This is a genomic window from Microvirga sp. 3-52 (assembly GCF_018383585.1).
In the GTDB taxonomy this organism is placed as follows: domain Bacteria; phylum Pseudomonadota; class Alphaproteobacteria; order Rhizobiales; family Beijerinckiaceae; genus Microvirga.
The window spans coordinates 1-55,719 of record NZ_JAHAMK010000003.1; the positions used below are offsets into that span (position 1 = coordinate 1).

The following is a 55,719-nucleotide window of genomic DNA, read 5'->3' on the forward strand; positions in this document are numbered from 1 at the left end:
TGAGGAAGGTCGCCGCGCGCACCGGCGACCAGAACACGCGCACGCAGATCAGCGGAATAGGGCTGGGGCATGGCTTGCCTCCCGGGCCATATGCCTGTCAACGCACAGCCCACCCGAATGGATTCAAGTCCAGATCAAAAGCGCTTTAACTGAGCAAATCGCTGATCTCCTGCGATGTCAGAAGTTCCTGAATGGTTTTGAGGCCACGCTCATTCATCGTGAGGATTGTGCCGCCACATGCACGTTCTGAGCCGGAGAATTTGTAGCTTAGGACATTGGCCGGCCGTAATCCCCCTGTCTCATAGGACAGGAACCCCTGTAGCACTCCGGGACGGCTGTGGTTTCCGTTCTGTATCACAAAGCCGTCAAACCGGCCTTCGATTAGGTGCGGAATAATCCGAAGCCTGTTTCTGTTGCGAATGCCGATTGCCAGATTGGCCCCCGCGAGCGCGACTGCGATATCTTCTCCGAAGTGGAGCAAGCCTTCAACGCTGATACGCTTCTCTGTCGCCTGAAACTTGTCGATGACGGCAATGGTGTTCAAGTCGTCCAAACAGATTATGGCACGGGAATGGCTGTAGGACGGTCCATAGACATTCGTACCGATCCGAACGGCCCATCCATTCCTGAAGGAGATTTGTGCTTCGATCCAGCCGCTTCCCGCCGATTGCTCGCGCCCATTCGGGATTGCAACATTGTGTGCCCTCGACGAGAGCAGATATTGCCGGGCCGGACCGGCATCCAGAAGGCCGGATCCTCCGGGGTCCGTAATCCATCGCACGCCCCCGGCGGCATAGACGAAGGCACCGCAGTCAAAATGGCCATTCTCATGACGCTGCTCATTGAAAGAGGCGCAGAGATAGCCCCAGTGAGTCTTGCGGTCGTAATGGCGGAAGGTAACCACTCCCGCGGGCTTGGATGCGAACATCCGCGGACCGGTTGGATACGACAACTCTTCCGCCAACTTGCGATCCGACAGCAACGATCTGCCATGGATGGAGATCAGCCGCCTCAGCCAGGATGCGTGATGATGGCCATGCGGCACATCCCCGAATGGGGGAAGCATGCCAGCAGGGTCAGTGATGGCAACGATGACCCGTAGCCCGTCTTTCAGGCGATCGAGCAGATGAGTTCGGAGCGCACCATTCTCTGACGTCTCTTCAAGGATGCTGACTAAGATCAAGCCGAGTGAGATGATCTCCAACCGGGAATGCTGCGATTGCTCGACCCAGAATCCTTCCGGACCGATCAAGTGATCGAAGCCATTGTGAAGTTGAGCCATCGCGATGGATGCCCAATAGGCAGCCATAGAAAAATTCGGGACGGCGCGTGCAACGGCGAGAAGCGCACTAGCTGCCCGGACTTGGAGGATCGAGTTCGTGAAAATATTCTGACTGAGAATCTCGGCGAGAGCAAAGGCATGCCTTATTGCTTCCGAGAGAAGAATCTCCTGTCGGACTCCCGAATCTGAGACCTTGCGAACCATGCCGAGGGACAGCAGATGCAGCAGAACCTCGGTGCGCGTTGCCAAGGATAAGGGATAGGCGCTCAAGGAATCCTGAGGCTGCCCCCAGGCATTCGTCCGGGACCAGGACGTAGCAAGATCGAGCGCCCATGCGAGGCCGCCGGATTTCGGCTGCCGTGCGAGATCCAGAAGCCAAGAAAGGGATTGAAACTCCAGGCGCCAGGCCGGCGATTGGTAGGGATCTTCCGTCCATTCCAGCGTCTCGGGCACGGGCCATGGTTCATGATTGCAAAGCGTCAGACGTCCGTCGACAATGGCACTCGTTTCACCATGCTGAACGGCTCGAAGCTTGTCATGGATCGTAACGAGAGATGACAGAGCCTCACGATCTATGAGTTGCCTGAGTTTGGCGGTGCTCCTGATGGGGCGCTCGGGGTCGGAGCTTCTTTCGAGCCGTTCAAGCGCGGACCTCAGAAATGCTCGGGCATCGGCTTGATCGTCCGTCAGGATATTCTCGAGGAGAAGGTCGTCGCCGACCGAAACTTCGAGCGGAGTCACCAGATTGATTTTGGTTTCATCTCGCCATGTCTGAAAGCCGAGGGATACCGTCGCAGCCTGCGGAGGAGGGGTAAGCTCTAACGTGAAGCGCCTCGTCTGTCGGTGAATCGGAATGTCGATGAACGGTCCGACATCCGGCGAAACGGCGACTTCCTCGTAAAGATCAGGCAACATGATGCCCTGGACGTCACGGAAGACAATGCGGGCTAAGGCTCCATGGCCCTCCGGGTTCTCGCTGACGAGCTGCCCCCGGACGAAGAGCTTGTGCCCAGGAACAACGGCATAGTTCAACCAGATTGGTGTGCTGTTGAGCGCTATCCATGTGCGACGAGGCGTGGCCTTGGTGGTACCCGCGGGGTCTAACTGCTCATCCGCCGAGATCGTCTGGACACCCTGGTGGAGGTGAAGGTCGCGGATCGTAAAAGGATGGGAGTTGCGCCAGCTTCGAACGGTGAGTGAAAGGCGCTTGGCAGGAGCCGGCACAAGGAATGAAACCTGAATTCTCGCCGAATGGGCTAAGTCATCGCTTCGTTCGTAATAATCGGGTCCAGCGATGTAGCAGCTATGCGGATCAATCTGCGTTCTCACGAGACCCGGCACATAGGCGAACTCGATGCTCGAACCGTCTTCGGTCAGAAAGTCGACGCCGATAGCGGCAAAGTCGTGGACAGTTCTGCTCTTCTCTTCCGGATGCCAAAAAATCCTGAAACTGAGCTCACACCACGTGTCACCCGATACATCTTTGAATTCGAAAGCTGTTCGAGACCACCGATTATGGTTTGAGACGATGCTGTCCCCATGATTGGGATTATGGAGCAATGGGTCGGGTGCCTGTTCAGGGGCGACCGGGACAATGCGTCTGACATCGGGCATGGAGATACCAAATTCTCTACCGAGGCGGATGATGGCCCAGCAAGGATATACGGAGCAGCTCTGGGAGCCTTGCAGTCGGAAGGCGAAAGTGTACGAGCAGCAGGCGGTCAGGTGCGCGAGCCGTGGCGCGAGGCATCTGTTCAGCTGCCGGTCGCCACTTCTAGGAACAAGGCCATCCGGATGAGTTCGGAGAGACTCTTGGCTTCCATCTTGGCCATCACGTTGGAGCGGTGAATCTCCACGGTCCGGATGCTGATGTTCAGCTCGTGAGCGATCATCTTATTCGCTTTTCCTGCCACGAGACCATCGAGCACCTGGCGCTCCCGCTGGGATAGGGATTGCAGCCGAGCTTGAGTCCGGAGAAGCTCCTGGTTCTTGCGCACACTTTTTTCATCGCACACCAGCGCGAAGCGTACCACCTCCAGGAATCGATCTTCCCTGAACGGCTTCTCGAGAAAGTCGATGGCCCCGGCCTTCATGGCTTCGACGGCAAGAGGGATATCAGCGTGCCCCGTCATGACCACAACGGGGACATTGAGGCCGCGTCCATGGAGGCGACGGATGAAGTCTAGCCCGTCGATGCCAGGCATGCGAACATCCGTAACGATACAGCATTGGCCGGGATCTTTCACTTCGTCGAGAAAGGCCTTGGCCGATTCATATAGGCGAACGTTCAGGCCAGCCGACACCAGCAGGAAGGACAGGGCCTTACGCACACCAACGTCATCATCCACCACATACACGATCGGCGTGCTCGACACTGGCCAAGTCCTCCTTATCGACAGTTCTAAGAGTGAAGTGAAAACTGGTTCCCTCGCCGGGAACTGAATCTGCCCAGATCTTGCCGCCGTGGGATTCGACAATCGTCCGGCTGATCGAGAGGCCGACCCCCATGCCACTCTGTTTCGTGGTGGTAAATGGCTTGAACAGGTTCTTCAAGACTTCCGGGGCAATCCCCGAACCGGTGTCCTGCACGCTGATCTGAACCAAGGTATTTGATTCGACGGCTCGGGCACGAATGATCAGTTCGCGTTGGCTCACCTCCTGCATCGCTTCGATGGCGTTGCGGATGAGGTTGAGCAGCACCTGCTGGATCTGAACGCGGTTGACGAACACCAGAGGGCTTTCCGGAGGAAAGTCGAACTCGACCTTGACCTCCTTTTCCTTGGCTCCCACCAGAGCCAAGGCGCTGGCCTCCTCGACCAGTCGCTGAAGGCCTTCGATCTGATGCTCGCTGCCACCGCGGGCCACGAACTCGCGCAGCTGACGGATGACTTCGCCGGCACGCAGGGCTTCCTCCGCGGCCTCGTTGACCGCATGCTTGACAAGGGCGGCCTTCTCGCCTTCGACATCGCTCAGGATGAGGCCGCAGCCCTTGAGGTAGCTGGTGATCGCAGTCAGCGGCTGGTTGATTTCATGAGCCAGGGTCGACCCCATCTCACCGAGGGCCGTGAAGCGTGACATGTAGGCAAGCTCGGATTGCAATTCTTGCATCCGCGTTTCGGTTCGCTGGCGCTCCGTCAGATCGCGAATGAAGGCGGTGAAGAAGCGCTCGCCGTCCGACTCCATTTCGCCAACCTGGACCTCCATCGGAAAGGTCGAGCCGTCCTTGCGCTGGGCAACGGCGACACGACCGCTCCCGATGATGTGGCGCTCCCCGGTCTCGCGATACCGGCGGATATAACCGTCATGCTGCTCGCGGTAAGGCAGGGGCATCAGGAATTTCACGTTCGTGCCGATGACTTCCTCGGGCCGGTAGCCGAACATATGCACGGCTGTGGCACTGAAGGACCGGATGACGCCTCCTTCATCGGCCACGACCATGGCATCCGGAACGGTCTCCAGAATCGATCTGAGATGTGCTTCCCGCGTACGCAACCGCTCTTCGCTCGAGCGCAAAGCATTCTCAGCCAATTTGCGCTCGGTAATATCCTGAACTGTCCCGATCTTGCGAATGGGCCGGCCGTTCTCATCGACCAGTGTGCGGCCGATCGCCGAGACCCATCGTTCGGCACCCGTATCAGCGCGGATAATACGGAACGTTCCGCTATAGGTCAGGTTAGTGCCGAGCTCGTCGGCATAGAACGAGTTCTCCATTCGGCCGCGGTCATCGGGATGGATGCAGCCGAGCACGATCTCACGGGTGATGATGGCATCCGATGCCAAGCCCAGGATCTGACGAGCTTCCGGCATCCATTGATGGTGGCCCGTCACAAGATCCTGGTCCCAGATGCCGAGAGCCGTCGTCTCGATCGCCAAGCGCAGCCGTTCTTCACTGCTGCGAAGCTTCATCTCCGCCAATCGCTGGTCATGAATATCCGTGATTGTTCCGACCCACTCCTGGACGACGCCTTCCTCACCCAGAAGCGGCACGGCTCTGGTCAGAACCCAACGATATTTTCCATCCGCACGCCGAACACGGAATTCGAGGACACCAGGCTCTTCCGAGAGGCGGGTGGCTTGCCATTGTACAATGAATTTTTCACGGTCATCCGGATGCACGGCATCGAGAAATCCATGGCCCGTAATTTCCCCTCTCGCTTGGCCGGTAAACGCCTCCCAGCCCCAGCCTTTCGTGATCGAGCCGCCGGTGGTGGCGCGCCAGACAATGGCGGCACTCGCCTCGATCAGGGCGCGGTATTGCTCCTCGCTTTGACGGAGGCGCTCGGCGGCCGATTTCTGCTCATGGATATCTGTGACCGTGCCGACCCACTCCTGCACGATGCCATCAGGATCTCGGAGAGGGACTGCCCTGGTCAGAACCCATCGATACGTACCGTTGGACTGCCGCATCCGGTATTCGCTGGTCCCGGATTCCTCCGAGGCGAGCGTTTCCAGCCAAGTCGAGGTCAGTCGCTCACGGTCTTCGGGGTGAACGGCATTGAGCCAAGTGAAATCCTTGGCTTCGCTGAGGGCCTGACTGTCGGAAGTTTCCCAGTCAGACACGCCATCGATGATCGAGCCGTCTGGGGAGGCTCGCCAGACCATCGCGGCACTTGCTTCGATCAGTGCCCGATACCGCTCCTCTTGCGTCTTCAAGGCGGCCTCCGCGGCCATGAAGCGGCTGATGTCGCGGGATGTCAGAACATAGTTGCAGATGCTTCCAACATCATCTTCGACGGCGTCAATTGTTATTCGACACAGGAGATTGATTCCATTCTTCGTCGTGCAGCGGATCTGGTCTGCCGAATGACCGAAACGTTCGGCCGCTCTCAGATCCTGCGCAGGCTTTCCGCGTATTGCGGCCTCAGACGTGTAAAGACAGGAAACATGACGGCCGATAACCTCATCTGCTTTCCAGCCATAGATGCGTTCCGCGCCGATGTTCCACGATACGATGTTTCCATTGCGGTCGAGCGTGACCAAGGCGAAGTCACGGATGGAATTGAGGACGCGAGTGGAATCGGCGACTTGCTGAGCGTCTCGCGCAGATCGCACCCTCATTCCCTCGCTTAGCGCAGAAATATGAGTCATCGTCCCCCAACCCATTCGCCGCGTCGCGCGTAAACTCCAGGCTCAAAGCAGCTTTATCGGTATGCCTGTTCGTTAACAAAAAGTCACGACTGGTGTTGCAAGCCCTTCTTGAAGGGAGCGGTTCGAAAATCAACAGCATTGGATGTGGCATCGTGGCGCTGAGGCGCTCGTCAACCTGCAATCGCCCGAGCTTAATAACGAAATTACATTTCTTCCCTTGGGAGTCACAAAGCTGCCCTGTATTTCGGATGTCGGACACCTCGCGTCTCATGTGCCGCATCGTTTAAAGAGAAACTCGATCTCTCAGGCCACGAACAGGTCAGCCTCGTGCAAGGTTGGAGGCTTAAATCCCTCTTTACCATATTCGCCCGGAGACCCCTGTGACGGCACCTGTCTATCTGTTCGATTTGGCATCGCGACAGGCGCAATGGCTTGCTGCGCGCCAGACGACGATTTCCGGCAATGTCGCCAATGCCAATACCCCTAGCTATCGGGCCAGGGATATTGAGCCTTTTGCCGACATTCTGGACAAAACCAAGTTGATCATGGCTTCGACGAACGACAGCCATATCGGCTTTTCCCCGTCGAAGGCCGAGGCAAACAAAGTCAAGAAGGCCGACAGCTGGGACACTGTCTATTCCAAGAACTCGGTCAGCCTCGAGCAGGAACTGCTCAAGTCGGGTGAGGTCAACCGGCAGCATTCATTGAACACAAGCATCGTGAAGTCATTCCACCGCATGCTGATGTCGAGCGTAAGGACTGCGTGATGATCGATCCATTAGTTGCATCCGGAAAGTTGTCGAGCTCCGGTCTGGAGGCCCAATCGGCGCGTCTGCGCGTCATTTCGGAGAATATCGCCAACGCGCAATCGACAGGGCGCACGCCCGGCTCCGATCCTTATACCCGCAAGACGATCACCTTCAAATCCGAGCTCGACCGAACGCTCGGAGCAGCCTCGGTCACTGTCAAGGATGTCGGGCATGACGAGTCCGCTTTTCCGGTCGAATACGATCCCGGCAACCCCGCAGCGGACGAGAATGGCATGGTCAAGAAGCCGAATGTCAACATGCTGATCGAGATGGCCGACATGCGGGAAGCCAACCGATCGTACCAGGCCAACCTGCAGATGATGAAGCAGGCCAGAGCCATGATCTCCGCAACAATCGATCTCATAAGAGGCTGATATGGTCAGCGCAGTATCCTCCATCTCGTCCATGATTGATCGCCCTACGGCGGTCGCAGCGATTCCAACCTTCGGCGCCTCACCGGCGGCAGGTGTAGTTTCCGGCGCGTCTCAGGCAAGCTTCACCGATATGATGGCTCAAGTGGCGACAAGTGCGGTCGACACCTTGAAGGCCGGTGAAGCCGCATCGATTGCGGGAATCCAGGGGAAAGCCTCGGTCCAGCAGGTGGTCGAGGCAGTGATGTCGGCCGAGCAGACGCTTCAGACGGCCATCGCGATCCGTGACAAGGTCGTTGCGGCTTATCAAGAAATTGCGCGGATGGCGATTTAAGGAGATCCAAATGAGAGCGCTTGCGATTGCTGCCACAGGCATGAATGCACAGCAGCTTAACGTCGAGGTCATTGCCAACAATATCTCGAACGTTAACACCACCGCCTTCAAAGGAGCGCGGGCAGAGTTCACGGATCTCCTCTATCAGACCGAGCGGTCCCAGGCGATTCCCAATCAGGCCGGATCGAGCCCGGTCCCGGAGGGAGCCATGCTGGGTCTCGGCGTCCGCACTGCGGCGATCCGGAACCTGCATCGCCAGGGATCTCTGACCAACACGTCGAACCAGTTCGATCTTGCTTTAAACGGCCGCGGCTGGTTTCAAGTGGATTCTCCCAACGGCGAGACCGTTTACACCCGCGCAGGTTCCTTCAACAAGAATGGCGACGGGCAACTCGTCACACTCGACGGCTATACGCTTAATCCACCGATCATCATTCCGCCGAACACGCTCGACGTTACGATCAACGAATCCGGTGAAATCTTCGCAAAGGTCGACGGCCAGGCTCAGCCTCAGAATCTCGGACAGCTAACGCTTGCGAACTTCGCAAACGATGCCGGCCTGGAGCCGATCGGCAGCAATTATTACCGCGAAACCCTCGCATCTGGCGCGCCGGCCGTCGGAATTCCGGCCGATCCAGGATTTGGAAAGATCCACCAGGGCTATCTTGAAGCCTCCAACGTCGATCCGATCAAGGAAATCACGAACCTGATTTCCGCTCAGCGCGCCTTCGAGATGAACTCCAAGGTGATCCAGGCCGCCGATGACATGGCCGGCACCGTTTCCAAGGGCATCCGCTAAGCGCGGAAACCGGGTGATAGACTCATGAAGCATCCCCTTCACATGGCTCTCGTGGCAAGTGCCATCGTCGTGTCAACCTCACAGGTTGCCACGGCTGAAGAGCGCATTCTCCCGGTTCCCGCGATCACCATCTATCCTGGCGACACGATCAATGAGTCGATGCTCAAGGATCGGACGTTTCCGGAAAACTACCGCTACCGGACTGCCGTCATCGAATCGCCTCGGGTTCTTGCGGGGAAGATGGCACGCCGGACTCTTCTGCCCGGAGAGCCGATCCCGATGAATGCGGTCGACGATCCCAAGCTTGTGACACGAGGCGTCCAAGCCCAGATCATGTTCGAGGAGGGGGGGCTCTCCATCATGGGGACCGGAATCCCGCTCCAGTCCGGGACGCTGGGCGAGACGATCCAGGTCAAGAACGTCGATAGTGGTCGAATCATCACCGGTCGGGTCCAGCCCGACGGCAGGATCCGGATTGGATTCTAGTCATGCTCCGCATCATACTTCTCCTCGTCGCGGTTTTCGCTTCCTTCCAGTCTTATGCTGCAACGCGCATCAAGGATGTGGCGGCCGTTCAGGGTGTGCGCGACAACCAGTTGATCGGCTACGGCCTCGTCATGGGTCTGCAGGGAACGGGCGATACGCTTCGCAATTCCCAATTCACCGAGCAGTCCCTTCAGTCGATGCTGGACCGGATGGGCGTCAATGTCCGCGACATCAATCTCCGTACGCGCAATGTGGCGGCCGTCATCGTCACCGCCGATCTTCCGCCATTCGTGGGAGCAGGATCTCGCATCGATGTAACGGTCACGTCGATGGGCGATGCAACTTCTTTGAAGGGTGGCACTCTGATGCTCACGGCCCTGCAAGGCGGCGATGGGCAGGTCTATGCGGTTGCACAGGGTGCGATTGCCGTATCCGGCTTTTCCGCACAAGGGCAGGCTGAGACGTTGACATCGGGCGTCGCAACGGCCGGCCGTATCCCGAACGGTGCTCTCATCGAGAGGGAAGTGCAGGGCGGCTTCAATACCGTTGGGCCCATGGCCTTCGAACTCAAGAACCCCGACTATAAGACCGCCACGCTGATCACGGATGCGATCAACCAATACTCGCAGCAGCGCTACGGCGTCCGTGTCGCATCGCCTCGCGATTTTCGCACGGTCGTCCTGCAGAAACCGAAGAACGTTGCAGCAACCCGCTTCATTGCCGAACTGGGTGACCTCGAGATCAGGCCGGACACCCCGGCCCGTATCGTCGTCGACCAAAGGACCGGAACGGTGGTGATTGGAAAGAACGTTCAGATCTCGACGGTGGCGATCACGCACGGAGCTCTGACGATTCGCGTGACCGAAACACCCGAAGTGTCGCAGCCCGATCCGTTCTCAATGGGGCAGACCGTGGTCGTGCCACGCACTCAGATCACTGCGGCGGAAGAGAGAGTTCCTCTTGCGATTGTCCGGGGTGCGGATCTGCAGACCCTCGTCAAAGGATTGAACCAGATGGGCCTCAAGCCGTCCGATGTGATTGCGATCCTCCAGGCGGTCAAGACGGCGGGAGCCCTTCAGGCGGAGCTGGTGATTCAATGAGAAAGACCATGATCGTCAAGATCGTCCGGCACACGAAGCTGGCCGCCGGCCTTCTCATAGGGCTAGGCACATTCCCGGCCGCATTGGCGCAGGATGTCAAGGCAGACACCAAGAACAATCAGTACTGCGCCAACATCGCCGACGCGGCGTCTGACGCGCGCTTTGCGCTTCAAAAGCAGGCGCTCGCCGATATGGAAAAGGAAATCGAAGGCCGTCTCAAGGTGCTGGAGGCCAAGCGCGCCGAGTACGAGGAATGGCTGCACCGACGGAACGAGGTTCTGGAGAAAGCCGACGAGACGATCGTGCAGATCTACTCACGCATGCGTCCGGACGCTGCAGCGCTGCAGCTCACCAATATGGACGAGGAGATCGCCGCAGCCGTCGTCGCCAAGCTCAATCCCAGGGTGGCGAGCGCCGTGCTGAACGAAATGGAGCCCGCGCGGGCAGCTCAACTGGCAAACGTCATCACCGATGCTCCCAAGCGGGAAAAGACTACCGTGAGGCAAAATTGAAAAACCTGATCATGATTGCCGGCCTGTGTTTCCTTGGCGCATGCGCGACGAGGCCGGAGGATCTCGGGCGTGAGCCGGGTATGACACCCGTCGGATCGGGCATCGCCGTCGCCCGTGAACCGCTCCCACACCTGTTCAAGGGTACAGGTCCGACCGCTGCGAATTCGACCTGGAGCAATGCCAGCGCCGATCTTTTCACGAGCCCGCGAGCCAGGCAGGTGGGCGATATCGTGACGGTCAATATCCAGATCGACGACAAGGCCGAGTTCGACAACGCGAGCGACAGGTCGCGGCGGTCCTCCATCAGCGCGGGTCTCGATTATGCATTCGCCTTCAAAGGGTGGAATGCGGATGGGGCAGGGGACATCGGTCTCCAATCGTCCTCGTCGTCCAAGGGAGAGGGAACGATCGATCGATCGGAGAAGCTGCGCCTCTCCGTTGCTGCCGTAGTCAACGAAGTGCTGCCGAACGGCAACGTGGTGATTAGCGGATCGCAGGAAGTGCGCGTGAACTACGAGCTCCGCATTCTGAACATTGCCGGCATCGTGCGGCCGCGGGACATCTCGCCTAAGAACACGATCAGCTACGACAAGATCGCAGAGGCCCGAGTCTCCTATGGCGGCCGCGGACGCCTGATGGAGGTCCAGCAGCCGGCTTATGGGCAGCAGATCTACGATGTCGTGGCTCCCTTTTAGGCAGATCGATAGGACAACAGAAGAATGGCCAAGGCCTTAGAACTTCCAGCTCCTTCGGGAACCCTGCCGAGCAAGGAAGGATCGCTCAGATGGCTCCTGACGCTCAGCCTTCTGACCCTCTTGTCCGCTGCCATCGGCGGAGGGTTTGGCCTGGTCATGGTGTCCGGGATCGAGAAGCGGGTTGAGGAAAAGTACAAGGTCTTGCCGCAGAAAGCCGAGGTCGCCGGCGCCTATACGGGCAACATCGCGATCAAAAAGCTTGCTCCGGTCGTGACGAATCTGGCTGGCTCGGATAGCGATTGGGTCAGGGTCGAGGCGTCGATCGTTTACAAGCCGGACGGTGAACAGAATTCCGACGTGCTGGTGTCAGAGATGAGGCAGGATATCCTGTCCTATATCCGCACCATGTCGCTGGCGCAGATCCAGGGCCCGAGCGGGCTCCTTCATCTGCGGGAAGACCTCAATGAGCGCGCAAGGCTACGCTCCAAGGGTGTGATTCAGGAGCTGGTGCTCGAAACCCTGATTGTTCAATAGAGTAAAGCTCTGGCCTATTTTTCTTGAAAGACATAGTGACCGATGCCTCTTCGTTTCATTTTCACCAGTGCATTCATCTTGGCTGCAACGGGCGCGCAGGCCCAGATTGCCGGACTTGAGTCGCTCATTCCTCCCGGCGATGGAGCTGTCAGCGGCCGAATCATTCAGCTTGTCGTCCTTCTAACTGTTCTCTCCCTGGCGCCCGGCCTCCTGATCATGGTGACGAGCTTCACTCGGTTCGTCGTGGCTTTCTCGTTCCTGCGCTCCGGTCTCGGCTTGCAGAGCACGCCCGCCAACATTTTCCTGATTAGCCTGTCTCTGTTCATGACCTTCTTCGTCATGGGCCCGACCTTCGACCGAGCGTGGAACGACGGGGTCAGGCCGCTGACTGAGAACCGCATCACCGAGGCCGAGGCCTTTACCAAGACGACGGAACCTTTCCGCGAATTCATGCTGACCCATGTGCGGTCCAAGGACCTGCAGATGTTTAGCGATCTCGCTTCCGTCAACTATCCCAAGCCCAGCGAAGGCGAGAAGATCGACCTGAGGATTCTGATTCCGGCCTTCATGATCTCCGAATTGCGGCGTGGGTTCGAGATCGGCTTCCTGATCGCCTTGCCGTTCCTCGTCATCGATATGATCGTGGCGACGCTGGTCATGTCCATGGGCATGATGATGATGCCTCCAACCGTTCTGGCGCTGCCGTTCAAGATCCTTTTCTTCGTTCTGATCGATGGCTGGAATATTCTCGTGAGCGGCCTCGTGCGCTCATACTTCTGAGCGCCCCAAATCTTCTTCGTAGCGCGCAAAAAGCAGTGGCCCAGGACAGGCCAGCAACCTTCGCACAAGATTGACGACGCACAAGTGATCTCGACACCTTTCACCAGTACCGAGATTCTCTATGCCTGGTCGTCAACACGCCGAAAGATTGTGGAGTAGTTTAATGCTGCTGGGCGCTCGCCGCCTGGCTGCCTTGGCCGCGATCGGTCTTGCCGTTTTCCTGTCCGTCGGCATAGGCGCCTACTACCTGAGCAGGCCGGCCCAGGAGACACTTTATACCGGTCTCGACCGAGAGGATGTCGGACGCATGGGGGCAGTCCTGAAGGATGCCGGCATCCCCTTCGATGTGAGCGCCGACGGCACGGCCCTCCTCGTCAGCTATGGCAACACGGCCCAGGCCCGCATGTTACTCGCCGAGAAGGGGCTGCCGCACAGCACCAAGTCCGGATACGAACTCTTCAACGATCTCGGCTCTCTTGGCCTCACCTCCTTTATGCAGGAAGTCACCAAGGTGCGGGCTCTCGAAGGCGAACTGGCGCGTACCATCCAAGGCATGAAGGGCATCAAGGCGGCACGCGTTCACATCGTGCTGCCGGATCGCGGCTCCTTCCGCCGTGAACAGCAGCCGCCTTCCGCCTCCGTGGTCATCCGCACCGTCCCATCCGACGATGCGTCGTCCGCGCAGGCCATCCGACATCTCGTGGCGGCGGCCATTCCTAGCATGGCGGTCGAGAAGGTCACCGTCATGAACACGGACGGCACGCTCCTGATGTCCGGCGACGACGCTGCCAATGCTTCCACCGGCAAGATGGCAAGGCTCGAGAAGACCGTCGGTCTGGAAATCCAGGACAACGTGCGTCGTACGCTTGCTCCTTATCTCGGAACCGGAAACTTCGAGATCAGTGTGGCCGCTCGCCTGAGCACCGACAAGGTCAGCACCAACGAGACGATCTACAATCCAGAATCCAAGGTCGAGCGCTCGACGCGTACGATCAAGGAAACGGAGGTTTCCCAGAACAAGAGTGGCCAGAGGCCCACGACCGTTCAGCAGAACCTTCCCGATGAGAACGTCCGAGCCGATTCTGGCGACAGCGCGAGCGAGGACAACCAGCGGCGCGAGGAGCTAACCAACTACGAGATTTCGTCCAAGACCATCCAGACGATCAGCGACGGCTACCAGATCAAGAACCTATCCGTTGCGGTTCTGGTAAACAAGTCGCGCATTGCATCACTGCTGGGCGAGAATGCAACGCCGGCCGAGATGGACGCGAAGATTGCCGAGATTGAACAGCTGGTTTCGTCCGCCACGGGTTTCAGCAAACCCCGCGGCGACCAGATCAAGGTTGCGGCCGTCAGCTTCGTCGACGATGGCGGCATGATGCAGCCCGTTCCGGGCCCGTCGCTGGCAGAAATCCTCATGCGCCAGTTCGGAACCGTCGTGAACGCCCTGACCATCCTGGCCCTCTGCGCCATGATGATCTGGTTCGGACTGCGCCCGGCCGTCCGGATGCTGATGGCGCGTCATCAGGTCGAGCTCGAACTCCAGCGGGAGCAGGCTGCCGCGCTGGCTGCGGCCGAGGCTGAGGAAGCTCTTGAAGCGAGCAAGGAAGCCTCTGCCCTGCGGATCGCCTCGGATCTTGATGCAGCGCAGAATCTGATCGAGATGCCGCGGACACCGCAGCGCAAGCTGGAGCAGATCATCGAACTCAGTGAGGAGCAGGCGGCTGCCGTTCTGAAGCAATGGCTTGGGCGGGAGGCTGCGTGATGGCAGCAACATTGGCCAGCCTGCTGGCGGACTTCTCTGCTCCCGCCGATGGCAGGACTTCAGGACTCGAGCTTCTGCGCACTGCAAAGATCGTGCCTGATGCTGAGCCGGAACCGCAGAAACCTATCGTGGACCGTCAGGCCGAGCTTGTCAGGTCGGCAGAGGCAAGGGTGAGAGCCGAAGAACGGGAATCGGCCCGGAAGGAACTCGAGGAAGCAATTGTCCGCGAGGAAGTTCGCCACGCAGAGGACATGAATGTCCAGCGTGAAATCTGGGTCGAGCAGCAGGCCATGCAGATTTCGACCCAGATCGCGGAGGCGCTCGGACGGATCGAGGCGGTGATCTCGGAGAGAACGGCCAATGTTCTCAGGCCTCTCGTCTCGGAAGCTTTCCGTCAGCAAAGCCTCGATGAGCTCAAGGATGTTCTCGCGACACTGCTCTCGGACAGTGACGTGGGACTGATCAGAATCTCCGGGCCGCAGGACCTGCTGTCGGCCATGAGATCGCATCTCGGATCGCATGAGCGGGCAATCGAGTTTTCTCCGGCTGAGACCGTCGAAGTCAGCGTCATCGCCGACGACACGACGATTCAGACACGGTTGGATTCCTGGTCGCGCCGGCTGGCGCAAGCCCTAGAAGGCTGATGAACGATGGCAAACTCAAATAATCAGGAAATCGTCATCGTCCGAAGGGGCGGTGATGGCGAGGAGGCCATTAAGGGTGGCGCATGGAAGATCGCTCACGCAGACTTCATGACGGCCATGATGGCGTTCTTTCTGGTGATGTGGCTTATCAGCCTGACCGATGAGGAGACCCGGAGCGGCGTCGCCAACTATTTCAACCCCGTCCAACTGGCCGAATCGACTCCGAACAAGAAGGGGCTCGATGATCCGCAGAATGTTCCTCCGGACAATGAAACGGACAACACCAAGGATGGGAAGGAAAAGGGGAGTGGTGAGGGAGCGGGCGGAAAATCCCACCAGCTGCAGAAGCCCCGTTTCAAGGAGGGAGCCCTCTTCCAGGATCCTTATGCCGTGCTGGCCAAGATCGCCAACGAGATCGAGGCCAATCCGCACGATACGCTCGGCGCTGATGTCACTCCCGGTGAAAGCGACATGCCGGGCCTGAAAGCCGGCGAGGCCTTCCGGGATCCATTCGATCCTCTCTATTGGCAGGTTTCTCCGGTCGAGGAGTTGAAGACAGAGGCTCCGAAGCCGGGAACTGCAGCCCCCGCGCCATCGAAGGCTGTCATGGATGCCGTTGCCGTATTGAGCCAGAAGACTGTAGCGGGCAGCAAGCAAGGGGGGGGCTCGACCTCCAGCGAGGGCGTGTCTCAACCGTCCTCCGGTGCAGCTTCCGCCTCCGGATCTCAGGCTTCCAGCACGGATTCAGACGCAGCAAAGATGGCGGACATCGAGGCAGCCGAGCTGAAAAGTGAGATCCTCAAAGCGGTTCAGCCCTCAAAGGATTTCTCGCCGCAGCCGCATATCGAAGTGCGTCGGACCGGGGCGGGAACCCTGATCAGTCTGACCGATGACTTCGACTTCACGATGTTCGCGGTGGGCTCGGCAGAGCCGCATGCGAAGGTCGTCCGGGCCATGGCCGAAATCGCCAAGCTTCTGCAGTCCCGTCCAGGCAAGATCGTCATTCGCGGACACACGGACGCGCGGCCCTTCAAATCAGCCAATTACGACAACTGGCGGCTGTCCCACGCGCGGGCTCAGATGGCGCTCTACATGCTGGTCCGTGGCGGCTTGAACGAGAGCCGGATTGTACGGGTCGAGGGGCATGCAGATCGTGAGCCGAAGGTGCCCGTCAATCCCAATGCAGATCAAAACCGCCGCGTTGAGATCCTTCTGCAGGAGTAGCCGCAATGAAAGGTCTTTCTCTGGCCGCTCTTTTGGCGCCGTTGATGCTCAGCTCGGTGGCGGTGGCGAATGAACAACCTTCAGAGACTGTCATGGAGCGGCCGGCCGAACCGGAAACGTCAGCGCTAACTGCTCCCGGGCCAATGCAATTGGTGCGGACCCTGCACCTGATGCAGGATCAAATTGCGATCGGCTCGACGGAAGCCCATGCAGGACAACGTGGGCTCCTGTCCATTCTGGACGAAAGGTTCATGAGCCTGGAGGCGGAGACCTGGCAAACGAGCAAGAATGTCCGTGCCGCCGTGTCCCTCGTTCTCAGCGGAGGCAATCCCAGTATCCTACGAAAGCTCTTGGAACTGGGTTCCTCGATCATTTCAGAAAGCGACAAGCCTCTGATCGAAGGAGCTCTTGCTTATGTTGAGGGCAGGGAGGAAGCGGCTCAGACCGCATTGGCCTCTCTCGACCCTCATTCGCTTCCGCCAACCCTGGGTGCGCAATTGGCCCTGGTTCAATCGGCTCTGAACGTGCGGAAAAACGCCGCAAAATCCGATGAGCTCCTGGACTTCGTCCGGCTTCAGGCTCCAGGAACGCTCCTGGAGGAAGCGGCGTTGCGCAGACAGGTCTTCGTCGCAAGCCAAACCAACAACATCGAGAAGTTTCAATCGCTTGCAACGGAGTATCTGCGACGCTACCGCCACTCCATCTATGCCGGCAACTTCCGGCAGCGATTGGCTTCTGCACTGACGCGAATCGACTTCGGCCAGGAATCGTCGCGCTTTGACGGAATGGTCGAGATGATGACGGAGCTTGAGCCGGAAGCAAGACGAGACCTCTACCTTTTGGCAGCACGCTCCTCAATTGAGCAAGGATTCACGACCTCGGCGCGCCTGTTGGCCGACAAGGCGCAGGAGCTGGCGCGAGCTGACAAGGCGAGTGCGACACGGGCCAAACTCTATCGTGCGGCATCGATGATCACATCACCTCAGGCGATCAACGGCGCCGTCGAGGACCTTCGCGGCCTCGATCGGTCCGTTCTGCCAGACAGCGACCTGAGCCTACTCGAATCCGCACTCTCCATGGCAGGCCAAATCCGCAAAATGCCGGATGCTCCAGCGCCGCAGATCGTGGAAGGAAAACCCGCTCTGACCAAGGTCGCAGCCGGGCAGTCGACGGAGGGGGCTACCCCTGTGCAAGGGCTGGAACAGCTTCAGGCGTTATCCAAAGCTCGCGACGCCTTAAGTCGCGTCGATCAATTGATCAAGAACTAGGCGTATACCAGCCGATGAACCGATTAGACCTACTGTCGCAGACGATGCCGAGGCACGTTGACACTCAGTCACGCAATGCGTCCGTGACTCAGGATGCTCTGGAGGGCAATGGAGGTCCGGGGACGTCAGATTTTGGGTCTTTCCTGGAGGGCATTTCGGGCAAGGCACAGAAAGACGCCATCGCCACATCTCTGCAAGACGCTGGTCTGCTGAATGCTGAAGCGGACAAGTCTAATCCGCCATCGGAGGGAAGCGAGACGGATTCGCTGCAGGCTCTCCTGCCCGATGCCTCGTCAGGGGATGGCTCTGCTGCTGCCTCCTCGCTCCCATCCGGGAGCCCAGTTTTCTCTATTCTCGAAAATCTTCTTCCGCGGATTCTCGCGCGAACCGCCAATGTGGGCAATGCCGATACAGGGCAGCCTGGTCCTTCACTTACGTCCGCATATTCGTCCTTGCTGCAACAGGACATGGACGAGGCCAATCTCGTGAACGCGGGGCATGGATCGAAGCTTGCAGCGGTAGTCCAGAACCAGGAAACACATTTCAGGCCCATTACCGAAGGGCTGAGCAACGCTCCGACGGAGCCGGATGCGGCAGCTTCCATTGAAGACTCTGGATCGACACCGCAAGAGTTGCTTGCGGGGAAGCTCAAAGGTGCCGAGTCACAGGGGCTGCCACCCAGCAAGCGCGATGACCTCACTCAATCAATTCCCGATATGACTGCCGAGGCAGAGCCCACAAGACGACTTGAAGAACAGCGGCTTGCCGGGAAAGTTGCTTCGGATCGCACCGCCGATCCCGCCGAGATGCAGAAGCAGTCGCAGGCCGCTGGGCCAAAAACGGACGCATCTTCTCTTCCTTCTTCAACACTCCAGCATCTTGCAAATTCTATCATCGATGATGCCAAAGGTCTGTCCGATCCGCATCGAGCATCCTTCCAGCAAGACGGTTTGAACCGGGTCGCCATGGCGAAGGCCTCCGGGAGCGTGCTGCGGGTTCTGGACCTCCAGCTGAAACCGGCAGAGCTCGGACTCGTGACCATAAGGATGCGGCTTGCCGGCGATGGTCTCGAAATGGAGATTCTGGCCGAGAACGAAGAGACCGCGGAGCTTCTCAGGAATGACGCAGAAAAGCTGTCCAACCTCCTGCGCGTATCCGGTTACCGCCCTGACGTCATCAACATCCAGTCGACCGAAGCCACCTCCCATGACCGCTCCTCATTCCAACGTCCTCAGCAGGGAAGCCAGGAAGGCCAGTCCTTCCAACAGGGTGCAGCCTCAGGTCAGGGGAACTCATCCCGTCACCGGGAGGATCGCTATGGAAGCGGCGGAGCAGAAGCCCGCATGGATTCGAAAGAGGATCGGCGCACTGGCGGCAGCCCTTCTGGCGGGATCTACCTTTAGCATCTGGACAGCGACGCCAGGCGTGGCCCAGTCTCCATCGGGCCTCTGCGAGCGCGAGATGATGCGTGCATCGTCCAAATATGGCGTTCCACTCGGCATGCTCTATTCCGTTGGTCTCACCGAGACGGGACGTCGCGGAAGCTTGCAGCCCTATGCCATGAATGTCGAAGGAAAAGCCGTGTTCTCAAACAGCACGGCTGAGGCGATGCAGCGCTTTGGCGAGGCCAGCCGATCCGGTGCGCGGCTCATCGATCTCGGCTGCATGCAGATCAACCACCTCTATCATCGCGAGAACTTTCCATCTCTGGAAAGCATGCTGAATCCTCGCACCAACGTGGAATATGCCGCACGTTTCTTGAGAGAGCTCAAGATGCGACACGAAACCTGGACCATGGCCGTCGCACGCTACCACGCGGGCCCTAACAATGATCCCGCCCAGAAGCGCTATGTCTGCCGCGTGATCGCCAACATGGTCGCAACGGGATTCGGCCAATGGACACCCGGAGCGCGGACTTTCTGCGCGGATGCTCCAGGATTGAGTCGGGGGCAGACCGCCTCGGAAGGTTAAAGCCCTTTCGCCTTACCGCGACATCTTGATATCAGAACCTGAGCTATTCAATGTCCCGGTAAGGGCCGCTTCCGCCCCCGAGAGACGGGCAACCGGCTGACCGCGTGAGAAAAGAACGACCTGGTTCTCGCGGAAGCTCCATCCGTTGACGCTGCGCATTGCGTCCTGATTGCACCCTTGCGTGGAAGCCTTGTAGAGATCGAGAGAGGGTACGGTGGAGAGTTGCACCTTGCAGGAAGACGCGCCAATGCGGGCGGTCCAGGCTCCCGCATAGGAGGAGGCGCGCTGCGGCGGCGTGAATACGCCGGGAGGGCTCGACTGCTCGGCAGCCGTTGCAGGGCCTGTCACATGCGATGGACGCTCCGGCGCTTCTGGGATCGGCGCAGTCCGGATCGGTGGCTCTGCAGATATTGCGGCCTCGGCCGTCAAGGTTGAAACGGCAGGTCCGATATCCGGCTCAAGATAGACTTCCTGGCGTCTCGCGGGCCTCACGACATCGATCTCGACCACATCGGCCGGACGCGGGATGGGGTTGCCGACCGCATATTGCGGCGGGCCGACATAGTGCCGGCCCCATGGAGCGGAGTATTCCGGATAGTTCCTGCGAACCTGTGCCGGGCCCCATGGTCCCTGGCTGTGGACAGAATCGGTCGAGTTGCAGCCCGAGATCGTGCCTGCGATTGCGGCCAGACTTGCTGCTGTGAGAATTTTATGGTGCATCGGAGAGATATGTCGCCGTCCCGGGTTCAATGGCGCACAGTGGCGGCAAGGCAGGAGGAAGGCTCGAACCGGGGGGGCAGCGGCCGCAGCCGGGCGGACGAGAGAACCCGTGCGAACGATGCGAGGCTGAACTCCGATCTGTGAAGTGTCGCATCCAAGAGAACTTCGCTGATTTTGACGCCGATATGGTAGTTGCCGAAGATGAGCTGGAAGAAGACCGTGACCGAATCGTGCACGAACTCCATGTCGAGGACGACGCATTCGGCCTCTTCCCGCCCTGCGTTGACATAGGCCATGTAGCCGTATGACAGGGTCTCGCCCTTGAAAAAGAGCTCGGCGGATGATGTGACCATCTCGTCCATGTTTCCGTGCAGCTGATGGTCCGCATAGAACCTGATGATCTCAGAATCCGTCAGGCAGAAATCTGCGATAACATCCTTGATATTGCATGCCAGCACTTCTTCAAAGGCCTGGATATCCAAATGCTCTCTCAATGGAGCTGCCACTTCGACGGTGCGAAGGCTTCTCATTTCGACCTCGTGAGGATGTAGAACAGGATCTGAGCGACGGCTTTATAGAAGTCAGGAGGAATCATGCGATCGATTTCAACATGATCGTACATGGATCTTGCCAGAGGCTTGTCTTCGATCACTGGGACGCCGCTCTTCTCGGCAATCTCACGGATCTTCAGCGCGATTAGATCCTTACCCTTGGCGACGACGATCGGAGCACTCGCCTCGCTGCGCTCATAGCGCATAGCAATGGCAAAGTGGGTCGGGTTCGCGATCACGAAAGTTGCCTTCGGAACCGCAGCCAGCATCCGCTTGCGGCTCCGGTCCTGAGCCAAGGAGCGCATGCGCGCCTTGACCATCGGGTCGCCTTCCATCTGCTTGTACTCTTCCTTGACCTCCTGCTTCGTCATTTTCAGGTCGTTGCGCCACTTGAAGCGGGCCCAGAGCAGATCCGCTGCGACAAGGACGATCGTTGCGATGGCAATGGCAGAGACAAGGCGCATGGCCATGGTCAACATCAGCTCCGGGAGGAGAGAAGGATCAGTGAACATGGCATTGAAAACCTTATATTGCTCCGACCGCAGAAGCAGGAGACTGACGAGTGTCACCGTTCCGAACTTGAACAATGACTTTGAAAATTCCACTAAGCCCGGAAGGCCGAAGATTCGCTTCCAGCCCGCCATGGGTGAAATTCTATTCCATTGCGGCCTGATCCGTTCCGAGACCAGGGACGGAACATTCTGAAAGATTGATGCAGAAAGGCTGCAGGCCGCCAGAATTACGATTATCGGAATCAGGAACTGGCCGACTTCAAGGGCCACAGCCTGCATCAACGCCGTCGCGTCCGGGCCCGATTCGAGACGGAAATCCTGCGGGCGGTTGATGAAGAGAGACAGCTTCTCGGTCAGGGAATTCGTGGTGCTGCGCGCGGCGAATGTGAGAGCGAGAAGGATTCCCAAGATAGAAGCGAACATGGGGGCTTCTCTCGAGAAGGGGATATTTCCTTTCTCGACCGCGTCCCGGACCTTCTTGTCGGAAGGTGCTTCTGTCTTGCTGTCCTTATCATCCGTATCAGACATGACCTGAGATTCGGCTGTTAGAAGTAGGCTTCATCCTCGGTCTCTGAGTTGATGACGATCTCTCCGCGACCGGCCATCTCCAGCGCCAGATCGGTGATGGTTCGTCTGGCCTCTGCGATGTCGCGGTGAGCGGACGGCTCCTTGCTGTTGAGTTCGTGCTCGATCATGCGGCGGACGCGTGACGAGAGGGCCGACAGAACGACCTTGCGGAAGTCGTCGTTGGTCCCCTTCAGGGCCAGAACCACGCGATCAGGCGGTACCTGGTCGAAGAGGGTGGTACGATCCTTCGGCGTCAGCTTTACAATATCATCGAAGGTGAAGAGCAGGCCTCTGAGGATTTCCGCCGATTTCGGACGGACGGACGAGAGGCTGGTCAGCACGTCCTCCATATGGTCCCGCTCCATCTTGTTGATGATGTCGGCGATCTTGGCGTGCGTGTCGGCTCCGGCGTTCTTCGAGAAATTCGCCATGAAGTCCTCATGCAGCGTCTTCTCGATATTCTTCATCGTCTCATCGACGATCGGCTTCATGCTGAGCATGCGCCGCATGAGGTTGTTCCGAAGCGGCTGGGGCAGTTGCGTCATAACTTTCGCGGCGCAGGATGGCTTCACCTTCGACAGAATGAGCGCGGCCGTCTGGGGATGCTCTTTCATGAGGTATGACGCGATGGCGCCTTCGCTGACGGTCGATATACGCTCCCAGATGCTCCTGTTGGCGTTGCCGACCACCTCGCTCATGATGTTGGCGATCTGCTCCGGGCTCAGGATGCCCGTCAGCAACTTCTCGATATGGGTCGCGCCGCCGATCAGGTCCGCTCCGTCCGAGAAATTCGATGCGAATTCCTCGACCAGCTGCTCGATCTGGGTCGGGGAGACCGGTCCCAGTTGAGCGGCAGACTTGGTGACAAGGCGAATCTCATCCTCGCTGAAGTGCTTGAGGATCTTGCTTGCCGCGGGCTTGCCCATGGCAAAGAGGAGTGTTGCGACGCGCTCAGGGCCTTTCAGGACCTTCGTGCCATTCGCCTTCATCGGAACGTGAGCGACCATGCCGTAGAGCCAACTTAGCCGTTAAGATCGTTAGTCGGGGGACCGACAATCTCGGTCAGTGAGATGCCGAACCGGGAATTGTCGTCTTCGACCACGACGACTTCGCCGCGGGCGATGATGCGGCCGTTGACGACCACATCGACCGGCTCGCCGACCCGGTGATCGAGCGGTACGATCGCGCCGCGTCCGAGCTTCATCAGATTGGCGACAGGCATCGTGGCGGAGCCGAGAACGACCTGGATCGTCACGGGAATACGCAGGATCGAGTCGAGGTTTCGACCGCCACCGAGCTTGTCATCCTGCAGCGCGGAGGCATCAAAAGCGCTTTCCTGCCGCCACGCGGCCTTGTCCTGGGGTTTGGGTTCGAATGGATTCGTCATGGATGCTGGCCTTGTGAGTTGAATTGGCTTTAGCGCGGTTGCGTTTCCTGGCGGGCTTCTCGCGTGAGGTGCTCGAGCCGGTTCGCGACCGCTTGAGCCTCCTCAATGCGCTGGCTGAGCTGGGCAAGAGTCTCCTTCCCCTCGGTACCGAAGCTGACCACCGCCTTCTGAGCGGCCGTCAATGCCACCCCGGTCTTGTCGAAGATCTGCTGATACTCGGTGTGGTACCGGTCGAGCTTTTTAAGCTTCCGGTACATCACCGCGACCATGATGCTGGTCGTGACGAGAGCGATAAAAAGGATCGTGTTAGCGAGGGAGGACATCATCCAAGAACTCCTTTTCCTGGTCGATGTGTTCATCGACCTTTAGAACATAGGATCCTTCCGACTGCCCGATATGACACCAGAAGAGACCTTGTTGGTTGCCTTCGAGCTTGACTCGGCTGCGCGGCGTCGCTTGCAATTCGATGACGTCACCGATCTTGAGGTCGGCGATCTCGCCGAGGGAGAGGAATCGCTCTTCAAGAACGGCCGTGAGCGTGATCTCGGTCTTCTTAACCTCCGTGGCGATCTGCTTCATCCATCGCGGATCGCGGCCGGATGATTCGCCGGTTACCACGTGGGACAGGACCTTCCGCATCGGGTTGAGCACCGATTGCGGGATGATGACGAACATCTCGCCGCCGCGGTTCAGCGCCTGAAGCAGGAATTTGGCTGCAACGGCCTGGTTGTTCCTTCGGCCGATGACTGCGAAATCCATACGTGTCTCGATGCGCTCGAGCTTGAACTTCGTATCGACGATCAGCGAGAAGGAGGCTTGGAGCGCCTTGGCGACCTGCTCGAAGAGGGTCTGGGCCATTCTCAGTTCGATTGTCGAGAAGCCACGGGCCTCTTCGACGGGCGGCTCTGACCCGTCCGAGCCGAAAAGCACCTCCACCATCGTGTAGATGAAGTCGCGATCGAAGCCGATCAGGATATGACTGTCCCATTCGGGAGCGTGGAAGATACCCGCGACCGCATTGGCCTCGTACATCTCTAGGATTTCGGTGACGCGGCCGCTCTCGAGACCGCTGAGGGAATAGTACATGGGCGAGGCCGCCATGTGGCGCAGGTGCTCGGCGCAGCTGGTCGACATGCGGTCGAAAATCACGTGGAGCATCGGCAGGCGGTCGAGGGAAAGACCGGCCGCATCCAGAAGCATGTCGCGAATGTCGTTGGCGCTTTGTGCTCCGCTCATCATCACGCAGCCTCTTTCAGATCTTCGGAGCGGCCGCCGGTTGTCGTCGCGGTTTCAACCTCATCGATAGTCGGGCGATATTCCACGGAAATGCCCTTCCGGCCATGCTCCACGGCAATCTGGGGAAGAGCGCCGTTCATGTAGGCAATGAGAGCCTGCTTGACGATGACATAGACACGGGTCTGCTTGTCGCGAGTCGACTTCACCTTGTTCGCGAGCGGCGACAGAAAGGCGTAGGAGATGAAGATGCCGACGAAGGTTCCGACCAGTGCGGACGCGATCAATCCACCCAGAATTGCCGGCGATTGGTCGATGGCGCCCAGAGCTTTCACGATGCCCAGCACGGCAGCCACGATGCCGAGGGCGGGAAGGGCCTCCGACACGGTATTGATGGAGTAATAAGGTTTCATTTTATCGCGCTTGAGTGTTGCGATTTCTTCCTCCATGAGCGCTTCAATCTCATGGGGGCGCGCATTGCCGATGATGATCAAACGCGCGTAGTCGCAAATGAAGAGTGTGAGGTCCTTGTCCTTGAGGACGCTCGGGAAGGCCTTGAAGATTTCCGATTCTTCCGGCTGGTCGATATGGCCTTCGACCTCGTTGCGGGGCTTGTTCTTCAATTCCCGCATGAGCGCATAAAGAAGGCCTAGGATCGAAAGATAATGATCTCTCTTAGGAACGGTGCCGGAGATCGCCTCGCGTGCGGCCCGGCCCGTATCCTTCACCAGGGACATGGGATTGGCGATGATGAAAGTGCCGATCGCGATGCCGCAGATGATCACGTATTCCCAAGGCTGCCAAATAACAGCCAGATGACCGCCCATGGCGACATAGCCGCTCACGAGCGAGCCAATGGCAACTGCCAATCCGATCAAGACGCCCAAAGCCGTGGTCCCTTTTGTGAAAGTCCAACCTGTTGAGGATGTCTTAACCACGGAGGCTTGCGCGAAGCTGGAAACGGAGGAGCAAGCTTCGTGCAAGGCTGTTCGATTACCCCATCGGGCCAGGTTCATGCCGCAGATGGATGCCGCGCCATCAGAGTCGGTCCCATCAGGTCGCCCCTAGTAAAAGAAAGCCCGGAGCTCCTCGATGCAATCTTCGCTTTATGTTGCGCTCTCTGCCCAGGTGGCCATGGAGAAGCGTCTCAACACGATCGCGAACAATGTTGCGAACATGAATACGGGTGGTTTCCGTGCGGATGAGGTGAAGTTCGAGGAAATTCTGTCTCTCGCGGCCAAGGAGAATGTTTCCTTCGCGTCATCCGGGCAAAATTTCGTGTCCCGCCGCACCGGCCCCGTGACCAAGACGGACAATCCCCTCGACGTCGCCATTCAGGGCGAGGCCTGGTTCGCGTTCAACGGGCCGAATGGGGCGGTCTATACCCGGGACGGTCGGTTCAAGATGAACGAGAACGGCGATCTTCTCACCGTGGACGGATACCCGGTTCTCGATGCCGGTGGCACACCCATTGCTCTCGACCCGATGGCCGGCTCCCCGACGATCAGCCGCGACGGCACGATCATGCAGGGGGCTAATCAGGTTGGAGCTATCGGTGTCTTCAACCTGAGAAACGATAGCAGGCTCAGCCGTTTCGGCAATTCCGGCGTGATGTCCAGCATTCCCGGCGAAGTCGTCCAGGATTTCAACGCGACCGGTATTCAACAGGGCTACAGCGAAGGGTCGAACGTCAATCCCGTTATGGAGATGACGAAGATGATCGCGGTTCAAAGAAATTTCGATAGTGCTGCGACGACGATCCAGGAAAGCGAGTCGACTTTCATGGATGCCATCCGCACCCTCGGTCCTAGCTCCTGATTCTAAAGATGAACGCGCTTCAACGACTTGAAGAGTTCGTACTGACCGAAGGGGTCGGGCGCCGGAAGATCCAGATCGCCGGTACCATCCGCGAGGTCAATCCCAGCTATTACCGAGTCTCAGGGCTGTCCCAGTTCGTAAAGCTCGGGGATCGCGTTGGCTTTGCGGCTCATGGAAAGACCCACACCGGAGAAGTCGTCCGCATCGATGATGGCGGGATCACCGTCAAGCCTTTCAATGGTCGCATCGAGGCGGGGATCGGAATGCCTGCCTTCATCGTCGGCCTTACCGGCCTGAGCCCCGATCATAGCTGGCGAGGGCGAGTCATCAACGCTCTCGGCGAGCCGTTGGACGATCTCGGTCCTCTCGTGCCGGGCTCTAGACCTATCCAGAACGATGCTGAGCCTCCGTCCGCCATGACGAGGGCGAGGGTCAAGACACCTTTGAAAACCGGCGTCAAAGCCATCGACCTGTTCACGCCGATCTGTGAAGGGCAGCGCATTGGTATTTTCGCAGGCTCAGGCGTCGGCAAATCCACTCTGCTGACGATGCTTGCCAAGTGCGAGGGTTTCGACACGATCGTCGTCGCATTGGTGGGCGAGCGCGGTCGCGAGGTGCGCGAATTCCTGGAAGGACCTATTCACGCGAACCTGCACAAATCGATCATGGTGGTCTCGACCGGAGACGAGAGCCCCATGATGCGGCGCCAAGCGCCGCGGACGGCAGTGGCGCTCGCAGAATATTTCCGAGATCGCGGCGATTCGGTTCTGCTCATCGTCGATTCCGTGACACGCTACGCGCATGCGGCCCGCGACGTGGCGTTGGCGGCTGGGGAGCCGGCGGTCGCCCGTGGCTACACGCCAAGCGTCTTCAGCGATTTGCCCCGCCTTCTGGAACGGGCAGGTCCGGGAGCGGAGGGAAAAGGTTCGATTACCGGCATCTTCTCGGTACTCATTGATGGTGATGACCACAACGATCCTGTCGCCGACAACATTCGCGGAACGCTTGATGGTCACATCGTTCTGGATCGCTCCATCGCGGATCAAGGGCGGTATCCGGCCATCAATGTCCTGGGGTCGATCTCGCGCCTGGCCGATCATGTCTGGTCGCCGGATCAGAAGGAGCTTGTGCGCCGCCTTCGGGGGCTGATTGCCCGTTTCGAGGATACGCGGGATCTCAGGCTCATGGGCGGCTATCACCCCGGTAACGATCAGGAACTCGACCAGGCGGTCGTTCTTGTCCCGAAGATCTACGAAGCGCTTCGGCAAGATCCGTCCATGCCGGTCAGTCGCGATGCCTTCATGGATCTGGCGCAGGCCCTCAAGCAATAGAATTGTTCACGTCTCGTAGCATCAGCCCTGGAACGGAATACAGCTTCGCACAAGCGTCATGGTGTTAAGTCCAGTTTGAAATCGGTAGGAGCTTTAGATGAGTCTGTATGGCGTTCTTCGCAGTGGCGTTTCTGGTATGAACGCCCAGTCGAACAAGTTGGGTACCGTCGCCGAGAACATCCAGAACTCGAGCACGAACGGATACAAGCGAGCTTCGACGGAGTTCTCGTCCCTCATTCTTCCTTCGAGTGAAGGCAGCTATAACTCCGGCTCCGTCACCAGCAGGGTTCGCTATACGATCGCCGATCAAGGGCCCATCGCTTACACGACGTCCGCGTCGGATCTGGCGATCTCCGGCAACGGCTTCTTCGTGGTGAGTGACCCGAGCGGATCCCCCTACCTGACGCGCGCCGGCAACTTCGTCAAAGACGGGCGGACGGGCAACCTCGTAAACGCCTCCGGGTTCACCCTGATGGGCTACAAGCTGGGAGCGGGAGCCGTCAATCCTTCCTTGAACAGCCTTGACGGCGTCGAGCCGGTCAACATGTCCTCCTTCGCCATGCAGGCCACCGGCTCGACGAATGGAACATTCAAAGGCAATCTGCCGGACGGCGAGCCTGTCATTGCTCCTCCGGCCGTTGTCAGCAAGCAATCGTCGCTCCAAGTCTATGACAAGGTCGGCAACCCGATTAAGATCGACATCGCCTTGACCAAAACGAGCGCGACCGAGTGGACCATTACCGTTAGCAATGGCACGACCTCTGAACCGTTGGTCCCTGCTGTGCCAACAATGACCCTGGAGTTCGATGGGGACGGTCAGCTCATCGGACCCGCTGTACTGAACTTCGATATTCCTGGCGGTGAGCCATTTGCCCTCAATATGGCGGGCATGACGCAACTCGCCGGCGAGTACAATGTCACCGGCGAGGCCAACGGCAATGCGCCGTCTGCTGTAAAGGACGTCGAGTTCGCTTCAGATGGCACCGTCTATGCCGTCTATGAGGACGGAACCCGCGTCGGCGCCTACCGGATTCCCCTGGCGAACGTGTCGAGCCCGGACAATCTGAGCCCTCGCGCCGGCAACGTCTACGAGACGACGGCTGCATCCGGCGGCTATCAGGTCGGCTTCCCGGAAATGTCCGGCTTCGGATCCATTGCATCGGGCGCACTTGAGGGATCGAACGTCGATATCGGCACGGAGCTGACGGCCATGATCGAGGCTCAGACCAGCTACACGGCGAACTCGAAGGTCTTCCAGACCGGATCCGAGCTGCTCGACGTCTTGATGAACCTGAAGCGATAACTCTTTTCCTTTTGCTCAAGGGTCGTTGATCCATGTCTCTGTCAGTAGCCTATAATACGGCGCGCTCATCGTTGCAGGCGTCGCAATCGCAGATGGCGGTTGTGTCTCGCAATACGTCGGGAGCTTCCGATCCGAGCTATTCACGCAAGATCGCGGCTCTCACGACCACCGGCGGGTATGCCCGCATCACGGTCCTCCGGGCCAGCGATCAGGCTCTGTTGGCAAAGATGTTGGAAACGACCTCCGACGCCGCCACTCAGAAGGCCTTGCTGACCGGACTACAGAAGCTGAGCCAGACGATCGGCGACCCTGAGCTGGATCAGTCCCCTGCAGCACGCATCGGCGCGCTGAGCAGCGCGCTCCAGCAATATGCCAATGCACCGGACAACACCGCGCTGGCGCGGGGATTCGTCAATGCAGCATATAATCTGGCCGAGTCCTTGAACCAAGCCACCGTTGCAATCCAAGCCATCCGTCTGGAGGCCGATGGCGGAATGGCGGGTTCGGTTACCCGAATCAACGACCTCTTGCAGAAGTTTGAAAAGGCAAACAACCAAGTAATGAGCGGATCCGCTCTGGGCGCCGATGTCAGCGATGCCATGGATATAAGAGACAGCCTGATTGCTCAGCTCTCTGAAGAAATAGGGGTTGCGGTTGTTCCACGGGCGGGCAATGACATTGCTCTTTATACCGATAGCGGAGTTCCCCTATTCGATCGGACGGCAAGGAAGGTAGAGTTTGCGCCGAAGACGTCCTATGACGCCTCTGTAACGGGTGGGCATGTCCTGATCGACGGAGTCCAGGTGACGGGAACAGGGGCTACAATGCCCTTGAACTCGGGCAACCTTGTCGGATTGGCCCGCCTTCGTGACGATGTGGCGGTGACGTATCAAGCGCAACTCGACGAACTCGCCCGGAGCGTGATCGCCACCTTTGCGGAGAAAGATCAAACCGGTGGAGGGCTGCCGGACATGCCCGGCGTGTTTACGTATCCAGCGGCGACAGATCCGTCTAAGCCAGGGCTTGCGGGCAAGATCAAGGTCAACGAAGCAGTTGATCCCGATAAGATCAGAACCGACATCATCCCGAACGAACGCGGAAAGTACGAGAACATCCGCGATGGCGGCATCAACGGTCTCGGTTACACCTATAACCTTGATGGAAACGCCGACGCCGCCTTCTCCAAGCGCCTCTACGCCTTGGCCGAGGCGATGGTCGCTCAGCGCGATATTGATCCCGCTCTGGGCTTTGGAGAAACCGCTTCCCTGCAGGGTTTCGCCTCTCTCACCGGGAGCTGGCTAGAGGCGTCGCGCCAGAGCGCAAGCCAGAGCGTGGATTACCAGACGACCCTGCTCGGGCATGCCTCTGAGGCGCTTTCGAATGCGACAGATGTCAACATGGACGATGAGACTGCACTCATGCTGCAGTTGGAGAAGTCCTATTCGGCATCGGCGAAGCTGCTGTCGGTCATCGACCAAATGCTCAAAACCCTTCTCAGTGTTGTAGGCTAATCCATGAGAACGACTTTCGTCTCAACAATGTCCCTTTGGAACTCATCCAAGTCGTCCCTGGATAAGCTCCAGGCCAATCTGGTGAAGGCCAACAAGGAACTCGTCTCCGGTCGCGAGGCCGATGTCGGGCTTAAGCTCGGCTACAAGACGGGGACCACATTGTCCCTGCGCCAAGATCGGGCGGAACTCGATGCTCTGACCGACAGCAATACATCTGCGCTCCTGCGGATCAAATCCACCACCAAGGTGCTGGATCAGATCAGAACCACCGCGGACAAGTTCATGGATGCCTTGATCGCGACACCCATGTCTCAAGCAAGCGTTCAGGCGATCGGGTATCAAGCCAGAACCAATCTTGATGGTCTGATCTCGGCTCTCAATACCAATGTCGGAGGCCAATTCATCTTCGGGGGCCTGAATTCTCAGGAAAAGCCGCTCAACAGCTATGCAGGCGGAGCCGCAAAAGCCGCTGTCGATGCTGCTTTCACAGCAGGGCCGCCTGCCGGATTTGGCTTTGGTCAGAACGCAGCGGGCGTATCGGCGATCACCCCCCTTCAGATGGAAAAGTTCCTGGACGATTCTTTCGCGAACCTTTTCAAGGCGGGCGGCTGGGAGGAATGGTCCAACGCGTCGAGCGAGAACATCCAGAGCCGGATCTCCCCACAAGAGAAGCTCGAGGCATCCGCCAATGCCAACGATGAAGCGATCCAGAAATTGACGATGGCCTATACGATGATCTTTGATCTCGGCCTCAGCAATCTCAATGATCAGACGAGGGAAGTTCTCGTCAACAGGGCCATCGAGACCTTCTCTGCCGCCATCACTGGCTTGACGGGCATGCAGGCGAAGCTGGGAACCGTGCAGGAGAAAATCGAGCAGGCGGGTGAGAGAATGAGCCTGCAGAAGGATATCCTGGACGAGAAGATCACGCATTTGGAAGCGGTCGATCCTGCTGAAGCAAAGATCAGAATCGACCAGCTGTCGACGCAGCTTCAAACATCATACTCTTTGACGGCCCAACTCAAGAATTTGAGTCTGATCAACTTCATCTGATTGCCGGAGTTCAGTAATGTATCGTTTTTCTTACGCTGAAGTGATCGAAGACTCTTCCAGGGAAGGCCGTCAACGGGAATTTGAGCTCTTCGACCGCGCCATCAACCTGATGAAGGCAGCTGAGGGGAAGCCTTCCCAATCCCCTGAAATGATCGATGCGATCGTTTTCATTCAACGACTGTGGACCTTCCTGATCAAGGATCTGGGTCATCCTGACAACGGATTGCCCGACCAGCTGAAAGGTCAGCTCATTTCCATCGGGCTTTGGGTGATGCGTGAATCGGACCGTGTGGTCCGGGGTGAGCAGAAGAGCCTTGAAGCGCTGATCGATATCAATGCCATGATCCAGGAGGGTCTGAAATGAAAGCCAAAATGAGATTCTCCCTGAAGGCCGGTGAACGCATCTTCATCAATGGAGCCGTTCTGACCGTCAGCCAGAAGGTGACGTTGAGCCTCCTGAACGAAGCGCGCTTCCTTCTGGAGAGCCATGTCCTCCAGGTCACTGAGGCGACGACCCCAATGCGTCAGCTCTATTTCGTCGTGCAATCTCTCCTGATCAATCCGCAGGAAGCGGGCAAGGTCATGGGCGCATTCCGCAAGCTGCACGATGCCTTGGTCCAAGTCGCCGCCGATGAAGGAGTGAAGGATACATTGGGCAAGGTCGGTGACCTTGTGGAAGCTGATCGCACATTCGATGCGTTGAAGCTTATTCGAACCCTGTTCGAGCCGGTCGAGGCCCAACAATCCGCACCGGCGGAGCCCGCCGCGGTTCAGGCGGCATAATCCAGGATTTTCATGATGAACGTCTCCTCTGTCTCCAGCACATTCACGACTCAGCGGGCAGCCGCAACTGAGACGTCTTCGACTGCGACCTACGACAACTTCCTGAAGCTGTTGATGACGCAGATGAAGAATCAGGACCCGACTGAGCCGATGAAGTCGACCGATTACATGGCTCAGCTTGCGACTTTCTCTCAGGTCGAGCAGACGGTGAAAAGCAATTCCAAGCTCGATGCGCTACTGGTTTCTTCAGCGTGGTCGCAAGCAGACAGCGTTATTGGCCGCACTGTCACGACGGCCGATGGCAAGGTATCCGGCGAGGTATCGTCCGTCACGATCACGAGCGAAGGTGCCGTCGCAAAGCTCAAGGATGGGACGCACCTCCTTCTCGGCCCGGGCATCATTGTGAGCTGACCATGAACGAAGTCGATGCCCTCGAGCTTGTTCGGGCAGCCATTTGGACCGTCATCATTGCTGCAGGGCCTGCCGTCGCTGCAGCGATGGTCATAGGCATCGTCATCGCTCTGCTTCAGGCACTGACGCAGATCCAAGAGGTCACTCTCACATTTATCCCGAAGATCATCGCCATTCTGGTGGTAGCCCTCGTAACCGGGTCCTTCGTCGGGTCGCAGATCTTTGCCTTCACCGAACTGGTCTACGGCAAGATTGTAACAGGATTCTAGGTTGCCGTCACTTGAGCGGCATAGTGGGCAAGGGTCGGCTCCTTAAGGTGGGGCGCGACCCTCGCGCAAGCTTCATGGTCCATGTGTCAGTCTAATCGTCCACCCGTTGAGCTGACAGGCAAATGGAAGCAACTGAAGTTACAGCCCTGGGGCGCGGCAGGGATCTGGCATTTGCCGGCGTCGTGGTCGGTATTCTGGCCATTCTCTTTCTCCCGATCCCGCCGCTTGCGATCGACATGGGGCTCGCCTTCTCTGTGGCGCTGTCCGTCCTGATCCTGATGGTGGCGCTCTGGATTCAGAAACCTCTTGAGTTCTCAGCCTTTCCCACGGTCCTCCTCATTGCAACTTTGTTGCGTCTCGCGCTGAGTATTGCCTCGACGCGCCTGATCCTGTCGGATGGCCATAAAGGTGTCGATGCTGCCGGCCATGTGATCAGTGGCTTTTCCCAATTCGTGATGAGCGGCGATTTCGTTATCGGTATCGTCGTCTTCATCATCCTGATCACCGTCAACTTCCTGGTCATCACCAAAGGTGCCACCCGTATCGCCGAGGTGGGCGCCCGGTTCACGCTCGACGCCATTCCCGGTAAGCAGATGGCCATCGATGCCGATCTGTCCGCGGGTCTGATCGACGAGAAGGAAGCCCAGAAGAGGCGGCGCGAACTCGAAGAGGAAAGCGCCTTCTTCGGATCGATGGACGGTGCTTCAAAATTTGTCCGCGGCGAGGCCGTTGCAAGTTTGATCACGATCGCCGTCAACATCTTCGGCGGCATCATCATCGGTGTCACGCGCCACGGCATGCCTCTGTCCAAAGCTGCCGATGTCTTCACTCAGCTTTCCGTTGGCGACGGCTTGGTCAGCCAGATCCCCGCTCTCGTCGTCTCTCTGGCAGCCGGTCTTCTGGTGTCGAAGGGAGGAACGCGGGGGCAAGCCCAGAAGGCCGTTCTCGATCAGCTCGGAGCCTACCCGAGAGCACTGATGGTCGCATCGGCCCTGATGTTCGTCTTTGCCATTGTGCCTGGCCTGCCGATGATCCCGTTCCTGCTGCTCGGCGGCTGCATGGGCTTCATCGCCTACTCGATTCCGAAGCACAGAGCGGACCAGGAAGCTCAGGTTGAGGCTAAGCTTGCGGAGGCACAGCAGAAGAATCTCCTGGAATCGCGAGACTCGGTCAAGGAATCCCTGAAGCTCGCCGAAATTGAACTTTGCCTCGGCAAGCATCTGGCCTCGTATCTGTCGAGCTCGCATGGAGATCTGGCGCACCGCGTGAGTAAGATGCGCAAGAAATTCGCCCAGGATTACGGTTTCGTCCTTCCGGATGTGAAGCTTTCGGACAGTCTCATGATTCCGCCGAAGAGCTATCAGATCAAAATCCACGGTACTGTTGTGGCGACGCAGGAAATTCGCCCGGGCGATCTCCTCGTCGTGCTCGGAGACGGTCCGATGCCCGACGTGCCGGGTGATGAGGTCCGGGAGCCGGCCTTTGGGATGAAAGCCCTTTGGGTTTCAGATGTCTATCTGAACGAGGTCAAACGACAGGGCTTTCAGGCGGTGGATGGGGCATCGGTTCTCCTGACCCATCTGAGCGAGGTGATCCGCAACAACCTGCCTCAGCTCCTGTCCTACAAGGATGTCCGCAATCTCCTGGATGGGCTCGATTCCGAGTACAAGCGCTTGCTCGATGATATCTGCCCCTCGCAGATCTCCTATTCGGGTCTCCAGTCCGTATTGAAGCTCCTGTTGGCTGAGCGCGTATCCATCCGCAACCTGAGCCTGATCCTTGAGGCGATCGCCGAGATTGCTCCTCATGCCCGCCGGGCTGAGCAACTGGTGGAGCATGTGCGGGTTCGGATCGCCCAGCAGATCTGCGGCGATCTCGCGGAAGGGGGCGCCTTGAATGTGCTGAGACTCGGCAACAGATGGGATATCGCATTCCATCAGAGCCTGAAACGTGATGCAAAAGGCGACGTTGTCGAGTTCGACATCGATCCGCGTCTCGTCGAACAGTTCGGGGCCGAGGCTTCCGAAGCCATCAAGGCCCGCATGGGCCAGGTTCATACCTTCGCCATCGTAACGGCGCCGGACGCTCGCCCTTATGTACGCATGATCATCGAGCGCATGTTCTCCTCGCTGCCCGTTCTGTCACATCTGGAAATTGCCCGAGGAGTCGAGGTCAACTCGCTTGGTACGGTCTCGTGAACCAGGTAACGCCCGAGATCCTGCTGGGGATCTTCCTGATCTTCTGCCGGATCGGCGGATGTCTGATGATCGCTCCGGGCTTCTCGAGTAACCGGATTCCGATCCAGGTACGGCTCTTTATAGGCTTGGCCACCAGTCTGGCGCTGGCGCCGATCCTTCTCGAGAAGGTTCAAACCAGCATCCCGTCTCAGGCTCCTGCTGCGATCCTCGTCTATATTCTCTCGGAACTGCTGACGGGCATCCTGATCGGCTTGTTGGGACGCGTCTATTTCATGGCGTTGCAGACCATGTTGAGTGCCGTGGCGATGGCCCTGAGCCTCGGCGGCATGCCGGGAACGCCGATCGATGAGGCCGAACCCCTTCCTCCGATCAGTTCCTTCATCATGATGGTGGCAACGGCTGTCCTCTTCCTGTCGGACCTTCATTGGGAGCTGTTTCGAGGGCTCATCGCCTCGTACTCACGGCTGCCTTTGGGGGAGGGGCTGGGCATGAGGCTCTCGCTGACGCAGCTGGTCGACCAGATCGGTATCGCCTTCGTCCTTGCCCTCAGGATCAGCAGCCCCTTCATTCTATACTCGGTAATCGTCAACTTGGCGGTCGGACTGACAAACAAGCTCACGCCGCAGATTCCGGTTTATTTCCTGGCAACTCCTTTCATCATGCTCGGCGGATTGCTCATCATATACTTCGCAGCAAGCGACTATGTGCTCCTCTTCATGGACGCTTTTTCAACTTGGCTTCGAGACGGGTAGGCTGGATGAGACAGAGAATCCGGAAGATCGACCGCATTCTGAAAGTGCAGCAGCATCTCCAGAAGGAAGCCGAGCTGAAGCTCGGCCATCTTGAGCGAGAAGCGTCCGAACTCAAGGTCGCCCAGGAAACGCTCATTCAGACGATGAACGATCACGAGACGCTCCACGGCCTCTTCGTCGATGTCGCTGCCAAGCGCCTGCAAGGATTGGCTTCTCAAGCCAGCGCAGTAGACAGGGCGAAGGTGGCGCAGAAGGCCGTCACCATCGACAAGGCCATGCAGGCGAAGCGGACGGAGAAGATGCTGTCCGGCCTCAGGGATCAGGAGAGACGGGAGACTGAGAAAAAGGATCTCGCCTCCATTCTCGAGCTGCTTGCGAAGGGCGCGAGCGCAAGCTTCCCGTAAGCTAGCCGCGCTACAGGTATTCTCAAGTATAGAAACTTGAGAGATGCGAGATGGCGATCAGCCCTCCCTCAGATATTGTCAACGACGTCGCGCGGGCGGCGGATCCTGCGCGGTATCAAGCTGCTGCGCAGAAGCTTCTCGATGGCGCGTCCGCCGTGGACGGCGCCAGCTTCGAGGACGCCGTGAAGTCGGTGGCCGGCCAGCCTCTGATGACGTCCGGTGCCGATGTTTATACCTTGCGAAACTCTCTTCGTAACGATGCCGAGCTGGCCGGTGCTGCCAGGACGAAGAAGGCCCACCAGGAATTCGAAGCCTATATTCTTCAGACCTTCGTCGAATCCATGCTTCCGAAGGATGCGGAGAACACCTACGGCAAGGGCAATGCCGGCTCGATCTGGAAGTCCATGATGGCTGAGCAGATCGGGGCGCAGATTTCGCGAGTGGGCGGCATAGGCATCGCGAAGCGGCTTCTCGGCTCCCGGGAGGCCGGGCCGTCAGCCGACATCCCGGCCCCTCCGGCGTCGCCGTCCTTCTCCGGCAAGTTCTCACCCCAAAAGATATGACCGGGATGGCCGTCCACCATCGCCATTAAGCAGGAAGCAACATGATGCTGATGAAGTCTCTCGATCGTCTTGAAGAAACTCTGGACATGGAAACGTCCGCTCTCATGGCGCGGGATCTGTCCAACCTTGAGGAGTTCAACCGGCGCAAGAGCCAATGCCTCCTCGAGATCAGCCGGATCGTCCGCACGGCCGAGATCCATGCGCTCGATCAGAAGGCGACGAAGCGCCTCCAGGATCTCCAGGTCAAGATCGAGGCCAACCAGGACATTCTGCGGCGTCACATGCATGCCGTGCAGGAGGTTGCAGGCATCATCTCGAACGCGATCCAGAACGCGGAATCCGACAGCACATACTCGGCGCATATGAACAGGGCGGGCTTCGGCGCATGATGAAGAACGTCATGGCGGGCTTCTGGGTTTGCGCGGTCACGCTGGCATCCTGCTACGCGGCCGTAACCTGGACCGTCGGAAAGGCGCCCGCGGAGGAGAAGGGGAGTTACGAAGGATTGCAGTATAAGAAGCTGCCTCCGATGAATATCCCCATCGTCGCGGAAGGGGCGGTGCAGGGCTATGTGATCGCGAACCTGGTCTTTACGGCCGATGCGAAAACGCTGCGCGAGATCTCCGTGCCTCCCGAGGCCTTCATCCAGGACGAAGTCTTTCGCTACGTCTACGCCGATGAGACGCTCGATTTCAAAAAGCTCTCTCGCTACAACGTCAATGGGATGATCGGCAATGTCCGAGAGAGAATCAACAAGCGGTTAGGTGCCGAGATCGTCAAGGAGATCTTGGTCGAGAATTTCAACTTCGTCGATAAGTCCGACATCCGCTCCTAGCGCCGACATTCGATCCGAAGCGGCAGGGCGGTGGGGCCTGGGAAATTGTTTATGAGCTATTGCCTGATCGTTGATGACTCCCGCGTGATCCGCAAGGTTTCCCGCGAAATCGTCGAGAGCCTCGATTTCCGAGTCTCCGAAGCCGAGAACGGGGAGGCGGGCCTGAAGGCCTGCCACACCGAGATGCCGGACGTGATCCTCCTCGACTGGAACATGCCCGTCATGGACGGCTACAGCTTCCTCAAGGAGCTGCGCAGCACACCGGAAGGCCAAGCCCCGAAGGTCGTCTTCTGCACGACGGAGAACGGCCTGGAGCATATCACGCGCGCGCTGGAAGCTGGCGCGGACGAGTATGTCATGAAGCCTTTCGATAAGGGCATTCTCGCGGCCAAACTCCACGAGCTCGGTGTTCTTCCTGTGTCGCATTCGGTGTGAGACGATGGCTTTATCTCCAGTACCCCAGACGAGCCAGGTTCCCGGTCGCCTCACCCGCGTGATGATCGTGGATGACAGCGCCGTCATTCGCGGCATGATCGGCCGATGGCTGACGGAAGCGGGCGGCTTCGATATCGTGGCAACGGCCTCCAACGGCCGGATGGCGGTCGATGCGGCGGAACGCTCGAAGCCCGAGATCATCCTGCTCGATATCGAGATGCCGGAAGTCGACGGCCTTGCCGCTCTTCCGCTGATCCTGAAGGCGCATCCGGCCAGCAAGGTGATCGTGATATCGACCCTGACGCAGAGAAATGCCGAGATCTCGCTGAAATGCCTTTCTCTCGGCGCCGTCGATTATCTGGCGAAGCCGGAAAGCGCCCGTGCTGCGGGCGCGGCGGCGGATTTCCGCCGCGACCTCGTCGAGAAAATGCGGGCGCTGAGTGAAACGAAACTCCGCCAGCCCAGGACCATTGCGGCACCGGCTCCCACCATCGTCTCCCCGACCCCGCGGCCGGCCGCGAGGCCCAGCGCCACGAAGCCTCAATGCCTGCTCATCGGTTCGTCGACGGGCGGCCCACGGGCCGTCGAGCGGGTTCTCCTCGACATGAAGCCGGCGCTGGCCAACATCCCCGTGCTGATCGTCCAGCACATGCCGGCGATGTTCACCGCGGTGTTCGCGGAGCATCTGCACACGCTGCTGTCGGTTCCGGCGCGGGAGGCGAGGGACGGGGACGTCGTCGCTCCGGGAACGATCCTCGTCGCTCCCGGCGGGCGGCACATGGGCGTCGTGACCTCCGGAGGCAGGGCGACGATCCGGCTCAATGACGGGCCGCCCGAGAATTTCTGCCGCCCGGCCGTCGACGTCCTGTTCCGGGAGGCTGCCGCGATCTATGGCGCCTCGGCCCTTGCCGTGGTCCTGACCGGCATGGGCTCGGACGGGACCCACGGCGCACGCTTCCTCACGAAAGCGGGCGCGACCGTGATCGCCCAGGACGAAGCGACGAGCATCGTCTGGGGCATGCCGGGCAGCATCGTGAAGGCGGGCCTCGCCCACGAGGTCCTTCCCTTGGAATCAATCGGCCGTTCGCTGAAGGGCCTCATCACGGGATCTTCGAAATGACCGAAGCCGAATTCGAAGCCCTGCGCGTCTTCCTGAAGGCCCGGTCAGGCCTGGCGCTCTCTCCGGACAAGCGATACCTCGTCGAAAGCCGCCTCTCGTCCGTCTGCACGCGCTTCAAGCTCGAGAGCCTCTCGCACCTCGTCCGTGAGATCAGGACCAGCCGCTCGGTCGCGCTCGAGAAGGCGACGATCGAAGCGATGACGACCAACGAGACCTTCTTCTTTCGCGACAAGACGCCGTTCGATCTCTTCCAGGATGTCCTGCTTCCCAAGTATCTCAAGGAGCGCGCCTCCAGCCGCCGGCTGCGGATCTGGTGCGCTGCGGCGTCGAGCGGCCAGGAGCCGTACTCGCTGGCGATGCTCCTGAAGGAGGCGTCCGCCCGGATGCCGGGCTGGCACATCGACATCGTCGCGTCCGACATTTCTACGGAAGTGCTGGAGAAGGCGAAGGCCGGTGTCTACAACCAGTTCGAGGTGCAGCGCGGATTGCCGATCCGGCTCCTCGTGAAGTACTTCACCCAGACAGGGGACCAATGGCAGATCTCGCCCGAGATCCGCTCCATGGTGGATTTCCGCTATCTCAACCTCCTCGACGATTTCAGCCGCCTCGGCCCCTTCGACATCGTCTATTGCCGCAACGTGCTGATCTATTTCGATGCGCCTCTCAAGGCCGACGTCCTGCGCAGGATCGCCAACACGATGGCGGCGGACGGCTCGCTCCTGCTCGGCGCCTCCGAGACCGTGCTCGGGGTCACCGACGCCCTGACGCTCGATCCGGCCCATCGCGGTCTCTATTCGAAGACTGCGACGGCCAATGCGCCAAAGGTGTTTGCCGTCGCTGCACGCTAGGCGTCACGAGAACCAAATGCCGACTTCTTCATGAGAAGCGTCCGGTCGATGGCTGGGCGCTTTTTCTATTCGGTATCGGGAGTCGCTATAGTTAACAAATTGTAAATACAAAGTTTTTTGCAAAAAACGATGTCATTCTGCTTGACGGGGCAGGCCGGCGTCAGTAAACAGGAAGCACACGCACCGCAGACGAAGTGCTCATTCACTTCAGGTGCCGAGAAAGCACTATGGTACGCCTTCGCGTGAAGGCCAGGCATGATGCCAATCCATTTTGCCGGTAAAAGCCCGGATGTCATGTGAGCAGCGGATCGAGATTTCCCTCGAGGCATGAAGCCCCTCCGCTGGGTCGGTTAAACTCCGACATTCCCTGAAAAAACTCACATCATTCAAGGAAGAAGCACATGTCTTCGATCAATACGAACCTCTCCGCCATGACCGCCCTGCAGTCGCTGAAGTCGACGCAGAATGCCATGAACAAGACCCAGAACCAGATCTCCACGGGTCTGCGCGTCGGTGAAGCCTCGCACAACGCCTCCTACTGGTCGATCTCGACCCAGATGAAGTCCGACAACGGCGCTCTCGGTGCTGTGAAGGACGCCATCGGCCAGTCGAAGTCCATGATCAACACCTTCACCTCCGCCATGGACAAGACTCTCACCTATCTGAACAAGATGAAGGAAGGTCTGGTGACTGCCCGTCAGCCGGGTGCTGACAAAGCAAAGATCCAAGGCGAGTTCGATGCACACATCGCAGGTATGCAGAGCGCAGCCGCTTCGGCCACCTTTAACGAACAGAACTGGCTGAAGGGCGTTGCTCCGGCGGATGCTACGGAACATCCTCAGCTCGTCGTCTCCTATGACGGCAAGACCAACGCAGTTCAGACGCTGGCAATCGATACCACCAAAACTCAGCTCTTCTCGCCCGGTGGCACTACCGGTATCCTAGAGAAGAGCCTCGGAACTGCTTCTACTGCTGCCGGCGGCGGCGCGCTTGTGGCGATCGAGGACATCGACATCGCCTCGGCGACGACCGTTCAGATCGACGCTGCTCTCGAGTCAGTCGATGCCGCGATCAAGGCAGTGACGGAAGGTTCGGCCATGCTTGGCGCTAATAAGGCGCTTCTTGAGACGCAGGAAGAGTTCATCGGCGCTCTCTCGGACAACCTCACAGCTGGCGTCAGCACCTTCATCGATGCCGACATGAACGAGGCTTCGACCCGCTACCAGGCTCTGCAGACCCAGCAGCAGCTCGGCGTGCAGGCTCTCTCGATGGCGAACCAGAACAGCCAGATGATCCTGAAGCTCTTCCAGTAAGAGTTCCAGAATCCACCTGAAGGGAGCCTCGCCTTGCAAAGGGCGAGGCTTCTTTCGTTGGGAAGGAATGTCGCGATGCTGAAGAAGCTGTCGTTCTGTATACACTCCCGAATCGCGAGACTAACGGCTGGACTGGCCTCCATTGCGGCGTTGCTCGCGGTCCCGACCGCAGCCGACGCCGTGGCGAACTGGTTCGGATCATGGGACTACGTCCTCAGGCACGATGCCGACGGACAGCCGATGGCGGCCTTTGCCCGCCTACGTGGTGAGGGCGGCTCCCTCCTATGGCTGACCTGCCAGCGCCAAGTACTGGACAGCGAAGAGCCGCCGGTCTCCTTCATCACGGCGGCGGTTGCCCAGAAGCAATATCTCGGTCGGAGCGACTCCCGCGGGCGGAGTACGGTTTACTGGTTCGACGGCGGCTCTCCGGAGGTGGGGCACTGGATCTACCGCGACCGGTACGGCCAGATCCCGGAGCCCGAACAGGTTCATGCCTTCATCGACAGGCTCGCTCGGGCGCAGAGCCTGTCCGTCGAGTTGTCGAACTACCGTTATGAAACCCGGAAGCTCGAGTTCCACCTCAATGCCGGCGACACCAGGAACGTTGCCGAAAGGTTCAGGAAGGATTGCGGGGATATTCTCCGCGAAACACCACTCGATCCTTGAGTCGGGCTTGATCGAAAACGAATTACGGAAAGCAGCTCCATGATCAGTACATCGGTACGTTACAAGATCATTTCGGACAATCTCACGCGGACCAAGGCGCTGATCGAGAAGGAGCCTGCGAACAAGCGCGAGATCGAGTACTATCAGGCCAACATCAAGACCATCAAAACGATCGACGAGTTCATCAAAAACGATCGCATCTTCAAGTTCGCCATGAAGGCCTATGGACTCGAGGACATGGCTTTCGGCAAAGGCTTTATCAAGAAGCTGCTCCAGGAAGGCATCTCAAAATCGACGAGCATGGCGAACAAGATGACGAATCCTCTCTACAAGGAATTCGCCAAGGCGTTCGATTTCGTCGGGAAGGGGGCTGCTGCGACCTCTGCCGCGAGCGCTACGACCGAGGCTGTCGAAAAGTATGTACAGCTGACGCTTGAAAAGAAGGAGGGCGAACAGAACGAGGGAGTTCAGCTTGCCATGTACTTCAAGCGCAAGGCGTCATCGGTGACGACGACGATGGGCGTCCTCGCCGACAAAGCGCTTCTCAAATTCGTTCAGACGACATTCGGTATCCCCGAGTCTGCCTCCAAAGCCGATCTCGATATTCAGGTGCGAAACCTGGAAAAGCACCTTAACGTGAAAGACCTTCAGGATCCGAAGAAGGTCGACAAGCTTATTCAGCGCTTCAGCGCCATGTGGGATGTCAAGAACGCCAGCACGACGCAGATGGCTCCCGTCCTGACGCTGTTCGACCAATCCTCGGTTCAGGAAGGCTTCAGCGTCGACCTGATGATGAGCATCACCAAGCTCAGGCTCGGCGGCTTCTGACCCGCTATTTCGAGATGACGTCCACGACGATCCGCTCGGTGACCGGCGTCGCGTCGGAAGGGGCGCTCACGACGAAGACGCCGCTGCATATGGTCGTGAGCTTGCGGACCGGCGTGCGGTGCTTGTCGGCGCCGATCAGGTAGTTCACCGTGTAGTAGGGCTCGCCGCCGATGAAGTCCGTCTGCTTGCTCTCGAAGACGTAGCCGATCTGGGTCGGGCTGATCCTGTAGACCGTTCGCGGCGGCCCCCAGGCGGCAATGCGCGCGGAGATGGGCCTTCCGATATAATCCGAACACGACAGGGCGAGCGTTTCATAGGTCGTCGGCACGCAGCCGCCGACGCTGACAGCCGCCGCGAGTGTCACGAAGAGCGTTCTCAAGAAGATCTCCCAGGCAAACCGATGTTCACTTCGGTTCGACATTATACGTTGATCCCGAGGGACCGAAGCTCTTCCTGGGAATGTAGTAAACCTCAGGCCGAAACCGACGGGACTGCGGACGCGTCTCGTCAGGCTCGGGCAAGCTCGCGATGCGATAGGAAAGGCGTACCTCCAAGTGATGAGGAGAGAGCCGTGTCTGTCGTTCTGGTGCCGGTTGTTGCTGCATCCCTGGTCGGGCTGATCGGGACGCCTGTCGTCCGCCTCATGGTATCCTCGAAGAGAACGAGGCTTTGGGCGAGAAGCCGCAGCCTGGCGCAGAGCCGGTATTGAGTGAAACGATGCCTCGACGTACCGAGGCGCCGATTTCATCTTCGCCGATCATGATTGAAGCCGCAGGAAGCGATCCCGCTGGTTTGCCGGATACGCCATCTCATCCATTGTAGACAGAGGCTCGGCGCCAAAGAGGCGCGGTTGTATTCGAAATCGCCCAATACTGATCGTCCCTCTTCGTTCAGGGAGGTCGGCATCTCACGATGAGGCCGATTGCTTGCTCTGTTGCTGGAAGTCAACAGTGTCGAGTCGTTCGTGACCTTGCGACGAGTTCTCGCTTGCGCTGAGCTTCCGCTGCTGAGAGCTTTGTTGAAAATAAAAAAGCTGAACAGGTGCGGGGCATGAGCGGGATTACTTTCAGGACTATAGGGAGGCGCAGTAAACGCCTCGATCGCATCTTCGCTGCGGCGGGCCTCGCCGCATTGGTCCTGTCCGCCATGGCGGGTGCCGGATCGGCTCTCGCGCTTCCTCAATCACCGATGCCGGGAGATGCGCTTCTGACCGTAGGAGCGGCCGGACCGACCCCGGCATGGATCGCGTTCTGCACGCACATGCCGCAGGAATGCGCCTACGATCCCTCAGAACCTGACACGATCGTTCTCGATCAGGCGATCTGGAAAGCCATCGTGGATGTGAACGAGCGCGTGAACAGGGAGATCCTGCCGGTCACGGACCAGGATCACTGGGGCGTCGCGGATCGCTGGGATTATCCCGATGACGGTCTCGGCGATTGCGAGGACATCCAGCTGCTGAAGCGCCGCCTTCTCACCGAGGCGGGCCTGCCGCAGCGCGCCCTGCGCATGACGGTGGTCATCGACGAGATCGGAGCCGGGCACGCGGTGCTCATGGCGAGAACGGACCGCGGCGATTACATTCTCGACAACAAGCGCAACGCCGTCCTCCCCTGGCAGCAGACGGGCTATCGCTTCGTGAAGCGTGAAGGGTCCGACGGCGCGAACTGGGTCTGGCTCGGGAACCAGGCCGCCCCGATGGTGACGGCGACGAAGTAGGCGGCGGGGCCGTCGAACAAAGCCGTGTCCCATGGCGACCGGCGCGATGTGACGATGTCAGGTGAGGCACTCGGTCGAGTGCCGGATGGTGCGTTCATCGAAGACGGGATCAACGGATGAAGCCCGAAAGTGGATCTGCCCGTTCGGGTCGGGCGCGCTAGCTCGATGCCCTGGTGGCCGGCGACTGCGTGATCATGGTCTCGGTCGTCAGGACGACCCAGCCGGCATCGGAACGCTCGATGGAAATGATCTGTCCGATTCCGGGCAGCGTCATTCCGGGCGTGACCCACCAGAGGCCTTCGGGGCCTTCGATCAGGGCAGACCCGCCTGTCGCCCGATGAACGACGTAGCGCTGGAACTGCACTCCTCGGCCGGCGGTCTGCGCTGCCACGTCTCTCTTCTGACCCGCGGCCGGTTCAACGTCCTTCCTGGTCAGAGAGCCGGTGGTCGCAGGGCTCGGATCGGAGGAGCGGTTCGAATTCGCCGCCGATCTGCCGGCGGCCGTGTCGGTCACGGCGCTCGTGAGATAGGTATAGCCTTCGCTCAAATGCAGGGCATAGACCGGCAGGCCGATTGCCGAGAGGGTGAGGGCCAGGCCCAGGCACATCACGATGCGGTCGCCCACCGCCTCGCGGGCACGGATGGATTCTTCGATGCGTTGAACCTTCCGCTCTCGTCTCTCAGCCGTGGAGACGGGCCCCCTGCCGCTTCCGGCTCTGGCCACCTGCTCCAATACCTTATCGAACCGAATGCCCATGGAAACCGCCAGATTGAGAATCGCGTGCAATCATTCCTATGGGTTTATGCTTAAGAATTCGTCACCTGCCGCAGAGAAACCTGACTGTATTCACTGGAAGGACGGGACAAGCCCCACACAAGCGTTCGCAAGCTATGATCAAAGACCACTCGTGGATGTTGCGGTGGCTTTTTTCGCCGTTCGGGGTTGATAATGAAGATTAGAACGAAGATTTTCGCGCTCGTCGCGGCGTTGAGCTTTGTCGCTATCATGATGGCCGCCGTCGGCATCAGCACGCTGCAAACGTATAACCAGGCCGTCGACGATGTCAGGCTCGCGGCCACGCGTGCTCTTTACGGAGAGCGTCTCAATCGCCTGGTCACCCATGTGGTGATGGAAGCCAGGGGCATCTATGCATCGAAGGATACGACCGAAGCGCGCAAGTTCGGTGACGGGCTTCTCGCGACTCTGAAGGACATGGACACTCTCCTGAAAGAGTGGGAGCCGATCGTTCCCGGCGACAGCAGGGCCCTGTTCGATGCCGTCGTCAAGGATGCGGCGGAGTTCAGGAAGTTCCGCTCCGAGACCGTGAGGCTCGGCGCCGATGTTTCGCCTGCGGCTGCCAATGCCCAGGGCAACAACGACGCCAATCGCGCCAACCGGAAAGCCTTCCAGGTCAGCATCGATGCCTTGACCAAGCGGGGCAGCGAGGAGATCGCAGCCGTCGAGCGCCGTGCGACCGAACTTTACGATCAGCGTCTGATGCTGCTCGTCTCGATCGCGCTGGCGGGCACCGTCATCGCGCTGCTGATCGGCTGGCTCGTCGGCCATCGCCAGATCGCGCAGCCGCTGAAGCGCGTGACCGATGCCATCCAGAGGCTCGCCTCGGGCGATTACAACCTGCCGCAGACCAAGGCCGGCCGGGATGAGATCGGCGATATCTGGAAGGCGACGCAGGTTTTTGCCGGCGCCATGCAGGAAGCCGCGGACCTTCGGCAGGCGCAGGCCGAAACCGAGAAACAGGCGGCCGGGCGGCGCAGGATCGAGATGATGGCGCTCGCCCAGAACTTCGAAGGCAGCGTCGGCGGTCTGGTCCAGCATCTCTCGGTGGCCGCCCAGCAGATGGAAGCGACCGCCCGGTCGATGGCATCGACGGCTCAGCAGACCAATCAGCAATCGAACTCGGTGGCGGCAGCGGCCGAACAAACCTCCAGCAACGTGCAGGCCGTCGCGGCAGCGGCCGAGCAGCTCGCGGCTTCCTCCAACGAGATTGGCTCGCAGGTGTCGCAGACATCCGTTGCGGCGGCGAAAGCCGTGCAGAATGCGCGCAAGACCAACGAGCTCGTGGAAACGCTGGCGGACGGCGCGCAGAAGATCGGCGAGGTCGTCGCCCTGATCAACACGATCGCGAGCCAGACCAACCTCCTCGCCCTCAATGCCACCATCGAGGCGGCGCGCGCCGGCGAGGCCGGCAAGGGCTTTGCCGTGGTGGCCGCCGAGGTGAAGGAGCTCGCAAACCAGACCTCGCGGGCGACCGAGGACATCACCTCCCATATCCATCAGATCCAGCAATCGACGAAGGGTGCGGTCGACGCCATCCGTGACATCGGCCTCACCATCGAAGAGGTGCACCAGATCGCGACGAGCGTCGCCGCCGCCGTCGAAGAGCAGCAGGCAGCCACGCAGGAGATCGCGCGCAACGTCAGCGAGGCGGCAAGGGGCACGCAGGACGTGAGCGAGAGCATCGTCCAGGTCCAGGGTGCCGCAACCCATGCGGGTTCGGCCGCGTCTCAGGTGCTCGCCGCAGCCGGCGAGCTGACATCCAACTCGAATGCGCTGAGCAGGGAAGTCGAAGGCTTCCTCCAGGGCGTGCGAGCCGCTTAAGACCGAAGGGCGGACCGCATTCTCGAACGATCAACGGGCGCAGCTCATCGGAACTGCGCCCGAATGCCGTGAGGCAGATCAGGCGGTCTTCGGAACGGGCGCAGCCGCGCCATCGTCGGTTTCGCCCAGCGGCCCGGCGACGGCCCGAGCGGCCCGAGCCTTTTCGGTGGCTGCCAGGGCATGGGATATCAGGGTTGCATGGGAGTAGGGCTTGCCCATGAAGACGGCTCCCGGAGGCAGATCATGGGGCCGCGGCCACTCGCGGCCCGAGGCGAGGAGAATTCCCACCGAGGGCCAATCCCTGTGGATGTGCCGGGCCAGATCATAGCCATTCATGCCGGGCGGCATCTCGACGTCGGAGAGCACCACGTCCACGCCGACCTCGGCCTTCAGAACCGTCAGGGCTTCCTCAGCGTCCGCCGCTTCGATGACCTGGAACTGCGCGTCCATGAGAATGTCGGCCACAACCAGCCGCACAAGCGGCTCGTCTTCCACCAGGAGAATGACGCCTAAGGGCTTCGGATCAGACAAGGGACCAACGCGACATCGGGACGGGGCAGGAGCGAAACGTGGCCGTTGATACACGGTTCCGCCTCCCGCGACCAGCAGGTTCAGGCAGCCTCGATCGGTCGGAGCCGCTTTGAGGCCGAGCCGGTGGAACCAAGGCGGAAGCTCGGCGGTTAGCGGAAAGTGAGCACGTTATCCACAAATGTTACGACTGACGCCGGTACTTCCCTCCAGACGGTTCTCGTCGTCGAGGACGAGGTTCTGATCCGTCTCGTCATCGCGGATTACCTGCGCGAATGCGGCTACCGGGTCCATGAAGCCGTGAGCGCGGACGAGGCGGTGGTGATCCTCCAGTCGCCCGAGGTGTTCGTCGATGTGGTGTTCAGCGATGTCGAGATGTCCGGGGGCATGGATGGCTTCGGACTCGCGCGCTGGATCCGCGCCAACAAGCCGGGAACGCGGGTGATACTCACGTCCGGGGCGGAGCGGTCGGCCGATATCGCCGCGACCCTCTGCGAGGCGGGCCCGTTGCTGGAGAAGCCGTATCCGTCACAGGACGTTGTCGACCGGATCAAGCAGCTGACGGCCAAGGCCAGGCGCTCCTGACTCGATTCCTATTGCCGCCCCTCCTATTGCTGCCCCTGGACCTTCGACAGGCTCACGCTCGAGCGATGGATGGGAACTGGATCGGACCAGACCCGTTTCATGGAGCATGAAACCGCATCGCAGAGTTGTGAAACAGCCTGTCGTTCTCCTGGTCGAAGACGAGCCCCTCGTCCGTCTGACGCAGGTCGATATTCTGCGGGAGGCGGAGTTCTGGGTCGTCGAGGCACAGGATGCCGATGAAGCGTTCGAGCTGCTGAAGAGCCGGCCCGACATCTCCGTCGTCCTGACGGACGTGGACATGCCGGGCTCCATCGACGGCTTCGAATTCGCACGCCTTGTCCGGCAGGGCTGGCCCGAAGTGGGAGTGCTCGTGGTCTCCGGCAAAACCGGCCCCGGCCCCGGCGACCTGCCGCCCAATGCCTCATTCCTCCATAAGCCCATTCTTCCGGACGATCTGGTGGCGGCTCTTCAGAAGGCGATGGCGACAACGCCGCAGAGCAGCGTGACCCAGGACTCGTAAGGCCGGTTCATCCAGCGCTGTCCTCGCCGTCATGGTCGGCCATCTCGATGTGAAGAGCGCGGCGGGTCAATCCATCGGGATCACCGGCACAAGGCCGGTGATGACGTGGTGGGGTACGCCGCTGTCCTGGGTCGCACACTTTTTCGTCCCGCACCCGCCTTCGTCCTGCACCTGCCTTGATCACACCCACTGCCGTCATGGCCGGGCTTGACCCGGCCATCCCGATCACGAAGAGCGCAACGCCTCTCGAAACGAGATCACCGGCACGAGGCCGGTGATGACGTCGAGGATCGATCATCAGGCGCGAAGCTGTTCCGGCGCACGGGTGTCGATCACCACGGGCTTTTCCGAAAGACGCTCCCACAGGCGCTGAACATTCGACTGCACCTGATGGATCGCGGCTTCCTTGACCGGACCGTAGCCGCGGATGTCCATCGGGGCTTGAGCGATCGCCAGGAGATCGGTGAAGCGCTGGCGGTCGAGGGTTGAGACGATCCTGTCGATCTGCTCCTCATACCAGCCGATCAGGGCCCGCTCCGTGCGCCGCTCGGCCGTGTAGCCGAAGAGGTCGAAGGGGGTGCCGCGAAGCACCTTCAGCTTGGCGAGAGCCGACATCGGCGTCTGGATCCAGGGACCGAAGCTGCGCTTCCGCGGGCGGCCGCGGGCATCGCGCTTCGACGGGAGGAGCGGCGGTGCCAGATGGTAATGCACGGAGAAGTCGCCCTCGAATTTCTGCCGCAGCTCGTCGAGGAATCCGGTCTCCATGTGAAGGCGCGCGACCTCGTACTCGTCCTTGTAGGCCATGAGCTTGAAGAGCGAGCGCGCCACGGCGTCGGTGAGCGTCTCGGAGCCGAGCGCGCTTTCCGCCTTGCGGACGCGTTCTACCATGGCCTCGAAGCGGGCCGCATAGGCGGCATTCTGATACGAGGTCAGGAATGAAACGCGCCGCGCGATCACCTGGTCGAGCGTCTCGATCTCTTCCGGCGTGTCGCCTGCAACCTGGCGCACGACATCGGGATCGGCGCTGAGCAGGCGGCCCCAGGCGAAGGCCTGCCTGTTGCGCTCGACCGTCACGCCATTGAGCTCGATGGCGCGGGACAGGGCTTCGAGCGAAACCGGCACGAGCCCCTGCTGCCACGCGAAGCCGAGCATCATCACGTTGGCATAGACCGTGTCGCCGAGCAGCGTCTCGGCAAGCACATTGGCATTGAGCGTCGCCATGTTCCCGGCGCCGATCACCCGCTCGATGGCGCGCAGGCGAACCCCGCTGGCGAGATCGGCGTCGCGGAAGCGCACCACGTCGCCGGTCGGCATCTCCGCCGTGTTGACCACGGCCCGCGTGCCATGGCGATAGGTGCCCGACGCCTTTGGCGAGGAGCTGACGACGAGATCGCAGCCGATCAGCGCGTCGGCGGCGCCCTGATCGATGCGGACCTGATGCAGAGCCTCCGGCCCTGCCGCGAGACGGACGAAGCTCAGCACGGGCCCGAATTTCTGGGCGAAGCCCGTGAAGTCCAGCACCGACACGCCGCGTCCCTCGAGATGGGCCGCCATGCTGATGAGCGCCCCGATGGTGACGACGCCGGTGCCGCCGACGCCGGTCACCAGAAGGTCGAAGGGCTTGTCGAGATCGGGAAGGGCAGGGCACGGCAGCGTCGCGGCCCGTGCGGCAGCGTCGAAGCCCGTCGTGGTTTTCGCCCGGCGTGTCGCGCCCTCCACGGTCACGAAGCTGGGGCAGAAGCCCTCCAGGCAGGAAAAATCCTTGTTGCAGGTGGAGAGATTGATCTTGCGCTTGCGCCCGAACGGCGTCTCCTTCGGCTCGACGCTCAGGCAGTTGGACGCGACCGAGCAATCGCCACAGCCTTCGCAGACGAGGTCGTTGATGTAAGCAAACCGCTTCGGGTCCTCCATCTGACCGCGCTTGCGGCGGCGGCGCTTTTCGGTGGCGCAGGTCTGCTCGTAGATCAGCACCGTGACGCCGGGGATCTCGCGCAGTTCCTTCTGCACGCCGTCGAGATCCTCGCGCGGATGGATCGTCACGCCCTTGGGCAGATCCGTGGATAAGAATTTGTCCGGATCGTCCGACACCAGCGCGATGCGCGACACGCCTTCGGCGCGGACGCTGTGGGCGATGGCATGGACGCTCACCGGTCCGTCGACAGGCTGGCCGCCGGTCATGGCGACCGCGTCGTTGAACAGGATCTTGTAGGTGATGTTGGCGCCCGCCGCGATGGCCTGCCGGATCGCCATCGAGCCTGAATGATAATAGGTGCCTTCGCCGAGGTTCTGGAAAATGTGGCCCTGGCCGGTGAACCTGGAGGAGGCCGCCCAGTTGACGCCTTCGCCGCCCATCTGGATGAGGGACGAGGTCTCGCGGTCCATCCAGCTCGCCATGAAGTGACAGCCGATGCCGGCGAGAGCCTTGGAGCCTTCGGGCACCTTGGTCGAGGTGTTGTGCGGGCAGCCCGAGCAGAAATAGGGCGTGCGCGTGGCACCCGGCACGGCGATGACGCGCTCGGGCTCCGGCGACAGAGCTGCGGCACGTGGCGCGAGGTTGAGATCGGGGAAGATCGGATCGAGTCGCTTTGCCAGAACGCCGGCGAGAAAGCGCGGAGACAATTCGCCCGTCCAGGGGATGAGCCGCTCGCCGGTCTCGTCGTGCTTGCCGACCATCCGCTCGGGCTTCGAACCGGGATAATCGTAAAAGTATTCCTTGAACTGGCTTTCGATGATGCCGCGCTTTTCCTCGACCACGAGGATCTCGCGCTTGCCCTTCACGAATTCCATGGCGTCGTGCAGGGCGAGGGGCCAGACCATGCCGACCTTGTAGATGTCGATGCCGTGCGTGCGGCACGCGGCCTCGACGAGGCCGATCAGCCGCAAGGCTTCCATGAGGTCGAGATGGGCCTTGCCGGCGGTGACGATGCCGTAGGAGGCGTTCGGGAGGTCATAGAGGCGGCGGTCGATCGGGTTGGCCTTGGCGAAGGCATAGACCGCATGCTTCTTCGCCTCCATGCGCTCCTCGATCTGCGGTCCCGGCAGGTCCGGCCAGCGATAATGCAGGCCGCCGGGCGGCGGCGTGAAGTCGGGCTCGCGAAACCGGCGCGGTGGGCGCAACTCCACGGAGACGCCGGACTCGACGATTTCCGACACAGCCTTGAAGCCGGCCCACATGCCGGAGAAGCGGCTCAGCGCATAGCCGTATTCGCCGAACTCGAGGTATTCGCTGACGCTGGCCGGATGGAGCGTCGGCATGAACCAGCTCATGAACGCGACGTCCGACTGGTGCGGCATCGACGAGGACACGCAGCCGTGGTCGTCGCCGGCGATGACGAGCACGCCGCCATGCGGCGACGAGCCATAGGCGTTGCCGTGCTTCAACGCATCGCCCGAGCGGTCGACGCCGGGGCCCTTGCCGTACCAGAGCCCGAACACGCCCTGGACCTGCCGGTCGGGATGGGTCTCGACCTGCTGCGAGCCGAGGACAGCCGTGGCCGCTAGATCCTCGTTGACGGCGGGCAGGAACTCGATCCGGTGCGCCTTCAGCTGATCCTTCACACGCCAGAGTTCGAGATCGACGCCGCCGAGGGGTGACCCGCGGTAACCGGACACGAACCCCGCCGTATCGAGCCCCGCGGCTTGGTCCCGCTTGGCCTGGTCCAGCACGATGCGCACGATGGCCTGCGTGCCGGTCAGGAAGACCCTGCCGGTTTCCCGGGCATAGCGGTCGGCAAGCTGGTAGGAATCGAGTGGCAGAGCGCGGTTCATGAGCCTGATCCCGAAGCGAGAGATGCCGTTTGCCGGCACCTCAAGGATAATCCCGAACCGCTGGTAGATGTTTCCTATTCATTCCTCTGGACTGTCATCTGTGGTAGAAGATGCGCGAAACACCCCCATAAACGGTAGATGCTACCAGGAGCGGACCGCTGATGATCGAGAAGCAGGACGAGCACATTCTGGCGCAGCTGCAGAAGGAGGGACGCACCACGAACCAGCAATTGGCGGAGAATGTGGGCATGTCCACCTCGGCCTGCTGGCGGCGCGTGCGGGCGCTCGAGGAATCCGGCGTGATCGTGGGCTATTCGGCTTTGGTGGATCGGGAAAAGGCGGGGTTCGCCACCTCGGCCATCCTGCATGTGTCGCTGGAGCGGCACGACGCAAAGTTCGTCGACGAATTTGTTTCACGTGTAACAGCGCGTGCCGAGGTCATGGAGTGCTTCGCAACCACGGGAGACGCCGATTATCACCTGCGCGTCGTCGTGCGCGACATGAAGGCCTACAACGAATTTCTGGACGAGTTCATGTTCCGGCTGCCCGGCATCCGCTATGTGCGCACCAACGTGATCCTGAAGGAGATCAAGACCAGCGTCGCGCTGCCGTTCTGAGAGGCCTGCGCGTAAGAGGCTGGTAGCCTCCTCACGTCATCACCGGCCTCGTGCCGGTGATCCCGATGGCTTGAAGCGCAGCGCTTTTCCCATCGGGATGGCCGGGACAGGCCCGGCCATGACGGCGAGGGAAGCATATGACGAGCCAGTCACCAAGGACAGCAGGCTGTTCTACTTGCTCTCGGGCAACAGGGCATAGGCGAGCTGCGCCATCGCCACCGGCCGCGCGTCGCCATCGGTCGTGAGCGTCACGCTCCCGAATGCCATGGTGCGCCCGAGGCGGACGACTTTCGCGTCCGCCAGCACGTCGGCACTCGCCGCAGGCCTCAGAAAGTGCATGGTCTGATCCACGGTCGTCATCGGCCGATAGGCGCCGCCGGCGGAGGAGACCGCGAAGACCATCGCGGTATCGGCCAGGCTCATGAGAGCCTGCCCGCAGATCACGCCGTTGTCGCGGCAGAGTTTCTCCGAGAACCGCATGCGTAAGGTCGCGCCCTCCTTGTCGAGGCTCTCGACGGAGAGATTGAGGTCCTGCACCCACGGCGCGAAGACATCGGTCAGCATCCGTTCGGCGGTTGCTCGATCGAACATGAATGACCCCCGCTTCTTGTTGTGCGATCCCGATCGCGGGACTGCGCCTATGGATAGAACTTTGCCCCTGAGGCGGCGCGGCTGACGAGGCCGTCGGCCGGTTCCCAGCCGGGCCCGTCCCGTTCGGCACGCTCCTTCACCTGAGCGAGAATCGGCTGCAGCCCCACACGGTCCGCCTCGAACAGGGGCCCGCCGCGCCAGGCGGGATAGCCATAGCCGTGCATCATCACCACATCCACGTCGAGCGGACGCTCGACGATGCGCTCGTCCAGGATCTTGCAGGCTTCGTTGACGATGGCGGCCCGAATGCGGGACTGGATCTCGTCCGCCGAGATGTGCCGCCGCGTCAGTCCCCGCCGCTGCGAGGATTCCTCGACGAGGGTTGTGACGAAAGGATCGACCTCCCGCTTGCCGCCCTCGTAGCGATACCAGCCCGCGCCGGTCTTGCGCCCGAAGCGTCCTGCCTCGCAGAGCCGGTCGGCAATGTCGACATAGCGCTCGCGCGGATCGCGGCTGGGCGCCAGGCGCTTGCGGCGCGCCCAGGCGATGTCGAGCCCGGCGAGATCCGATACGGCGAAGGGTCCCATCGGGAAGCCGAACGCCTCCAGGGCGGCATCGATCTCGTGCGGCAGGGCGCCTTCCTCGAGCAGATACTCCGCCTGCAGGCGATAGCGCGACAGGATGCGGTTTCCCACGAAGCCGTCGCAGACGCGGCAGACGACGGGAATCTTGCGCAGGCGCTTGGCGAGGCCAAGCCCCGTGGCAACGACGTCGTCGGCGGTTTTGTCGGTCCGCACGATCTCGAGGAGCTTCATCACGTTGGCCGGGCTGAAGAAATGCAGTCCCACCACGTCAGCCGGCCGCGAAGTGGCATCGGCTATCAGATTGATATCAAGGTAACTGGTATTCGTTGCCAGAACGGTTCCAGGTGGAAGAATCCCGTCGAGATCGCGGAACAGCGCCCTTTTGACCTCCAGATCCTCGAACACCGCTTCGATGACGAGATCCCGATCCGATAGGGAGCTCGTTCCAAGCGCATACCCAACGGCCTGCAGGCGCTCATCCCTCGCTGCCGCCGTGAGCCGACCGCTCGCAACCTGCTTGTCGTAGATATCCGCGATCCGTGTCCGTCCGACGGCAAGAGCCTGTTCGCTCGTCTCGACGACCTTGACGTCGAAGCCCGCATCCGCAAAGGCGATGGCGATGCCGGAGCCCATGGTTCCGGCGCCGACGATCCCGACCTTCTGAACGGGGCGAGATTCAATGGAATCGAGGCCCGGAAGACGCGTTACCTCCCGTTCGGCAAAGAAGGCATGGCGCAGGGCGGCCGACTGTTCGGACGAGCGCAGTTCCAGGAACGTCTCGCGCTCGCGCGCCAGCCCGTCCTCGAGCGGAAGGCTTGCGGACGACAGAACGAGTTCCGCAGCCTTGCCTGGCGCCTCGGCGCCTCTCGCCTTCCTGCGGATCTCCGCGATTCTTGCCGATGCCGCTTCCGCATCCATCGGCGCCACAGGTCGCTCCCCGGTGCGGCGTAGCGGCTGACTGATCAGTTCCCGTGCAAGCTCCATTGCATCCTGGCGCAGATCGCCGGAGGAGAGGCGGTCGATGAGGCCAAGGCGCAGGGCTTCCGCCGCCCTCACGGGCCTTCCGCTCGTCACGAGATCGAGGGCAGCCTCCAGCCCGACGAGACGCGGCAGG

At 60.0% G+C, this 55,719-nt stretch carries 60 protein-coding genes and 1 pseudogene (1 of these 61 only partly in view); 43 read left to right on the plus strand and 18 right to left on the minus strand.

Annotation, left to right across the window (positions count from 1 at the left end):
* Window positions 1-145 precede the first annotated feature (145 nt).
* The 4 genes and pseudogenes from KHP60_RS03400 to KHP60_RS25790 all read right to left on the minus strand — a co-directional run.
* Window positions 146-2,896: a heparinase II/III family protein gene (locus KHP60_RS03400; protein ID WP_213562173.1), complete on the minus strand. Its 2,751-nt coding sequence runs from the start codon at window positions 2,894-2,896 to the stop codon at window positions 146-148.
* A gap of 140 nt (window positions 2,897-3,036) precedes the next feature.
* On the minus strand, window positions 3,037-3,657 hold the full coding sequence (fixJ, locus tag KHP60_RS03405) for a response regulator FixJ (protein WP_213562174.1): 621 nt from the start codon (window positions 3,655-3,657) through the stop codon (window positions 3,037-3,039).
* Window positions 3,623-5,935: a PAS domain S-box protein gene (locus KHP60_RS24950; RefSeq protein ID WP_311924580.1), complete on the minus strand. Its 2,313-nt coding sequence runs from the start codon at window positions 5,933-5,935 to the stop codon at window positions 3,623-3,625. The genes fixJ and KHP60_RS24950 overlap by 35 nt, the downstream gene beginning before the upstream one ends.
* Before the next feature lie 57 nt (window positions 5,936-5,992).
* Window positions 5,993-6,385 (minus strand): annotated as a pseudogene (locus KHP60_RS25790) (PAS domain-containing protein); the annotation flags it as partial.
* A gap of 365 nt (window positions 6,386-6,750) precedes the next feature.
* Here KHP60_RS25790 and flgB point away from each other — a divergent pair.
* The 16 genes from flgB (at window position 6,751) to KHP60_RS03490 (ending at window position 19,662) form a co-directional block, all read left to right on the plus strand.
* A complete protein-coding gene (gene flgB, locus KHP60_RS03415) occupies window positions 6,751-7,137 on the plus strand; it encodes a flagellar basal body rod protein FlgB (protein WP_213562176.1) in 387 nt (128 codons plus the stop codon).
* The gene (flgC, locus tag KHP60_RS03420; protein WP_213562177.1) at window positions 7,137-7,553 is read left to right on the plus strand and encodes a flagellar basal body rod protein FlgC; all 417 of its coding nucleotides are present in this window, start codon (window positions 7,137-7,139) and stop codon (window positions 7,551-7,553) included. The genes flgB and flgC overlap by 1 nt, the downstream gene beginning before the upstream one ends.
* A 1-nt stretch (window position 7,554) precedes the next feature.
* The gene (locus KHP60_RS03425) at window positions 7,555-7,884 is read left to right on the plus strand and encodes a flagellar hook-basal body complex protein FliE (protein ID WP_213562178.1); all 330 of its coding nucleotides are present in this window, start codon (window positions 7,555-7,557) and stop codon (window positions 7,882-7,884) included.
* A gap of 10 nt (window positions 7,885-7,894) precedes the next feature.
* Entirely contained in the window at window positions 7,895-8,683 is a 789-nt protein-coding gene (gene flgG / locus KHP60_RS03430; RefSeq protein WP_213562179.1) for a flagellar basal-body rod protein FlgG, read from the plus strand.
* Between the two features lie 24 nt (window positions 8,684-8,707).
* Entirely contained in the window at window positions 8,708-9,169 is a 462-nt protein-coding gene (gene flgA, locus KHP60_RS03435) for a flagellar basal body P-ring formation chaperone FlgA (protein WP_213562180.1), read from the plus strand.
* A 2-nt stretch (window positions 9,170-9,171) separates the two neighbouring features.
* Complete coding sequence (gene flgI / locus KHP60_RS03440) at window positions 9,172-10,269, plus strand: flagellar basal body P-ring protein FlgI (RefSeq protein WP_213562181.1); 1,098 nt, start codon at window positions 9,172-9,174, stop codon at window positions 10,267-10,269.
* Between the two features lie 8 nt (window positions 10,270-10,277).
* Window positions 10,278-10,781, plus strand: a complete 504-nt coding sequence (locus KHP60_RS03445) for a MotE family protein (protein WP_249688470.1) — start codon at window positions 10,278-10,280, stop codon at window positions 10,779-10,781.
* The gene (gene flgH, locus KHP60_RS03450; protein WP_213562183.1) at window positions 10,778-11,476 is read left to right on the plus strand and encodes a flagellar basal body L-ring protein FlgH; all 699 of its coding nucleotides are present in this window, start codon (window positions 10,778-10,780) and stop codon (window positions 11,474-11,476) included. The genes KHP60_RS03445 and flgH overlap by 4 nt, the downstream gene beginning before the upstream one ends.
* A 120-nt stretch (window positions 11,477-11,596) precedes the next feature.
* Window positions 11,597-12,010 (plus strand): flagellar basal body-associated FliL family protein, encoded by a 414-nt coding sequence (locus tag KHP60_RS03455; RefSeq protein ID WP_249688471.1) that lies wholly within the window; start codon window positions 11,597-11,599, stop codon window positions 12,008-12,010.
* Window positions 12,011-12,052: 42 nt separating this feature from the next.
* Window positions 12,053-12,790, plus strand: coding sequence for a flagellar type III secretion system pore protein FliP (fliP, locus tag KHP60_RS03460; protein ID WP_213562185.1), 738 nt, complete (start codon window positions 12,053-12,055; stop codon window positions 12,788-12,790).
* Between the two features lie 121 nt (window positions 12,791-12,911).
* On the plus strand, window positions 12,912-14,555 hold the full coding sequence (fliF, locus tag KHP60_RS03465) for a flagellar basal-body MS-ring/collar protein FliF (RefSeq protein ID WP_213562186.1): 1,644 nt from the start codon (window positions 12,912-12,914) through the stop codon (window positions 14,553-14,555).
* Entirely contained in the window at window positions 14,555-15,199 is a 645-nt protein-coding gene (locus KHP60_RS03470) for a hypothetical protein (RefSeq protein WP_213562187.1), read from the plus strand. Before fliF ends, KHP60_RS03470 begins: the two co-directional genes overlap by 1 nt.
* A 6-nt stretch (window positions 15,200-15,205) precedes the next feature.
* Window positions 15,206-16,423 (plus strand): MotB family protein, encoded by a 1,218-nt coding sequence (locus KHP60_RS03475; RefSeq protein ID WP_213562188.1) that lies wholly within the window; start codon window positions 15,206-15,208, stop codon window positions 16,421-16,423.
* Window positions 16,424-16,428: 5 nt separating this feature from the next.
* Window positions 16,429-17,691, plus strand: coding sequence for a chemotaxis protein MotC (locus KHP60_RS03480; protein ID WP_213562189.1), 1,263 nt, complete (start codon window positions 16,429-16,431; stop codon window positions 17,689-17,691).
* Window positions 17,692-17,774: 83 nt separating this feature from the next.
* Window positions 17,775-19,094, plus strand: a complete 1,320-nt coding sequence (locus KHP60_RS25610; protein WP_213562190.1) for a flagellar hook-length control protein FliK — start codon at window positions 17,775-17,777, stop codon at window positions 19,092-19,094.
* The gene (locus KHP60_RS03490; RefSeq protein WP_213562354.1) at window positions 19,060-19,662 is read left to right on the plus strand and encodes a transglycosylase SLT domain-containing protein; all 603 of its coding nucleotides are present in this window, start codon (window positions 19,060-19,062) and stop codon (window positions 19,660-19,662) included. The genes KHP60_RS25610 and KHP60_RS03490 overlap by 35 nt, the downstream gene beginning before the upstream one ends.
* Before the next feature lie 12 nt (window positions 19,663-19,674).
* On the opposite strand, the gene KHP60_RS03495 is transcribed toward KHP60_RS03490, so the two are convergent.
* The 8 genes from KHP60_RS03495 to motA form a co-directional block, all read right to left on the minus strand.
* Window positions 19,675-20,382 carry an AprI/Inh family metalloprotease inhibitor gene (locus tag KHP60_RS03495; protein WP_213562191.1) on the minus strand — a complete coding sequence of 236 codons (708 nt, stop codon included), beginning with the start codon at window positions 20,380-20,382 and terminating at the stop codon, window positions 19,675-19,677.
* A 26-nt stretch (window positions 20,383-20,408) separates the two neighbouring features.
* Entirely contained in the window at window positions 20,409-20,735 is a 327-nt protein-coding gene (locus KHP60_RS03500) for a hypothetical protein (protein WP_213562192.1), read from the minus strand.
* A 173-nt stretch (window positions 20,736-20,908) separates the two neighbouring features.
* Window positions 20,909-21,973, minus strand: a complete 1,065-nt coding sequence (flhB, locus tag KHP60_RS03505) for a flagellar biosynthesis protein FlhB (protein WP_213562193.1) — start codon at window positions 21,971-21,973, stop codon at window positions 20,909-20,911.
* Window positions 21,974-21,990: 17 nt separating this feature from the next.
* Window positions 21,991-23,019, minus strand: coding sequence for a flagellar motor switch protein FliG (locus KHP60_RS03510; protein WP_249688472.1), 1,029 nt, complete (start codon window positions 23,017-23,019; stop codon window positions 21,991-21,993).
* A gap of 14 nt (window positions 23,020-23,033) precedes the next feature.
* Entirely contained in the window at window positions 23,034-23,399 is a 366-nt protein-coding gene (gene fliN / locus KHP60_RS03515) for a flagellar motor switch protein FliN (protein ID WP_249688473.1), read from the minus strand.
* Window positions 23,400-23,428: 29 nt separating this feature from the next.
* Window positions 23,429-23,725, minus strand: coding sequence for a hypothetical protein (locus KHP60_RS03520; RefSeq protein WP_249688475.1), 297 nt, complete (start codon window positions 23,723-23,725; stop codon window positions 23,429-23,431).
* Entirely contained in the window at window positions 23,706-24,638 is a 933-nt protein-coding gene (locus tag KHP60_RS03525) for a flagellar motor switch protein FliM (RefSeq protein WP_213562194.1), read from the minus strand. The genes KHP60_RS03520 and KHP60_RS03525 overlap by 20 nt, the downstream gene beginning before the upstream one ends.
* The gene (gene motA / locus KHP60_RS03530) at window positions 24,638-25,519 is read right to left on the minus strand and encodes a flagellar motor stator protein MotA (RefSeq protein WP_213562195.1); all 882 of its coding nucleotides are present in this window, start codon (window positions 25,517-25,519) and stop codon (window positions 24,638-24,640) included. The genes KHP60_RS03525 and motA overlap by 1 nt, the downstream gene beginning before the upstream one ends.
* Window positions 25,520-25,724: 205 nt before the next feature.
* Here motA and flgF point away from each other — a divergent pair, with 205 nt between their 5' ends.
* The 21 genes from flgF (at window position 25,725) to KHP60_RS03635 (ending at window position 43,073) form a co-directional block, all read left to right on the plus strand.
* Window positions 25,725-26,450, plus strand: coding sequence for a flagellar basal-body rod protein FlgF (gene flgF, locus KHP60_RS03535; RefSeq protein ID WP_213562196.1), 726 nt, complete (start codon window positions 25,725-25,727; stop codon window positions 26,448-26,450).
* A gap of 8 nt (window positions 26,451-26,458) precedes the next feature.
* Complete coding sequence (fliI, locus tag KHP60_RS03540) at window positions 26,459-27,781, plus strand: flagellar protein export ATPase FliI (protein WP_213562197.1); 1,323 nt, start codon at window positions 26,459-26,461, stop codon at window positions 27,779-27,781.
* A gap of 97 nt (window positions 27,782-27,878) precedes the next feature.
* Window positions 27,879-29,084 carry a flagellar hook protein FlgE gene (locus KHP60_RS03545; RefSeq protein ID WP_213562198.1) on the plus strand — a complete coding sequence of 402 codons (1,206 nt, stop codon included), beginning with the start codon at window positions 27,879-27,881 and terminating at the stop codon, window positions 29,082-29,084.
* A 32-nt stretch (window positions 29,085-29,116) separates the two neighbouring features.
* Complete coding sequence (gene flgK, locus KHP60_RS03550) at window positions 29,117-30,595, plus strand: flagellar hook-associated protein FlgK (protein ID WP_213562199.1); 1,479 nt, start codon at window positions 29,117-29,119, stop codon at window positions 30,593-30,595.
* A 3-nt stretch (window positions 30,596-30,598) separates the two neighbouring features.
* On the plus strand, window positions 30,599-31,648 hold the full coding sequence (locus KHP60_RS03555; RefSeq protein WP_283770670.1) for a flagellar hook-associated family protein: 1,050 nt from the start codon (window positions 30,599-30,601) through the stop codon (window positions 31,646-31,648).
* Between the two features lie 16 nt (window positions 31,649-31,664).
* Window positions 31,665-32,012, plus strand: a complete 348-nt coding sequence (gene flaF, locus KHP60_RS03560) for a flagellar biosynthesis regulator FlaF (protein ID WP_213562201.1) — start codon at window positions 31,665-31,667, stop codon at window positions 32,010-32,012.
* Window positions 32,009-32,431 (plus strand): flagellar biosynthesis repressor FlbT, encoded by a 423-nt coding sequence (flbT, locus tag KHP60_RS03565; protein ID WP_213562202.1) that lies wholly within the window; start codon window positions 32,009-32,011, stop codon window positions 32,429-32,431. The genes flaF and flbT overlap by 4 nt, the downstream gene beginning before the upstream one ends.
* 15 nt (window positions 32,432-32,446) lie before the next feature.
* Complete coding sequence (gene flgD, locus KHP60_RS03570) at window positions 32,447-32,842, plus strand: flagellar hook assembly protein FlgD (RefSeq protein ID WP_213562358.1); 396 nt, start codon at window positions 32,447-32,449, stop codon at window positions 32,840-32,842.
* Between the two features lie 2 nt (window positions 32,843-32,844).
* Entirely contained in the window at window positions 32,845-33,111 is a 267-nt protein-coding gene (locus tag KHP60_RS03575) for a flagellar biosynthetic protein FliQ (RefSeq protein ID WP_213562203.1), read from the plus strand.
* Window positions 33,112-33,233: 122 nt separating this feature from the next.
* Window positions 33,234-35,309, plus strand: a complete 2,076-nt coding sequence (gene flhA / locus KHP60_RS03580; RefSeq protein WP_213562204.1) for a flagellar biosynthesis protein FlhA — start codon at window positions 33,234-33,236, stop codon at window positions 35,307-35,309.
* Entirely contained in the window at window positions 35,306-36,061 is a 756-nt protein-coding gene (fliR, locus tag KHP60_RS03585) for a flagellar biosynthesis protein FliR (protein WP_213562205.1), read from the plus strand. The genes flhA and fliR overlap by 4 nt, the downstream gene beginning before the upstream one ends.
* 5 nt (window positions 36,062-36,066) lie before the next feature.
* A complete protein-coding gene (locus KHP60_RS03590) occupies window positions 36,067-36,465 on the plus strand; it encodes a hypothetical protein (RefSeq protein WP_213562206.1) in 399 nt (132 codons plus the stop codon).
* Window positions 36,466-36,515: 50 nt separating this feature from the next.
* A complete protein-coding gene (locus KHP60_RS03595) occupies window positions 36,516-37,028 on the plus strand; it encodes a rod-binding protein (RefSeq protein WP_213562207.1) in 513 nt (170 codons plus the stop codon).
* A gap of 41 nt (window positions 37,029-37,069) precedes the next feature.
* A complete protein-coding gene (locus tag KHP60_RS03600) occupies window positions 37,070-37,417 on the plus strand; it encodes a flagellar protein FlgN (RefSeq protein ID WP_213562208.1) in 348 nt (115 codons plus the stop codon).
* Entirely contained in the window at window positions 37,414-37,863 is a 450-nt protein-coding gene (locus KHP60_RS03605; protein WP_249688479.1) for a hypothetical protein, read from the plus strand. Before KHP60_RS03600 ends, KHP60_RS03605 begins: the two co-directional genes overlap by 4 nt.
* A gap of 51 nt (window positions 37,864-37,914) precedes the next feature.
* Window positions 37,915-38,298 carry a PleD family two-component system response regulator gene (locus tag KHP60_RS03610; RefSeq protein WP_213562209.1) on the plus strand — a complete coding sequence of 128 codons (384 nt, stop codon included), beginning with the start codon at window positions 37,915-37,917 and terminating at the stop codon, window positions 38,296-38,298.
* 4 nt (window positions 38,299-38,302) lie between these two features.
* A complete protein-coding gene (locus KHP60_RS03615; protein WP_213562210.1) occupies window positions 38,303-39,418 on the plus strand; it encodes a chemotaxis response regulator protein-glutamate methylesterase in 1,116 nt (371 codons plus the stop codon).
* Complete coding sequence (locus KHP60_RS03620) at window positions 39,415-40,266, plus strand: protein-glutamate O-methyltransferase CheR (protein ID WP_213562211.1); 852 nt, start codon at window positions 39,415-39,417, stop codon at window positions 40,264-40,266. Before KHP60_RS03615 ends, KHP60_RS03620 begins: the two co-directional genes overlap by 4 nt.
* A gap of 401 nt (window positions 40,267-40,667) precedes the next feature.
* Window positions 40,668-41,579 carry a flagellin gene (locus tag KHP60_RS03625; protein WP_213562212.1) on the plus strand — a complete coding sequence of 304 codons (912 nt, stop codon included), beginning with the start codon at window positions 40,668-40,670 and terminating at the stop codon, window positions 41,577-41,579.
* Between the two features lie 75 nt (window positions 41,580-41,654).
* Window positions 41,655-42,245, plus strand: a complete 591-nt coding sequence (locus KHP60_RS03630) for a hypothetical protein (protein WP_213562213.1) — start codon at window positions 41,655-41,657, stop codon at window positions 42,243-42,245.
* A 39-nt stretch (window positions 42,246-42,284) separates the two neighbouring features.
* Window positions 42,285-43,073, plus strand: a complete 789-nt coding sequence (locus KHP60_RS03635) for a DUF1217 domain-containing protein (protein WP_213562214.1) — start codon at window positions 42,285-42,287, stop codon at window positions 43,071-43,073.
* Between the two features lie 4 nt (window positions 43,074-43,077).
* Here the strand turns inward: KHP60_RS03635 and KHP60_RS03640 are convergent, their stop codons facing one another.
* Entirely contained in the window at window positions 43,078-43,452 is a 375-nt protein-coding gene (locus tag KHP60_RS03640) for a hypothetical protein (protein ID WP_213562215.1), read from the minus strand.
* A gap of 192 nt (window positions 43,453-43,644) precedes the next feature.
* On the opposite strand from KHP60_RS03640, the gene KHP60_RS03645 reads away from it, so the two are divergent.
* Window positions 43,645-43,782 (plus strand): hypothetical protein, encoded by a 138-nt coding sequence (locus KHP60_RS03645; protein ID WP_213562216.1) that lies wholly within the window; start codon window positions 43,645-43,647, stop codon window positions 43,780-43,782.
* 341 nt (window positions 43,783-44,123) lie between these two features.
* Window positions 44,124-44,792, plus strand: coding sequence for a transglutaminase-like cysteine peptidase (locus KHP60_RS03650; protein WP_213562217.1), 669 nt, complete (start codon window positions 44,124-44,126; stop codon window positions 44,790-44,792).
* 157 nt (window positions 44,793-44,949) lie between these two features.
* Here the strand turns inward: KHP60_RS03650 and KHP60_RS03655 are convergent, their stop codons facing one another.
* Window positions 44,950-45,579 carry a hypothetical protein gene (locus tag KHP60_RS03655; RefSeq protein WP_213562218.1) on the minus strand — a complete coding sequence of 210 codons (630 nt, stop codon included), beginning with the start codon at window positions 45,577-45,579 and terminating at the stop codon, window positions 44,950-44,952.
* Between the two features lie 162 nt (window positions 45,580-45,741).
* Between KHP60_RS03655 and KHP60_RS03660 the strand changes: the two genes are divergently transcribed.
* The gene (locus tag KHP60_RS03660) at window positions 45,742-47,412 is read left to right on the plus strand and encodes a methyl-accepting chemotaxis protein (RefSeq protein WP_213562219.1); all 1,671 of its coding nucleotides are present in this window, start codon (window positions 45,742-45,744) and stop codon (window positions 47,410-47,412) included.
* A 78-nt stretch (window positions 47,413-47,490) separates the two neighbouring features.
* Here the strand turns inward: KHP60_RS03660 and KHP60_RS03665 are convergent, their stop codons facing one another.
* Window positions 47,491-47,943, minus strand: coding sequence for a response regulator (locus KHP60_RS03665; protein ID WP_213562220.1), 453 nt, complete (start codon window positions 47,941-47,943; stop codon window positions 47,491-47,493).
* 159 nt (window positions 47,944-48,102) lie between these two features.
* On the opposite strand from KHP60_RS03665, the gene KHP60_RS03670 reads away from it, so the two are divergent.
* Entirely contained in the window at window positions 48,103-48,525 is a 423-nt protein-coding gene (locus KHP60_RS03670) for a response regulator (RefSeq protein ID WP_213562221.1), read from the plus strand.
* A 106-nt stretch (window positions 48,526-48,631) separates the two neighbouring features.
* Window positions 48,632-49,045, plus strand: a complete 414-nt coding sequence (locus tag KHP60_RS03675; protein ID WP_213562222.1) for a response regulator — start codon at window positions 48,632-48,634, stop codon at window positions 49,043-49,045.
* Between the two features lie 297 nt (window positions 49,046-49,342).
* Here the strand turns inward: KHP60_RS03675 and KHP60_RS03680 are convergent, their stop codons facing one another.
* Complete coding sequence (locus tag KHP60_RS03680; RefSeq protein ID WP_213562223.1) at window positions 49,343-52,813, minus strand: indolepyruvate ferredoxin oxidoreductase family protein; 3,471 nt, start codon at window positions 52,811-52,813, stop codon at window positions 49,343-49,345.
* A gap of 161 nt (window positions 52,814-52,974) precedes the next feature.
* Here KHP60_RS03680 and KHP60_RS03685 point away from each other — a divergent pair, with 161 nt between their 5' ends.
* Complete coding sequence (locus tag KHP60_RS03685; protein ID WP_213562224.1) at window positions 52,975-53,430, plus strand: Lrp/AsnC family transcriptional regulator; 456 nt, start codon at window positions 52,975-52,977, stop codon at window positions 53,428-53,430.
* Window positions 53,431-53,601: 171 nt separating this feature from the next.
* Here KHP60_RS03685 and KHP60_RS03690 read toward each other — a convergent pair whose 3' ends face one another.
* Both KHP60_RS03690 and KHP60_RS03695 read right to left on the minus strand, forming a co-directional pair.
* Window positions 53,602-54,021 (minus strand): PaaI family thioesterase, encoded by a 420-nt coding sequence (locus KHP60_RS03690; RefSeq protein WP_213562225.1) that lies wholly within the window; start codon window positions 54,019-54,021, stop codon window positions 53,602-53,604.
* Between the two features lie 47 nt (window positions 54,022-54,068).
* Window positions 54,069-55,719, minus strand: the 3' portion of a protein-coding gene (locus tag KHP60_RS03695; RefSeq protein ID WP_213562226.1) for a 3-hydroxyacyl-CoA dehydrogenase NAD-binding domain-containing protein. 440 nt of this gene lie beyond the right edge of the window; the window shows 1,651 of its 2,091 coding nt (coding positions 441-2,091); the start codon falls outside the window, past its right edge — the gene reads right to left on this strand; the stop codon is at window positions 54,069-54,071.

What these genes read in the sequence shown, in the direction of transcription:
- KHP60_RS03660 (WP_213562219.1), top strand. Translation starts at nt 45,742, where the DNA reads ATGAAGATTAGAACGAAGATTTTCGCGCTCGTCGCGGCGTTGAGCTTT.
- KHP60_RS03600 (WP_213562208.1), top strand. Translation starts at nt 37,070, where the DNA reads ATGATGCTGATGAAGTCTCTCGATCGTCTTGAAGAAACTCTGGACATG.
- flgF (WP_213562196.1), top strand. Translation starts at nt 25,725, where the DNA reads ATGCAATCTTCGCTTTATGTTGCGCTCTCTGCCCAGGTGGCCATGGAG.
- KHP60_RS03555 (WP_283770670.1), top strand. Translation starts at nt 30,599, where the DNA reads ATGAGAACGACTTTCGTCTCAACAATGTCCCTTTGGAACTCATCCAAG.
- KHP60_RS03520 (WP_249688475.1), bottom strand. Translation starts at nt 23,725, where the DNA reads ATGATGTCCTCCCTCGCTAACACGATCCTTTTTATCGCTCTCGTCACG.
- flgK (WP_213562199.1), top strand. Translation starts at nt 29,117, where the DNA reads ATGTCTCTGTCAGTAGCCTATAATACGGCGCGCTCATCGTTGCAGGCG.
- fliI (WP_213562197.1), top strand. Translation starts at nt 26,459, where the DNA reads ATGAACGCGCTTCAACGACTTGAAGAGTTCGTACTGACCGAAGGGGTC.
- KHP60_RS03475 (WP_213562188.1), top strand. Translation starts at nt 15,206, where the DNA reads ATGGCAAACTCAAATAATCAGGAAATCGTCATCGTCCGAAGGGGCGGT.
- KHP60_RS03635 (WP_213562214.1), top strand. Translation starts at nt 42,285, where the DNA reads ATGATCAGTACATCGGTACGTTACAAGATCATTTCGGACAATCTCACG.
- flhB (WP_213562193.1), bottom strand. Translation starts at nt 21,973, where the DNA reads ATGTCTGATACGGATGATAAGGACAGCAAGACAGAAGCACCTTCCGAC.
- KHP60_RS03625 (WP_213562212.1), top strand. Translation starts at nt 40,668, where the DNA reads ATGTCTTCGATCAATACGAACCTCTCCGCCATGACCGCCCTGCAGTCG.
- flgG (WP_213562179.1), top strand. Translation starts at nt 7,895, where the DNA reads ATGAGAGCGCTTGCGATTGCTGCCACAGGCATGAATGCACAGCAGCTT.
- KHP60_RS03495 (WP_213562191.1), bottom strand. Translation starts at nt 20,382, where the DNA reads ATGCACCATAAAATTCTCACAGCAGCAAGTCTGGCCGCAATCGCAGGC.
- KHP60_RS03610 (WP_213562209.1), top strand. Translation starts at nt 37,915, where the DNA reads ATGAGCTATTGCCTGATCGTTGATGACTCCCGCGTGATCCGCAAGGTT.
- KHP60_RS03605 (WP_249688479.1), top strand. Translation starts at nt 37,414, where the DNA reads ATGATGAAGAACGTCATGGCGGGCTTCTGGGTTTGCGCGGTCACGCTG.
- KHP60_RS03690 (WP_213562225.1), bottom strand. Translation starts at nt 54,021, where the DNA reads ATGTTCGATCGAGCAACCGCCGAACGGATGCTGACCGATGTCTTCGCG.
- flgA (WP_213562180.1), top strand. Translation starts at nt 8,708, where the DNA reads ATGAAGCATCCCCTTCACATGGCTCTCGTGGCAAGTGCCATCGTCGTG.
- fliF (WP_213562186.1), top strand. Translation starts at nt 12,912, where the DNA reads ATGCCTGGTCGTCAACACGCCGAAAGATTGTGGAGTAGTTTAATGCTG.
- KHP60_RS03675 (WP_213562222.1), top strand. Translation starts at nt 48,632, where the DNA reads ATGAAACCGCATCGCAGAGTTGTGAAACAGCCTGTCGTTCTCCTGGTC.
- KHP60_RS03590 (WP_213562206.1), top strand. Translation starts at nt 36,067, where the DNA reads ATGAGACAGAGAATCCGGAAGATCGACCGCATTCTGAAAGTGCAGCAG.
- KHP60_RS03545 (WP_213562198.1), top strand. Translation starts at nt 27,879, where the DNA reads ATGAGTCTGTATGGCGTTCTTCGCAGTGGCGTTTCTGGTATGAACGCC.
- KHP60_RS03615 (WP_213562210.1), top strand. Translation starts at nt 38,303, where the DNA reads ATGGCTTTATCTCCAGTACCCCAGACGAGCCAGGTTCCCGGTCGCCTC.
- KHP60_RS03680 (WP_213562223.1), bottom strand. Translation starts at nt 52,813, where the DNA reads ATGAACCGCGCTCTGCCACTCGATTCCTACCAGCTTGCCGACCGCTAT.
- KHP60_RS03470 (WP_213562187.1), top strand. Translation starts at nt 14,555, where the DNA reads ATGGCAGCAACATTGGCCAGCCTGCTGGCGGACTTCTCTGCTCCCGCC.
- KHP60_RS03630 (WP_213562213.1), top strand. Translation starts at nt 41,655, where the DNA reads ATGCTGAAGAAGCTGTCGTTCTGTATACACTCCCGAATCGCGAGACTA.
- KHP60_RS03650 (WP_213562217.1), top strand. Translation starts at nt 44,124, where the DNA reads ATGAGCGGGATTACTTTCAGGACTATAGGGAGGCGCAGTAAACGCCTC.
- KHP60_RS03480 (WP_213562189.1), top strand. Translation starts at nt 16,429, where the DNA reads ATGAAAGGTCTTTCTCTGGCCGCTCTTTTGGCGCCGTTGATGCTCAGC.
- flgI (WP_213562181.1), top strand. Translation starts at nt 9,172, where the DNA reads ATGCTCCGCATCATACTTCTCCTCGTCGCGGTTTTCGCTTCCTTCCAG.
- flgC (WP_213562177.1), top strand. Translation starts at nt 7,137, where the DNA reads ATGATCGATCCATTAGTTGCATCCGGAAAGTTGTCGAGCTCCGGTCTG.
- KHP60_RS03500 (WP_213562192.1), bottom strand. Translation starts at nt 20,735, where the DNA reads ATGGTCACATCATCCGCCGAGCTCTTTTTCAAGGGCGAGACCCTGTCA.
- KHP60_RS03425 (WP_213562178.1), top strand. Translation starts at nt 7,555, where the DNA reads ATGGTCAGCGCAGTATCCTCCATCTCGTCCATGATTGATCGCCCTACG.
- flgD (WP_213562358.1), top strand. Translation starts at nt 32,447, where the DNA reads ATGAACGTCTCCTCTGTCTCCAGCACATTCACGACTCAGCGGGCAGCC.
- flhA (WP_213562204.1), top strand. Translation starts at nt 33,234, where the DNA reads ATGGAAGCAACTGAAGTTACAGCCCTGGGGCGCGGCAGGGATCTGGCA.
- flaF (WP_213562201.1), top strand. Translation starts at nt 31,665, where the DNA reads ATGTATCGTTTTTCTTACGCTGAAGTGATCGAAGACTCTTCCAGGGAA.
- KHP60_RS03575 (WP_213562203.1), top strand. Translation starts at nt 32,845, where the DNA reads ATGAACGAAGTCGATGCCCTCGAGCTTGTTCGGGCAGCCATTTGGACC.
- KHP60_RS03525 (WP_213562194.1), bottom strand. Translation starts at nt 24,638, where the DNA reads ATGATGAGCGGAGCACAAAGCGCCAACGACATTCGCGACATGCTTCTG.
- KHP60_RS03510 (WP_249688472.1), bottom strand. Translation starts at nt 23,019, where the DNA reads ATGGTCGCTCACGTTCCGATGAAGGCGAATGGCACGAAGGTCCTGAAA.
- fliP (WP_213562185.1), top strand. Translation starts at nt 12,053, where the DNA reads ATGCCTCTTCGTTTCATTTTCACCAGTGCATTCATCTTGGCTGCAACG.
- fliN (WP_249688473.1), bottom strand. Translation starts at nt 23,399, where the DNA reads ATGACGAATCCATTCGAACCCAAACCCCAGGACAAGGCCGCGTGGCGG.
- KHP60_RS03685 (WP_213562224.1), top strand. Translation starts at nt 52,975, where the DNA reads ATGATCGAGAAGCAGGACGAGCACATTCTGGCGCAGCTGCAGAAGGAG.
- KHP60_RS03620 (WP_213562211.1), top strand. Translation starts at nt 39,415, where the DNA reads ATGACCGAAGCCGAATTCGAAGCCCTGCGCGTCTTCCTGAAGGCCCGG.
- KHP60_RS03400 (WP_213562173.1), bottom strand. Translation starts at nt 2,896, where the DNA reads ATGCCCGATGTCAGACGCATTGTCCCGGTCGCCCCTGAACAGGCACCC.
- flbT (WP_213562202.1), top strand. Translation starts at nt 32,009, where the DNA reads ATGAAAGCCAAAATGAGATTCTCCCTGAAGGCCGGTGAACGCATCTTC.
- KHP60_RS03445 (WP_249688470.1), top strand. Translation starts at nt 10,278, where the DNA reads ATGATCGTCAAGATCGTCCGGCACACGAAGCTGGCCGCCGGCCTTCTC.
- KHP60_RS03595 (WP_213562207.1), top strand. Translation starts at nt 36,516, where the DNA reads ATGGCGATCAGCCCTCCCTCAGATATTGTCAACGACGTCGCGCGGGCG.